Annotated in this window: 52 protein-coding genes and 1 other annotated feature (2 of these 53 cut by a window edge); of the genes, 16 read left to right on the top strand and 36 right to left on the bottom strand. The window is 39.7% G+C overall.

Annotated features, from left to right (window positions below; genetic code table 11):
* The 12 genes from HMPREF1481_RS02850 to HMPREF1481_RS02795 form a co-directional block, all read right to left on the bottom strand.
* Positions 1–415: the 5' portion of a J domain-containing protein gene (locus HMPREF1481_RS02850; protein ID WP_016465587.1), read on the bottom strand. It extends 2,120 nt beyond the left edge of the window; the window shows 415 of its 2,535 coding nt (coding positions 1–415); its start codon is at positions 413–415; the stop codon falls past the left edge of the window.
* 11 nt (positions 416–426) lie between these two features.
* Entirely contained in the window at positions 427–2,091 is a 1,665-nt protein-coding gene (locus HMPREF1481_RS02845) for an Hsp70 family protein (RefSeq protein WP_016465586.1), read from the bottom strand.
* Between the two features lie 159 nt (positions 2,092–2,250).
* Positions 2,251–2,610 carry a 50S ribosomal protein L20 gene (rplT, locus tag HMPREF1481_RS02840; protein ID WP_000124834.1) on the bottom strand — a complete coding sequence of 120 codons (360 nt, stop codon included), beginning with the start codon at positions 2,608–2,610 and terminating at the stop codon, positions 2,251–2,253.
* Positions 2,611–2,659: 49 nt separating this feature from the next.
* Positions 2,660–2,860 carry a 50S ribosomal protein L35 gene (gene rpmI / locus HMPREF1481_RS02835; RefSeq protein WP_001125942.1) on the bottom strand — a complete coding sequence of 67 codons (201 nt, stop codon included), beginning with the start codon at positions 2,858–2,860 and terminating at the stop codon, positions 2,660–2,662.
* A gap of 33 nt (positions 2,861–2,893) precedes the next feature.
* The gene (gene infC, locus HMPREF1481_RS02830; protein ID WP_004253871.1) at positions 2,894–3,424 is read right to left on the bottom strand and encodes a translation initiation factor IF-3; all 531 of its coding nucleotides are present in this window, start codon (positions 3,422–3,424) and stop codon (positions 2,894–2,896) included.
* 15 nt (positions 3,425–3,439) lie between these two features.
* Positions 3,440–3,570: a sequence feature (ribosomal protein L20 leader region), on the bottom strand.
* Positions 3,571–3,658: 88 nt separating this feature from the next.
* Positions 3,659–5,053, bottom strand: coding sequence for a peptidoglycan-N-acetylglucosamine deacetylase PgdA (gene pgdA / locus HMPREF1481_RS02825; RefSeq protein WP_016465585.1), 1,395 nt, complete (start codon positions 5,051–5,053; stop codon positions 3,659–3,661).
* Between the two features lie 115 nt (positions 5,054–5,168).
* Positions 5,169–6,896 (bottom strand): septation ring formation regulator EzrA, encoded by a 1,728-nt coding sequence (gene ezrA, locus HMPREF1481_RS02820; protein WP_016465584.1) that lies wholly within the window; start codon positions 6,894–6,896, stop codon positions 5,169–5,171.
* Positions 6,897–6,976: 80 nt separating this feature from the next.
* Positions 6,977–8,923 carry a DNA topoisomerase (ATP-hydrolyzing) subunit B gene (gyrB, locus tag HMPREF1481_RS02815; RefSeq protein WP_016465583.1) on the bottom strand — a complete coding sequence of 649 codons (1,947 nt, stop codon included), beginning with the start codon at positions 8,921–8,923 and terminating at the stop codon, positions 6,977–6,979.
* 14 nt (positions 8,924–8,937) lie between these two features.
* Positions 8,938–9,501, bottom strand: coding sequence for an HAD family hydrolase (locus HMPREF1481_RS02810; RefSeq protein WP_025173249.1), 564 nt, complete (start codon positions 9,499–9,501; stop codon positions 8,938–8,940).
* Positions 9,502–9,611: 110 nt separating this feature from the next.
* On the bottom strand, positions 9,612–10,160 hold the full coding sequence (locus HMPREF1481_RS02805; RefSeq protein ID WP_016465581.1) for a DJ-1 family glyoxalase III: 549 nt from the start codon (positions 10,158–10,160) through the stop codon (positions 9,612–9,614).
* A gap of 10 nt (positions 10,161–10,170) precedes the next feature.
* On the bottom strand, positions 10,171–11,394 hold the full coding sequence (locus tag HMPREF1481_RS02800; RefSeq protein WP_016465580.1) for an FtsW/RodA/SpoVE family cell cycle protein: 1,224 nt from the start codon (positions 11,392–11,394) through the stop codon (positions 10,171–10,173).
* Positions 11,395–11,426: 32 nt separating this feature from the next.
* Positions 11,427–13,877, bottom strand: coding sequence for a bifunctional DnaQ family exonuclease/ATP-dependent helicase (locus HMPREF1481_RS02795; RefSeq protein ID WP_016465579.1), 2,451 nt, complete (start codon positions 13,875–13,877; stop codon positions 11,427–11,429).
* Between the two features lie 121 nt (positions 13,878–13,998).
* Between HMPREF1481_RS02795 and HMPREF1481_RS02790 the strand changes: the two genes are divergently transcribed.
* Positions 13,999–14,184: a hypothetical protein gene (locus tag HMPREF1481_RS02790; protein WP_006149832.1), complete on the top strand. Its 186-nt coding sequence runs from the start codon at positions 13,999–14,001 to the stop codon at positions 14,182–14,184.
* Positions 14,185–14,207: 23 nt separating this feature from the next.
* On the opposite strand, the gene HMPREF1481_RS02785 is transcribed toward HMPREF1481_RS02790, so the two are convergent.
* The 6 genes from HMPREF1481_RS02785 to HMPREF1481_RS02760 form a co-directional block, all read right to left on the bottom strand.
* The gene (locus tag HMPREF1481_RS02785) at positions 14,208–15,056 is read right to left on the bottom strand and encodes an NAD(P)H-hydrate dehydratase (RefSeq protein ID WP_016465578.1); all 849 of its coding nucleotides are present in this window, start codon (positions 15,054–15,056) and stop codon (positions 14,208–14,210) included.
* A 54-nt stretch (positions 15,057–15,110) separates the two neighbouring features.
* Positions 15,111–15,884: a hypothetical protein gene (locus HMPREF1481_RS10490; RefSeq protein WP_016465577.1), complete on the bottom strand. Its 774-nt coding sequence runs from the start codon at positions 15,882–15,884 to the stop codon at positions 15,111–15,113.
* Between the two features lie 128 nt (positions 15,885–16,012).
* Positions 16,013–23,146: an SIALI-17 repeat-containing surface protein gene (locus tag HMPREF1481_RS02775; RefSeq protein WP_016465576.1), complete on the bottom strand. Its 7,134-nt coding sequence runs from the start codon at positions 23,144–23,146 to the stop codon at positions 16,013–16,015.
* Positions 23,147–23,381: 235 nt separating this feature from the next.
* Complete coding sequence (locus tag HMPREF1481_RS02770; RefSeq protein ID WP_016465575.1) at positions 23,382–24,239, bottom strand: bifunctional methylenetetrahydrofolate dehydrogenase/methenyltetrahydrofolate cyclohydrolase; 858 nt, start codon at positions 24,237–24,239, stop codon at positions 23,382–23,384.
* 137 nt (positions 24,240–24,376) lie between these two features.
* Positions 24,377–25,111 (bottom strand): amino acid ABC transporter ATP-binding protein, encoded by a 735-nt coding sequence (locus tag HMPREF1481_RS02765; protein WP_016465574.1) that lies wholly within the window; start codon positions 25,109–25,111, stop codon positions 24,377–24,379.
* Positions 25,111–25,794: an amino acid ABC transporter permease gene (locus tag HMPREF1481_RS02760; RefSeq protein WP_016465573.1), complete on the bottom strand. Its 684-nt coding sequence runs from the start codon at positions 25,792–25,794 to the stop codon at positions 25,111–25,113. Before HMPREF1481_RS02760 ends, HMPREF1481_RS02765 begins: the two co-directional genes overlap by 1 nt.
* Positions 25,795–25,998: 204 nt before the next feature.
* Between HMPREF1481_RS02760 and HMPREF1481_RS02755 the strand changes: the two genes are divergently transcribed.
* The 5 genes from HMPREF1481_RS02755 to HMPREF1481_RS02735 all read left to right on the top strand — a co-directional run bounded on the left by HMPREF1481_RS02755 (position 25,999) and on the right by HMPREF1481_RS02735 (position 30,440).
* Positions 25,999–26,229: a DUF1797 family protein gene (locus tag HMPREF1481_RS02755; protein ID WP_004253825.1), complete on the top strand. Its 231-nt coding sequence runs from the start codon at positions 25,999–26,001 to the stop codon at positions 26,227–26,229.
* Between the two features lie 238 nt (positions 26,230–26,467).
* A complete protein-coding gene (locus HMPREF1481_RS02750) occupies positions 26,468–28,717 on the top strand; it encodes an ATP-dependent Clp protease ATP-binding subunit (RefSeq protein WP_016465572.1) in 2,250 nt (749 codons plus the stop codon).
* Positions 28,718–28,806: 89 nt separating this feature from the next.
* A complete protein-coding gene (locus tag HMPREF1481_RS02745; RefSeq protein WP_016465571.1) occupies positions 28,807–29,256 on the top strand; it encodes an NUDIX hydrolase in 450 nt (149 codons plus the stop codon).
* Positions 29,257–29,319: 63 nt separating this feature from the next.
* The gene (locus HMPREF1481_RS02740) at positions 29,320–29,619 is read left to right on the top strand and encodes a DUF1827 family protein (RefSeq protein ID WP_016465570.1); all 300 of its coding nucleotides are present in this window, start codon (positions 29,320–29,322) and stop codon (positions 29,617–29,619) included.
* Positions 29,620–29,807: 188 nt separating this feature from the next.
* The gene (locus HMPREF1481_RS02735) at positions 29,808–30,440 is read left to right on the top strand and encodes a GNAT family N-acetyltransferase (RefSeq protein ID WP_016465569.1); all 633 of its coding nucleotides are present in this window, start codon (positions 29,808–29,810) and stop codon (positions 30,438–30,440) included.
* Between the two features lie 45 nt (positions 30,441–30,485).
* Here HMPREF1481_RS02735 and metK read toward each other — a convergent pair whose 3' ends face one another.
* Entirely contained in the window at positions 30,486–31,676 is a 1,191-nt protein-coding gene (gene metK / locus HMPREF1481_RS02730; RefSeq protein WP_016465568.1) for a methionine adenosyltransferase, read from the bottom strand.
* Between the two features lie 236 nt (positions 31,677–31,912).
* Complete coding sequence (locus HMPREF1481_RS02725; protein ID WP_016465567.1) at positions 31,913–32,611, bottom strand: GntR family transcriptional regulator; 699 nt, start codon at positions 32,609–32,611, stop codon at positions 31,913–31,915.
* A 140-nt stretch (positions 32,612–32,751) separates the two neighbouring features.
* Here HMPREF1481_RS02725 and guaA point away from each other — a divergent pair, with 140 nt between their 5' ends.
* The gene (gene guaA / locus HMPREF1481_RS02720; RefSeq protein ID WP_016465566.1) at positions 32,752–34,314 is read left to right on the top strand and encodes a glutamine-hydrolyzing GMP synthase; all 1,563 of its coding nucleotides are present in this window, start codon (positions 32,752–32,754) and stop codon (positions 34,312–34,314) included.
* A 154-nt stretch (positions 34,315–34,468) separates the two neighbouring features.
* Here guaA and HMPREF1481_RS02715 read toward each other — a convergent pair whose 3' ends face one another.
* From HMPREF1481_RS02715 to rpsO, 12 genes are all read right to left on the bottom strand, one after another.
* Positions 34,469–35,035, bottom strand: coding sequence for a hypothetical protein (locus tag HMPREF1481_RS02715; RefSeq protein ID WP_016465565.1), 567 nt, complete (start codon positions 35,033–35,035; stop codon positions 34,469–34,471).
* A 59-nt stretch (positions 35,036–35,094) separates the two neighbouring features.
* Positions 35,095–35,634: a hypothetical protein gene (locus HMPREF1481_RS02710; RefSeq protein WP_016465564.1), complete on the bottom strand. Its 540-nt coding sequence runs from the start codon at positions 35,632–35,634 to the stop codon at positions 35,095–35,097.
* An 83-nt stretch (positions 35,635–35,717) separates the two neighbouring features.
* Positions 35,718–36,377: a hypothetical protein gene (locus tag HMPREF1481_RS10890; RefSeq protein ID WP_016465563.1), complete on the bottom strand. Its 660-nt coding sequence runs from the start codon at positions 36,375–36,377 to the stop codon at positions 35,718–35,720.
* 63 nt (positions 36,378–36,440) lie between these two features.
* The gene (locus tag HMPREF1481_RS02700) at positions 36,441–37,139 is read right to left on the bottom strand and encodes a TipC family immunity protein (protein WP_016465562.1); all 699 of its coding nucleotides are present in this window, start codon (positions 37,137–37,139) and stop codon (positions 36,441–36,443) included.
* Between the two features lies 1 nt (position 37,140).
* On the bottom strand, positions 37,141–37,293 hold the full coding sequence (locus tag HMPREF1481_RS10825; protein WP_156823315.1) for a hypothetical protein: 153 nt from the start codon (positions 37,291–37,293) through the stop codon (positions 37,141–37,143).
* Between the two features lie 59 nt (positions 37,294–37,352).
* On the bottom strand, positions 37,353–38,027 hold the full coding sequence (locus HMPREF1481_RS02695) for a hypothetical protein (RefSeq protein WP_016465561.1): 675 nt from the start codon (positions 38,025–38,027) through the stop codon (positions 37,353–37,355).
* Between the two features lie 368 nt (positions 38,028–38,395).
* Positions 38,396–39,739, bottom strand: a complete 1,344-nt coding sequence (locus tag HMPREF1481_RS02690) for a DEAD/DEAH box helicase (protein ID WP_016465559.1) — start codon at positions 39,737–39,739, stop codon at positions 38,396–38,398.
* A gap of 152 nt (positions 39,740–39,891) precedes the next feature.
* Complete coding sequence (locus HMPREF1481_RS02685; RefSeq protein ID WP_016465558.1) at positions 39,892–40,587, bottom strand: alpha/beta hydrolase-fold protein; 696 nt, start codon at positions 40,585–40,587, stop codon at positions 39,892–39,894.
* On the bottom strand, positions 40,568–41,578 hold the full coding sequence (locus tag HMPREF1481_RS02680; protein ID WP_016465557.1) for an ABC transporter substrate-binding protein: 1,011 nt from the start codon (positions 41,576–41,578) through the stop codon (positions 40,568–40,570). The genes HMPREF1481_RS02685 and HMPREF1481_RS02680 overlap by 20 nt, the downstream gene beginning before the upstream one ends.
* 18 nt (positions 41,579–41,596) lie before the next feature.
* Entirely contained in the window at positions 41,597–42,352 is a 756-nt protein-coding gene (locus HMPREF1481_RS02675; protein WP_016465556.1) for an ABC transporter ATP-binding protein, read from the bottom strand.
* 1 nt (position 42,353) lies between these two features.
* The gene (locus tag HMPREF1481_RS02670) at positions 42,354–43,400 is read right to left on the bottom strand and encodes a FecCD family ABC transporter permease (RefSeq protein WP_016465555.1); all 1,047 of its coding nucleotides are present in this window, start codon (positions 43,398–43,400) and stop codon (positions 42,354–42,356) included.
* Positions 43,401–43,996: 596 nt separating this feature from the next.
* The gene (gene rpsO / locus HMPREF1481_RS02665) at positions 43,997–44,266 is read right to left on the bottom strand and encodes a 30S ribosomal protein S15 (protein WP_001018251.1); all 270 of its coding nucleotides are present in this window, start codon (positions 44,264–44,266) and stop codon (positions 43,997–43,999) included.
* A 205-nt stretch (positions 44,267–44,471) separates the two neighbouring features.
* On the opposite strand from rpsO, the gene HMPREF1481_RS02660 reads away from it, so the two are divergent.
* On the top strand, positions 44,472–44,846 hold the full coding sequence (locus HMPREF1481_RS02660) for a hypothetical protein (RefSeq protein WP_016465554.1): 375 nt from the start codon (positions 44,472–44,474) through the stop codon (positions 44,844–44,846).
* A 318-nt stretch (positions 44,847–45,164) separates the two neighbouring features.
* Positions 45,165–47,108, top strand: a complete 1,944-nt coding sequence (gene thrS, locus HMPREF1481_RS02655; RefSeq protein WP_016465553.1) for a threonine--tRNA ligase — start codon at positions 45,165–45,167, stop codon at positions 47,106–47,108.
* A gap of 213 nt (positions 47,109–47,321) precedes the next feature.
* On the opposite strand, the gene HMPREF1481_RS02650 is transcribed toward thrS, so the two are convergent.
* From HMPREF1481_RS02650 to HMPREF1481_RS02640, 3 genes are all read right to left on the bottom strand, one after another.
* A complete protein-coding gene (locus tag HMPREF1481_RS02650; RefSeq protein ID WP_016465552.1) occupies positions 47,322–48,371 on the bottom strand; it encodes a DUF389 domain-containing protein in 1,050 nt (349 codons plus the stop codon).
* Positions 48,372–48,680: 309 nt separating this feature from the next.
* Positions 48,681–49,655 (bottom strand): sensor histidine kinase, encoded by a 975-nt coding sequence (locus tag HMPREF1481_RS02645; protein WP_016465551.1) that lies wholly within the window; start codon positions 49,653–49,655, stop codon positions 48,681–48,683.
* Positions 49,648–50,325, bottom strand: a complete 678-nt coding sequence (locus HMPREF1481_RS02640) for a response regulator transcription factor (protein WP_016465550.1) — start codon at positions 50,323–50,325, stop codon at positions 49,648–49,650. Before HMPREF1481_RS02640 ends, HMPREF1481_RS02645 begins: the two co-directional genes overlap by 8 nt.
* Positions 50,326–50,420: 95 nt before the next feature.
* Here HMPREF1481_RS02640 and HMPREF1481_RS02635 point away from each other — a divergent pair, with 95 nt between their 5' ends.
* Positions 50,421–51,497, top strand: coding sequence for a DUF2974 domain-containing protein (locus HMPREF1481_RS02635; RefSeq protein WP_016465549.1), 1,077 nt, complete (start codon positions 50,421–50,423; stop codon positions 51,495–51,497).
* Between the two features lie 104 nt (positions 51,498–51,601).
* Complete coding sequence (locus HMPREF1481_RS02630) at positions 51,602–52,231, top strand: MBL fold metallo-hydrolase (RefSeq protein ID WP_016465548.1); 630 nt, start codon at positions 51,602–51,604, stop codon at positions 52,229–52,231.
* Between the two features lie 38 nt (positions 52,232–52,269).
* Here HMPREF1481_RS02630 and HMPREF1481_RS02625 read toward each other — a convergent pair whose 3' ends face one another.
* On the bottom strand, positions 52,270–54,162 hold the full coding sequence (locus tag HMPREF1481_RS02625; protein WP_016465547.1) for a M13 family metallopeptidase: 1,893 nt from the start codon (positions 54,160–54,162) through the stop codon (positions 52,270–52,272).
* 179 nt (positions 54,163–54,341) lie between these two features.
* Between HMPREF1481_RS02625 and HMPREF1481_RS02620 the strand changes: the two genes are divergently transcribed.
* From HMPREF1481_RS02620 to HMPREF1481_RS02600, 5 genes are all read left to right on the top strand, one after another.
* The gene (locus HMPREF1481_RS02620) at positions 54,342–55,064 is read left to right on the top strand and encodes a metal ABC transporter ATP-binding protein (RefSeq protein WP_016465546.1); all 723 of its coding nucleotides are present in this window, start codon (positions 54,342–54,344) and stop codon (positions 55,062–55,064) included.
* Positions 55,061–55,909: a metal ABC transporter permease gene (locus HMPREF1481_RS02615; RefSeq protein ID WP_000559792.1), complete on the top strand. Its 849-nt coding sequence runs from the start codon at positions 55,061–55,063 to the stop codon at positions 55,907–55,909. The genes HMPREF1481_RS02620 and HMPREF1481_RS02615 overlap by 4 nt, the downstream gene beginning before the upstream one ends.
* 31 nt (positions 55,910–55,940) lie before the next feature.
* Positions 55,941–56,873, top strand: coding sequence for a metal ABC transporter substrate-binding protein (locus HMPREF1481_RS02610; RefSeq protein ID WP_016465545.1), 933 nt, complete (start codon positions 55,941–55,943; stop codon positions 56,871–56,873).
* A gap of 121 nt (positions 56,874–56,994) precedes the next feature.
* Positions 56,995–57,489 carry a thiol peroxidase gene (tpx, locus tag HMPREF1481_RS02605; RefSeq protein ID WP_016465544.1) on the top strand — a complete coding sequence of 165 codons (495 nt, stop codon included), beginning with the start codon at positions 56,995–56,997 and terminating at the stop codon, positions 57,487–57,489.
* A gap of 81 nt (positions 57,490–57,570) precedes the next feature.
* A protein-coding gene (locus HMPREF1481_RS02600) for a metal-dependent transcriptional regulator (protein ID WP_016465543.1) crosses the window boundary here: on the top strand, positions 57,571–57,671 show its 5' end (the start). It continues 550 nt past the right edge of the window; the window shows 101 of its 651 coding nt (coding positions 1–101); it begins with the start codon at positions 57,571–57,573; its stop codon lies beyond the right edge, outside the window.

The following is a 57,671-nucleotide window of genomic DNA, read 5'->3' as shown; positions in this document are numbered from 1 at the left end:
ATAGATGTTCTTGTTCTTCTACGGTATAGTCAGGGTTCCCTACAATACTTTCAATCGCATTGCGAATCATATACTCCGACTCTAGATAATCACTAAAATCTAAGACATGACTAGAAGCATTCGACTCGTGAGCAGTTGACTCTTCACTTAAAGTTTCAAAATTAAGTGGAGAAGTAACTATTTTCTCTTCTTGACGACTGAAATCCTGAATGGGACTAGTTTCGTTTCCAACAGTTTCTTGTCTTGTCCTATTAAACCGTGCTTCTCTCAAAGCAGACTGGTAGGCTTCTACAATTTGTTGATAGATTTCTGGTTGGTCCTCAGGATGGTAAAGTTTCACTAACTCAGAATATCGTTTTCGAATAGCCTTAACATCATGAGTTGGCTCAATCCCTAAGATTTCCCATTTATTCATACATCTCCCTCTCATAGGCCACGCTCTAGAAACTCTAGATAGTTAGAAAATGATTGATAAAGTTTTGGTAAATGATACATGGATGCTTGTCTAACTTCTTCTTCAAAACGTCTAGTCTCTGCCATCAACTCATCTCTTCTTCTACCTAAGAGCATGCTGTATACACGATTGGCCTTTTCAATCAAGAAACGGTAAACCTCAGTTTCTTGAGCATTAATCTTATAACGAGTTAGCTCTGCTTGTTTTTTCTTGATTTCATCTTCAGTCAAGGTGATACTCTCTTGGAGAATAACATGGTTAAAGACTTTCTTTGTTGAATTAATGGTTACTTCTACATCCAAAATACCATTTAGGTCATAGGTAAATCGAATAGTAAAGCCTTCATGAGCCCGTTTATTAACAGGAACTGGAACTTCCAACTCCCCAAGAAATAAGTTTTGAGAAGCCTTCATCATTTCTCCTTGGTAGACTTCTACCTTCACTTGGCTTTGCCCCAATTCTGCGGTGTAATACTGTTCCGTTCGTGAAGCAGGTAAAGGAGAATTACGCTCGATAATCGGAGAAAAACGATCACCAACAACTGCCGTTCCAAGTGTGAAAGGACAGATATCCGATAACAACAAATCGCGAACCTCTCCCTGACGCTCCTTTATTCCTGCTAAAAGAGCACAACCTTTAGCAATCATCTTATCAGGATCATCCACAAGATGAACTGCTTGGTTAATACAGTAAGATAAGAAATCTTGAACCAAACGAAGTTTTGAAGTACCACCGACAAGGACAAAGTTTTCAGAAGACACATAACTATAACGTGCATCCATCAAAGTTCTATCTAGTACTGACTTAAGACGGGCAAGTAAAGGCTGGCAAAGCTCATAAAAACGCTGATAAGTTAGGTTTAAGGAATATTCCTTATCCTGATCCATCACTAACATCTGCACTTCTTCATTGGTATTCAGATTCAATTTTGCCTTCTCAGATTGAACCAAAATCTTACTGCAAAACTCACGAGAAATAGATTTCTTAGACAATTGATTAGATGCTAAAAATTCCTCAGCAATCGCTGCAGTAAAATCCTCTCCTCCCAAGCGATTATCACCCGCGATAGACACAATCTCAACAACGTTATCAAACAACTCTACGACTGAGATATCCAGCGTTCCACCACCAAAATCGACGACCACAAATGACTGGTCTTCTTGATTGCTCATAGATTTTTTTGCCAGAGCAGCTGCGGAAGGTTCATTGATGATACGCTCTATCTTAACTCCTGCAAATTGCCCTGCTAATTTTGTAGCGTAGCGTTGAGCATCGTTAAAATAAGCTGGTACGCTGACAATCACCTCGTCAACCTTTTTACCAAGAAATGTCTCTGCATCATCCACTAGTTTTCGAATGACAAAAGAACTCAGTTCCTCTGCTTTATAAGTTCTATCTCCCAATACCAATTCATGTTTGGTTCCCATAAATCGTTTGAATTGGGAAAGAGTTTTGTCAGGGTGTGTCACTAAACGTTCCTTAGCAATTTTCCCTACAATGATTTCATCGTTATCGTCCAAAGCAACAACAGATGGCGTTAAAAATTCTCCAAAAGCATTAGGAATCAGTTTTACTTGACCCTCTTGATAAACACCTACCAATGAATTCGTCGTCCCTAAATCAATACCTACTATCATCTTCTAACTCCATCTTTTTAAACATACTACTATTATACAGGAAAAGTCCTGTTTTCTTAAACAAAAGATACCATTCATCATCTATTCCATAAAAATAAAAAAAGCTTCATTTCCCTCCCCTAGCTTAAACCACTAGAGAAGAAATGAAACTTTTAAAAATTATTTACCAAGTTTTGCTTTAGCTGCATCTGCAAGAGCTGTGAAAGCTGCTGCATCGTTAACAGCCAAGTCAGCAAGCATTTTACGGTTTACTTCGATCTCAGCCAATTTCAAACCATGCATCAATTGTGAGTATGAAAGTCCGTTCATACGAGCTGCCGCATTGATACGTGTGATCCACAATTTGCGGAAGTCACGTTTCTTTTGACGACGGTCACGGTATGCATAGTAGTAAGAGTTCATTACTTGTTCTTTTGCAGTACGGAACAAGATGTGTTTAGCTCCATAGTAACCTTTTGCTAATTTTAAAATACGTTTACGACGTTTGCGTGATACAACGCCACCTTTAACACGTGCCATTTATATTTCCTCCAATATTTCCTAGAATTGTTAACTTACAAATACGCGATTATTTCAAGCGAGTAAGCATTGCTTTGATACGTTTGAAATCTCCTGAATGCACCATAGATGCTTTACGAAGATGACGACGTTGTTTCTTAGTTTTTCCGTGGAAACGGTGAGAAGTGTAAGCACGGAAACGTTTAAGTCCACCAGAACCTGTACGTTTGAAACGTTTAGCTGATGCGCGGTGTGTTTTTTGTTTTGGCATGATATTTTCTCCTTTTTTTAACTTTCTGACAGATTATTTCTTGTCAGTTGCTGGGGCCAACTGCATGAACATTTGACGACCATCCATTTTAGCACGTTGTTCGATGATAGCAATATCTTGAGTTGCTTCAGCGAAATCGGCTAAAACTTTTGCTCCAATCTCTTTATGGGTAATCATACGACCCTTAAAGCGAATGGAAACCTTCACTTTGTTCCCTTTTTCAAGGAACTTGCGAGCACTGCGAAGTTTCGTATCGAAATCACCCTTATCAATAACTGGGCTCAATCGAACTTCTTTCACGGTCACAACGCTTTGTTTTTTGCGTTGCTCTTTTTGTTTCTTCTGGTACTCAAATTTGAACTTACCGTAGTCCATAATTTTCGCAACAGGAGGTTTAGCTTGAGGTTGAATGAGAACCAAGTCCACATTAGCGTCGTCCGCAAGTGCTTGCGCTTCACCAAGTGGTTTGATACCCAATTGTTCGCCCTCAAGACCGATTAAGCGAACTTCACGTACACGAATTTCATCATTGATGAATAAGTCTTGCTTTGCTATGGTTTTCACCTCTTTTTTTATTTTAGAGAAAAACAAGAGCGGACTTGCTAACGCAAATCCGCTCTACATGATTATAGTTCATTTCTGAAACTTGATCTGTAGGGGCCAGACAACGTTAGTCGCAAGGCGAGAAGTTCTCACTTCTGCTTTTCTCATCTTGTATATGATATCAAGTTTTTTCCTACTTGTCAAGATAAAAATAATCTTTTTTAGTTTTTTTCTAATATTTGAATTTAATTTCAACTATTGGTTACGAGAATAGTATATCTCATGTGGTTTTACATGATTCCCTAGTAACTCAGAGACTGTAACAAAGCTATACCCTTGTCCCTGCAAATATTCAATAACTTTTGGCAATGAGTTAACAGATGTTTGATGGATATCGTGTATAAGGATAATAGAACCATCAGTCGTTTGACGTTGAATTTCTGTTAAAATAGCAGCTTCGTTTTTACTCTTCCAGTCTAAGCTATCTACATCCCACATGATAAAGCTCAAATCAAGGCTATTACGAATATCATCCGAAATAGCACCATATGGCGGACGCATCAATTTTGTACTCTTCCCGAGCACACTAGTGATTGCTGATTCTGTATCCGTAATTTGTTTCTTAGCATCTTCTAATGAGAGTTGTGTTAAAACTGGATGGTTCCAACTATGATTTCCTACTTCATGTCCCTCAGCCTGCATACGTTTGAGGATAGCTTCATTCCCACTGATATTTTGACCCATTACAAAGAAGGTTGCTTTGATTTTGTACTTAGCTAAGATATCTAAGGCTTGTGGAGTTGTTGTTGCATTTGGACCATCATCAAAGGTTAAGGCTACAACTTTTTTATGTTTTTCTGCTTGAACTTTTTTATAAAGTTCAGCATCTTTCTCTGTTAGATAGGATGTTTGAATATAATCAAAGAAATCAGAAATAGGCATTGCTATTTCTTCTACATTAGTCATTGCTTTGACTGGATATAGAACCAATTGACTATCTTTGTAAGCAAACATCCAGCTTGACAATTCTGCAGCTGAGAAATCAGCTAAAACTTGGTCAACAACTGATTGATCTACTTTTTTATCTTGGAGAGTTGACTTTACTCCCTCAAGGACTTTTTCTTTGGCTGTGGATGGGTCTGTAAAGAATTGGTCCAAGGTAAAGATAGAGCCATCCTCTTTCAGATACAGCTGGTCTAAAGTTGTATTTTCTAATTCAACGACATTAGAATTTGCCAAGTCATAGGCCTGTTTTTTAATCACACGATTTTCAACCCCAGTTAAAGAGGAATCCCCTTTTTCTGAGTAATAAAAAATTAACTGTTCTTTACCTTCTACTTTGTCAGTGATGTCTTTTACGATGATATCTTTGACAGAGGAAATAAGGCTGTCTCCTACTAGTGGATAATAGGTGATGATTTCCGATTTCTCTTTGCGGAAATGTTCTTTTTGACTTCCTTGGGAGTAGGCTTCATCTTTTTCCTTCTTGAGACTCTCAATCTTCTGTTCAAAGGCTTGCTTGTTCAACACTTTATAGGTAATCACACTACCGAGTGCTAGCATTGTGAAAAACAAAAGCAAGACAAGAATGCCAAGTTTTTTATTGTTTTTCTTCTTTACTTTATTCTGGGGTAATCTCTTTTTTGTCATAGTCTTATCATATCAAATATGAGCTATAATTTCAATGAAAACATGGCACAAAAAGATTTAAAATAGGTAAAGAAAAGTAAAAGAACCCTAGAAAAATCTAGGATTCTTTTATAAATTAGAAACGAATACTTTCTCTTGTTTTTTCATAAGAAGTAACGAAGCGATTGGTAACACCAGGCTCAGCAACTTCTAATGCTTGAGAGATTTTTTCGAAAGATGCTTGATAATCAAATGTTGTTTCAAAGATATTCAAAGCTTCTTGGAAAGCTTGTTGAATACGATCATCAAATGATCTGTAACGGTTCGAATATTGAAGCAATTGTTCTGTCAATGTTGCATTTTGAACGATACTGTATGTTTCTTCTTCTAACATATTCATATCATTTGTCGCAATCTCAAGGATGCGATTCACAGATTCGATATTCACTTGCGCTTGTTCCAGCTCAGCCATCAAGTCTTCTGTACTGTGACTTGCATCAAAGAAGAGCTTCAAGAATTTTTGTGGAATTCCTGGAAGATTTCTCTTCTCCATGTAGCGTTTAATCGTATGCAGACGGTTGACATATACATTTGCTTTTTGACGAGCATTGATGTCATCTTTTTCAATTTTAACGAGACGTTCACTAACACCGATTTGGTCATCTTCAATATCTTTTAATGTAGATTGGAGATTTTCCAAACGTTCTTGTAAGACAGAATATGCTTCTGAAACTTCTGACTCTGCATGAGTCATTTCTTCAATAGTAGCATTCAAGGCTGAGATATCAGCTTGAAGACGACGAACTCGATTCACATCGCTTTCTGAAATCAAATAGGTTTTCCCAAGACGTTCGATATCTTTAACTAGTACCTGATTGTTTTCTTTCAAGTGTTTAAGATAGGTAGGAAGGGTAGTTACCAATTTCTCAAAAGCTTTATGGGCTGCAATTTCACGAGTGAAAATATCATAAAGTGCATTGATTTCTTCTTGGATTTGAGTGTTTTCATACTCTGCATTATCCAACTCCAATGTACGGATATTTTCATGATTATTCTTCAAGGCTTCATAGAGAAGTTGAAGACGAGATTCGATATCAGTCTCTACAAAATGGTAGTTTTCATCTAAAAGCTTGCGGTAACCTGCTTCTAAATCTTCAAGTTGTTCTGGCAATTCAGTAGTAAGCTTAATGACAATCGCTGGAATTCTTTCAACGATATGTGTCAAAGCTAAAATATGATTTTCAGCGTTATCTAAAATGCCAGCTGCTTCAACCGGATCTCCCGATGAATTCAAGGTTACAAATTGAGAAAACTCAGATTGGATGTTCTCCAATTGTTTTTCAATTTCTGGAAGAGCTTGACCATATTTTTCAGGATCTTCAGCTACAGTGTTTTGTAGTTTCTCAAATAAATCTAGGGCATGCAGAACACGTCCACTATTTTTTGACTCTTGTTTTTCCAACTCAGATAAGGCATTACGAATTGCTGCAATATCTTCTTCAACAAGTTGGATTTGACTTTCAATTTGATCAATCTGGTGCTTAGCTTTCAAGAAACGGAATGAGTTATTGTATCCTTCAGCTTCAAAGAGGTTATTCTCGATATCTGCAAAAGAGTTAAGAGACAAATCTACCCATTTTTGGTTCCATTCTCTAAAAGCAACCTGACTTTGACCAATCAGATGCATGTTTTTGACAACCTCTACCTCATCATTAACAGGAAGGTTATATAGTTCTTCTTTTTTTTCTTCTAAAGCTACAAGTCTACTCTCATTTCGTTTACGTAGCAAAATTGCTACTGCAAAAGCAATAAGAAGCAGGACTGCAATTCCAATCAAAGTAATAATCAACTGATTATTTGACATATCAAACTCCTTTTATACATGACACAATTGTAATGATTATATCATATTTTTCAAACCTTGGGAACTATTTCCCAATATTTTTATACGTCAAGAGTACTGTAAACAGCGTTTTCTTCGATAAATTCTCGACGTGGTTCTACTCGATCACCCATGAGCATATCAAAAATCTTATCTGCTTCTGCAGCGTCATCTACTGATACACGAGCCATGAGACGATGTTCAGGATTCATAGTAGTTTCCCAAAGTTGGTGGTCATCCATCTCTCCAAGACCTTTATAACGTTGAATGGTTGGTTTAGAACGACCTTCGCTATAGCGAGCTAGGGCTTCTTGTAGGCGGATTTCTTGGTCTGCTCCAGGTTGAATATATTCTTTAATCTCACTACCGACTTTCACACCGTAAATTGGTGGTTGTGCGATATAAACATAGCCTGCCTCTAAAACAGGTTTCATATAGCGATAAATCAGAGTTAACAAGAGGGTACGAATGTGAGCTCCATCGACATCGGCATCCGTCATGATAACCAGTTTTTGGTATCGAGCCTTGCTGACATCAAACTCTGCACCAAATCCTGTTCCCATAGCTGTGAAAAGGCTACGGATTTCTTCATTGGCAAGAATTTTATCCATACTTGCCTTTTCAACGTTAAGGATTTTACCACGAATAGGCAAGATTGCTTGAAACTCACGGTCACGTCCTGATTTTGCAGAACCTCCCGCTGAGTCTCCTTCGACGATAAAGAGTTCCGTTTCAGCTGGATTGTTCGATGAACAGTCAGCCAATTTCCCAGGAAGATTTGAGATTTCTAAACCAGATTTCTTACGAGTAACTTCACGCGCACGCTTGGCAGCAACACGCGCTTTGGCTGCCAAAATCCCTTTTTCTACGATGCGCTTAGCAATCTGTGGATTTTCCAAAAGGAAGTCAGAAAATGCATCACTGAAGAGGCGATTGGTAATCTTCACAACTTCACTATTCCCAAGTTTAGTCTTTGTTTGACCTTCAAACTGTGGGTTTGGATGCTTCACTGAGATTACAGCAGTCAATCCTTCACGGACATCTTCCCCTGTTAGGTTATCTTCGTTATCTTTTAGAAGTTTGTTTTTACGAGCGTAGTCATTAATCACACGAGTTAAGGCTGTACGGAAACCTTGTTCATGTGTTCCACCTTCATGAGTATGAATATTGTTAGCGAAACTCATGACATTTTCATGGTAACCAGTTGTGTACTGCATGGCGACTTCAACTGTGATGTCATCCATTTCACCATCTGTGTAGATTGGGGTATCAAAGATAACATCCTTGTTTTCGTTGATGTACTCAACGTAGCTCGCAATCCCACCTTCGTAGTGATAATGCTTAGTCTGCTCTAGTCCTTCGCGTTTGTCAGTGATAGAGATTTGAAGACCACGATTCAAGAAGGCTAACTCTTGAATCCGTTTATTTAATTTGTCAAAATCAAATGTTGTTGTCTCTGTAAAAATTTCTGGATCTGGAGTAAAGTGAACGATTGTTCCTGTTTTATCTGTATCTCCAATCACCTCTAGGTCAGCCACAACATGCCCACGACGGTATTCTTGGTAATGAATCTTTCCGTTTTTATGAACACGAACATCCAACCGAGTTGAAAGAGCGTTTACAACGGATGAACCAACACCGTGGAGACCACCAGATACCTTGTATCCGCCACCGCCGAATTTACCTCCGGCGTGAAGAACTGTAAAGACTGTTTCAACGGCAGGACGACCTGTTTTTTCCTGGATATCAACTGGAATCCCACGACCATCGTCAATAACTGTAATTGAATCATCTGGCTCAATAAAAACTTCGATATGACTAGCGAATCCAGCCAAGGCTTCGTCGATAGAGTTATCTACGATTTCCCAGACTAGGTGGTGAAGACCTTCCTTCGAAGTTGAACCGATGTACATACCTGGACGCATACGAACGGCTTCCAGACCTTCCAAAACTTGAATTTGACTGGCATCATAATCTTGTGCCTGTTGGTTTTTAATATCTTCTGTCATGTTTCCCCTTTTTCTTACATGTCTATTGCTTGTTTTAACGCTACAACGTTCTCAAAAAGATAGGCATCTAAGCCTGCAGCATGTCCTGCCTCTACATCAATAGCACGGTCACCAATAACCAGCCCTGATGTTATATGATACTTATCACGCAAATAAATCATCGATTCGGGATTTGGTTTACGTTTAAATCCTGAACTAGCTGTCACTACTTCTGTAAAGTATGGCGCTATCTTTGTTTTTGAAAGAATCTCCAACACTTGATCATTTCGATGAGAAACCAAGAAATTACGACCACCTTGGTCTGAAATCTTTTCCAAGAGCGCAGGAATCCCATCAAACAATACTGGGTGTTCAAGCTCACGGGCTTCATTTTCTTTATATTTCTCAAGAAAGTTTTCAATACCTGGAGCATACTTTTCGATGGCAAAGGCAGTCGAAACCTTTAAAGCTTCGTAGACACTGTCGTGCTCCTGCTCAATTCCAAACTCTGCCAAGGTTTCTACAAAAGCTGCTGTAGAAGTCTCATAATTATCAAGCAGAGTACCACCTAAATCCCAGATGTAATCGTGATATTTCATACCCTTCATTATAGCATTTTTTTATGAAAAAAGCGATGTTTAGCTTGATTTTGACCTTAAAAAAAGAGAAGAATCTTCTCAAGTAAGAAAGATCCTTCTCAGTTTCTTTATTATTTTTCAAATACGTCTGTATAGAGCATCCCATTTCTCAGAGATTCCGCATCTCCGCCAAGCGTATCAACTAAGTGATAGGCAAAAGCCAAAGCTGTTGCTGGACCACGGCTCGTAATGATATTGCCATCTACAACGACTGTTTCTTTATGGTAGTGACCGTTAGCAATTTGTTCTTGAACGCCATCATAGCAGGTGAAGTTTCTTCCCTCTAGAAGACCTGCTCGATTTAAAGCAATCGGTGCTGCACAGATGGCTGCTACTGTTTTACCAACTTGCTCACATTTTTGAAGTTCTGCAATCAATTGCTCATTGTCCCGCAAGTGAGCAGAACCAGGCATACCTCCTGGAAGGACAATCATGTCATATTCAGATAAATCACCGTTAAATACCTGATCAGCTTGAACTTGAATAGCATGTGAACCTGTCACTTTTTCATCAAATCCGACCATATGACAGGTAATATTTGCACGACGCAAGACGTCTACGACAGTTAGGGCTTCGATTTCCTCAAAACCGTCTGCTAGAATAACTGCAACTTTAGGCATAGTGACCTCCTTATTTCACTTTCTTCAATACAACTTTTTTACGTTTGAATCTTGTTCGGCCACTCTTTTCATCAGCTAAATGAGTTTGGTAGCTCATCGATAAAAGCAAACCTATACCAATAAGATTACTGATAATAGCTGATCCTCCTTGAGAAATAAAGGGCAAAGGAATCCCTGTCAGAGGAAGAAGACCAGTAACCGCACCTATATTTTCAAAGATATGGAACAAGAGCATCATGATAAATCCAGTTGAGATATAGGTGTAAAATTGATTGTTAGATTTGAGAGTAATCTTTAACATACGATAGATGAGGAGCAGATAGAGTGCAATCACTACTACTGAACCAATAAAACCAAAATCTTCAGCGATAACTGTGAAGATCATGTCACTCTCACGGACTGGAATGAGGAGATTGGACACATTGAATCCTTGGCCAAATACTCCACCACTACCGATGGCAATTTGACCTTGAGCCTGTTGATAGGTAGTTGTTTGAGCATAATCAAAGGGATTGAGCCAAGCCAGGATACGGTTTATCTGATAAGTCGGCATGCCAAGTTGATGCATAAAGGCACGCCCATCCTTTGTAATGAAGATGGCTAAAAATCCTGTAATGGCTGATACAACTGTTACAAAGACTGGAATGATAATCTTCCAAGAAACACCTGACAACAAGACAAGACCTGCAAAGATTGCAACAAAAACCATTGCCGTTCCAAGGTCACTTTGTAAGGCTAGTAACACTAGAACTGGAATCGTGAAAACGATCATCCAAAGAATTAAAAGGAAATCTAAACCGATGGTCCGTGCTTTGTCCTTGTATTTTTTAGTGAAAGTTACAATCACATAGGCCAGCATCAAGATATAAGATATCTTCATGAATTCGGAAGGTTGAAAAAGTGTATAACCACCGATTGATACCCAGTTTTTTGCACCTGTTGCAGCTACTAAACTTGGATTATAGAAGACCAAGGGTAAGACCATCAAGGCTAGACCAAGACCATATAGATAGGGGGTGGACTGCCATAAAAATTTTGTGTTAAAAAACATGACTACAAAACTGAAGATAATACCTAGCGCTATCCATGCCAGTTGCTGTCCAAGTATAGGCCAAACATTGTTTGGGTAGTCATGACTAACTGCTATATAAATCGCTACAACTCCAATTACCAATAAACAAAACACTGGTAATATTAAACTATAATCGACCCTAGAGTCGAATGAACGTTTCATAACGGCCTCCTTCATTCTTTCTGGTATTCATTTCATTGTTTCTTTAAAAAATCTTGAACGTTGACAAATACTTGCTCTCGGCTAATGTTCCTTACTCGACTAGTGCGAGACAAGGCCCTGCTGATTTGTTTGCCATATCGTTTACTTGACAAACGGCTATCTAAAATCAAAACTGCGGAACGTTGACCAACTCGGCGCATGGTCCTACCTATCGCTTGCTTAAGACGAATAATCGCCATAGGAAGTTGGTAATCATAAAAAGGGTTCTTCCCTTCAAGACGAAGTTCTTGATTCATCTTTTTGGTAAATGGATCCTCTGGATTTTGGAAAGGCAAACGTGTCACCACTTCAATCACCCGAGAATGTCTGGAAAAATCGACACCTTCCCAGAAACTCCCTGCTCCAAGTAAGAGCTCACGCTCTCCTTTTTCAAAGCGTTTTTTCAATTGAGCTGGTTCCCCATGCTTATATTGGGCTATATGGGGAATTCTTAAAGTATCAGATACCTGCAACAATAAATCTTTTGCAGTAAATAAGACTAAAATCGGTTCTTCCAGGTAGGACAAGTCTTCTAGAACTTCCACAACTGCTTGTGCATACTCCTCAAGCGAAACTTCAGTCACCAATGGAAAATCATTCACCAACAAAATCTCCTGATTTTCCTGAAACTGTTCATCTAGGTAATAAATGTTTGCTTGCGGGAATCCTAACAATTCTGGCAAAGAAACTCTGCTACTAATTTCTAGGGTTGCAGAGATTCCGAGAAGCTGGCAGGATTCTGGAAATATCTGAGAAAATAGCAAACGCTGATTGCGACTAGAAGTAATCTCGATTTTTTTACTAGAGAGTTCTGAAACTGATAACCAAAATTCTCCTTCAGACGAGAAAAATCTCTGATAGTCTTTAAATTCTAGAAGATTCAACTCTGAAAAATCCTGTCGGAGCTTATCAATACTACTAGCTGGGCACATCTTACGTTTACCAGATAGAAACTGCTCCAGCAGATAAGAAAGCTCAAAACGAATACTCTCTAGCAAGCGTCTTTCAAGCATGCCTTCTTCTGTAGATAGAGCTTGGTCTAATTGTTCTAGCAAATCTGTAAGCAAATAAGATTTTCGAGAAAGATTTTCCAAGGTCAACAAGATTTTCTGGGCTTCATCCAAAATCAAGAGACGTCCCTCTAAAAGACTCGGATCATCTTCAAGTCGAGTAACGAGGTAAGCATGATTGGTCACTAGCAACTTACAAGAACGCGCTTTTTCCTGACCACGTCTCCAAAAATCCTCTAACCAAAAGAGAGAATCTTTGTGAAGATTTCCATCATGCACCAAGTTTGGTAAAAATTGCTGGTAGCGATAAAGTTGACCAATTTCGTCTAAGTCACCAGTATCTGTCTCAGTCAGCCAAACTAGGAGTTGCATCTTGAAACGCGTATACAAACGATTGGACTCTTCTTCCTCTAATGTTGCATGAAGGGCATCTAACTTCAAGTAATTCTGTGGTCCTTTGAGACTGTGAATAGAGATATGGAAAATCTCTTCGAGTTTTTTAGCCTCCTCATGCATTACCTGATTTTGAAGGATTTTAGTTGGAACACTAAGTAGGATCCCTCCTTCATTCTCAAGAGACAAGGTTGGCAGGAGATAGCCATACGTTTTTCCAATTCCTGTTTGAGCCTGAATAAAAGAAATATCTTCCCCTTGTAAAAACTCTTGAACCTTTTGGGCAAAGCGCTCCTGCAAGTTTCTTTCCTCCAACCCCAACAAGGCAATATTGGTCTGGAAATCTTTAGATAGTTTTCGAGGAGAAAGAGCTGATTTTTCTTTTCTCAAAAATAGACCTTGCACCTCGACCAAGTCATGTTCAACTAGGAGAGACTGTTTCTGATAAACTTCCTCGATAACCATGTAAGATTCATACAATAGGCTATCTGACAAACTCAATAAGCGTTCCAACAAACCTTTTGGAAGTTGAAACATCTTTTGTCTCATACAAAGAAAGAGTTCTGCAGTTGCTTGGGCGTCAGAAAGGGCTGTATGAGCTTGCTCAAGTGGAATCCCCAACTCTTGGCAAAGAATACCAAGATTATACTTCTCAAGCTGAGGATAAAAGACTTGAGCCAACTCAACCGTATCGATACGAGGGGTGCGTAATTCATAACCTTCAAAAAATAGGAATTCTGCCAACAAATTGGCATCGAACTGAACATTGTGCGCAACAAAAATACCGTCTTTGACCAGTTCAAAAATCTTTCCAGCTACCTGGGAAAACTCTGGAGCCTTTGCTAAACGCTTATCAGTCAAACCCGTTAATTCTTTGATATGAGAATCCAAGTGTTCATGCGGATTGACATCAGTGGCATATTGCTCAACAATCTCACCGTCTTCAATGACTACAATTCCCACTTGGATGATTTTTGCCTTGCTTCCGGTACTTGTTGCTTCTAAATCTACAACCACATACCGATCATTTCTAAAATTCATCACTAAAAATTATATCAAAATTTACACCATTTGACACCCATGAACTTTATTTGAAGAGTCAAGTTTCTTGCAAGATTTGAACAAAAATGATTGAATAAAATGGTAGAAAAGGAGGAAATTCATGAACCCATTGGATTTGTTTAATCAAGTAAAAGAACTCGTTGAGAAAAAAGATTTTTCTGCAGCAAAAACCTTTGTTGAAGAAAATAAGGATCAACTAGGGGATTACCTTAGCCAAGCTCAAGCATTGGTTTCAGGCTCAGAAGGTCTTGACGGTCTTGTAGATAAGGTCAAAGGCCTCTTCTAATAGTCAAAAGACACCTGAAAAACTCAGGTGTCTTTTTGTATTTTCTTCATGAATGTGGGAATATGTTGACTAATCGTGGTTGGCAGAACGACATAATTGTTCTCAGCTAGTTCTTGGGCAATTGCTGAATGTAGATAGGTCGCTACTGTCACTCTTTCATAGAGACTAACTTGTGGGAATTGGCCTGCAAAGCCAGCAATCATCCCAGCCAGAGTATCCCCCATACCCCCAGTCGCCTGATAGGGACCCCCAACCTCTAACTGATAAAAATCAGCTTGACCAGCTTGCCAGATTCGAGTCGCAGGACCTTTTTGAACTAGAATCGTCCCTGAAGGAAAACTCTTCAAAGTCTCTCCTGTTTCCTCAGATCCTTGAGAAGTCAAATCTAAGCCTGACAAGATTTGCCATTCCCTTTGATGTGGAGTTAAAACAAGCTGAGCTGTAGGAAATTTCATCCCCATTCTAGCAAAAATAGATAGGGCACCACCATCCAGTATGAGGGTCTGATCTTTGTCTAAATGATGAAAGACTGTTTGGAGAAGCTCTTCTCCACGCTCATCATCCACTAATCCAGGTCCAACCAAGACAATACTAGCCTTCTGCAACTGCTTTTCAAGTAATTGTTTATCATCAAGGTCAAAAGCCATAGCCTCAGGCAGATGGCTATGCAGAGCAGGAATATTCTCCTTGTCCGTTGCTACGGTCACTAAGCCTGCACCACTTCTAACCGCTCCTAAGGCAGCCATAATAATCGCTCCCCCATAAGGATACGTTCCACCAATCAAGAGAAGACGACCGTAGTCTCCCTTATGACTAGAACGAGGACGCTCGATGATCACTTTTTTTAGTAGAGCTTGATTAATCTCTTTCATACACTACTCCTTCAACTTATCCTTACCATGTAGTACTTGATTAACTTTAGTATTCTAAGCCTGTAGCCCTTCTCCCTCATAGTCTAGGTAAATCACTCTATCTTGTAATTGACTAGGAATTAAACCTTCAAAACAAGCCTTATCTTTTGAAGGAATAACACACAAATGAAGAAAGGTATCCAAATCTAAACTATCTTTTACCTTCGCAACATGATAGCCATCAAATATATAACCTGGTGCTTGAATCAATTCTTCATACAGAAAATGAAAACTAACTCCAGGAATGAACTTTTCTTGCAATTCCTCCTCAGACGGTGCCCGTCCTAACAAACGCTCCATAGCGAGTCGGTAACCCGAAGTCATATTAGACCATCCGAACATGATATAGTCAAAATAGTCTGCTGGATCAGAAGCTGCATTACGACTATCTGTAACTAGCTCAGCCCCACTTTTACCAAATACTTTTACCGCCGACATGATTTTTCCAGTCTGAAAAATATCCTGAGCCGCCTCAACTGTACAAGTATGACTACAACAATTGGAAGTAACCAACTTCCTCTGGATATCATAGGTAGAAGCTACAAGGCGATGACTTGGTCTGTAGGGAGGAAAATAGCTATGGTCTTGCAAGTAATCATGAATTTGTATATTTAATTCATGATTCTCACATTCCACAATAGTCTGACGATGATGGTCCTGTTCGTAAGCAATAAACTTTGCTAGCTTCTCCAATTCCCATTCTTTAATCTGAGGATAGTTTTCAAGAGCAAATTGATATATCCCATCCCACTGGAGACTAAAATCTGCATTACAAACTTTTACAATCATGGTCCTTCTCCTTACATTCTCTTACTTTCATTATACACCTCACTACCCAATTAATAAAGGAGAAGACAATAATGTCTTCTCCTTATTTTATAATGATCAGCCTTTTAAGAATAGTGAGTTATGAATCCTTACTCTTCCTTGCGTTTCCCATTTAGGAATGCCGCTGATAAGGCTAGACTGAGACCAGCTAGGAAAATAGCAGTATCAGATTGACTTTCGCCAGTTTCTGGTAGTCTTGCTGAGTCTTCTTTTCCAGAAGCTTGTTCAAGAACTTTTGAATCTTGGATCTGCTCAGCAGGAGTTGGAGTTCCTGAAGGTTTGTCAGATAGGGCTCGAACGTCTGCAACTGGTTTTTCGATTGTTGGAGCTGCTTGGTCACCCGCAGTACCTAAAGGTCCTTTGTATTCTGGGAGCTCGTTCTTGTCTGCTTTGACAGCATTGACTCCGCCCTTGAACTCTGGGATTTCATTCTTAGCTGCTTCAACCCAATTAGCTCCACCCTTGAATTCAGGAACCTCATTGATTGCAGCTTCGACCCAATTAACTCCACCTTTGAATTCTGGAACCTCAAGAACTGGAGCTGGCTCGTCACCCTTGCTACTAGTAACAACTGGTTTTACTCCTACTTCAACAATTTGATCTTTTGCATCTATTGTTTCAGTGTGAACAATTTTACGACTTGTTCCTAATACTTCGACATAGTCTACTTTTTCTCCATTTTTACCTTCTGTGACGATACGACGTTCATCTTGGGCTAAGTCACTATTCTCACGAATAATTTCCTTGAATGGAATGACAGCTTTCTCAATTTCCAAACTTGGACGGTCTAGGACAAGAGCTTGATCATCCACTGCATGACTAGCTTCAGAACCAGCTTGGAAGTATAGACGATATTCTTTCACGAGACTACCATCTTTAGCAAGAAGTCGAACAAGCGTTGGAAGATTGTCTTGACTTGACTCAACGACAGTCGCTACACCATGACCACTTGTTTGGACAGTCACCTGTGGTTTCGCTCCATTAGCGGCTAATCGATATTCTGAAACAGCAGGATCAAAGTTTTCCAATGCTTTTCCAGCAACTGAAATAGTCACTGCAGGTGTTTCTGAATCACTTGCTTTAGCTGGAGAATAAGCACTAAACTCAACCATCGCTAGACCATTCGTGGTTGATTTGCGAGTCATACGTGCGCGAATAGCGGTTGTCTGAATTGGATCAAAGGTAAATTCGATTGGTTTACCAGCCACGATTGCAGCCGATGCCTTATAAGGAATTTCTTGCCAATTTTCTGCCTTGTTAAACGGATGGTCCGCATTTTCCTCATAACGTGAAATAGTGCTTGGTTCAGAATAAGCTGGTCCAACATATCTTTCAAGTACCATTGTCGCAGGTGCATCTGTTCCACTGTCTTTGAAGAACTGAATGGCTACTTTTCCTACAGATTGAGGTGTAATCTGACCATTCTTCTTAAAGAGTACCCCTACAGATACTTCTTGATCTCTTGGAGTACGAGACCAGTTAGTCCAACGTCCATCTTCATTAAATCGACCATCATTGATATAGAAGATTCTATCATTAGAAGCGGCATCGGTATCGTTTGTAGTAGAGGCAAATGCCTTAGAATCTGTCGCATTATTGCTTGCATTCTCTGAGATAACTTGATTTCCTCTTGCTAGAACAGTCACCTGCATCTTCGTTGTCAAGTCTGTTCCTAGAATATGACCAAGCACTTCAAAGGTGCCTTCTTGGTCTGTCGCATGTTCAGGAACTGCATCCCATTCTACGGCTAGTTTATCTGTCGTCCAGTCTGTTTCTGATGGGTAGTAGACTATCACTTCTGTAGGTAGTTGAAGCTTATCACCAACATTTAATGTCACAGCACCATTTTCTGCAGCTACTGGTTGTGTAGATTCTTTTTCACCATCACGGAAGATACGGTATTCTTTCAAGATGGTTCCGTCTTCTGCCTTCAAAATGAGACGAGTTGCTCCTGTTGGACTTGTGGCAGGGACAATCGTTACTACACCATTGTTGCTAGCTGTTGCAGTGATTTCTTTGCTCGTTTTAGCAATATGGTAGTCTGTCTTAGCTGGATTGAAATGTTGAAGGTTCTGACCGTCTACTTTGATTGTAATCTCTGAACTTGTAGCGCTTGGGACTTTATTTCCCAAGATAGTGATTTCGGTCAAACCGACACCATCTGTTCCATTTGCCTTCTTCATACGAATACGAACTGCATAGGTCTCAACCTTATCAAATGTAAAGTAGTTAGTTTGGCTTGCGGATAATTGTCCTGGTGCTTTGAGATGTTCAACTTCTTTCCAGTTGGCAGCATTGTTGAATGGATGCTTGGCATCTCCTTGAGCATGATTGACATCAGTTGGCAGATCTGGAATTTCTTGACCAACATAGTACTCGATGACATATTCTTTTGGAAGTCCGATCGCACCATCTGTGTAGAAATCAACTGCAATATTATCAACAAAGCGTTTGGTCAAATCTCCTGAATTACCAAATAAGATAGATGCCCAATCATTATCTGTACCTGTTTGCCATGTAGTCCAACGATTCTTGACATCTGTATTAGCTCTTGAAACTGTCAAATCGTTCAAGGTATTTGCCGAATCATCCCCACCAGTATTGGATACGATAGCCGCTGGTAATTGAGAACCTGTCCATTGTTTAGAGATATTATTTCCTGCAACAACCTGACTGGAAACACGCACATGAGCCTTGGTAGTCAGATGGCTACCAACCAATTGACCTTTGATTTCAAAGATACCTTCAGTTTGACTAAAGTTGGCTGGAACCTTGTCCCAAACGACATCTTTATAAACAGTTGTTCCATTAGAATGGTAGGCGCGTACATTAGCTGGCAATTGAACAGTTTCACCTTTAGGAAGAGTGAGACTGATTTCTTCTGCGACCTGCAAACCTTCAACAGTCACATTGGCAGTAGCTTCAATATCTGTACCTTCTACATGCCCTTTAAGAGTAAAGCTATGATAGCTAGCGAGTTCTTTTGCATCTACCTTGTCCCAAGTTACAGCTACCTTACGAGGCAAACCTTGGTCAAATTCTGCTCCGATTTGATCAGGCAAATTCGGTTGCTGATTGATATCTGTAGAGATTGAAACAGGATGAAGTTTGACAATTTTCTTTTCTGCTTTATTTTCTTTGATGACCACTACAGTGGCTACAGATTGTGTTTTCTCTGTTTGATTGTCAATACGAGGAGTAAGCGTCACACTACCTTTCGTGTAAAGTAGCAAGTTCTGTCCGTTTACTTCAAGATGTCCGCCATCAGAAGAGCTAGCATCCAAATGAATATCTGAAGCTGAAAATTCACTTTGTGAACCATCTTCGTAATGTCCAATGACATGATATGGAAGGGTTTGATCTTCAGTTGCATTCTCTTTTCCTTCTACACTTACTTCCAAGCGTGTCAAGGCAGGGGCTTCCTTCACAAACTGAATCAAATATGTTTGAACCAAATCACCCTTTTGGTCACTCAAGAATACAGAAGCCTGATAATCATTAGCAGCCGAAGCCTGTTGAACTGTTACTTGGTAGCCAGTAGTTTGTGCACCAACACTTGGAATCTCAGCACTGTAAGGAAGGGTTACTCGGTAATAGGTCTTTCCAGACTCAAAGTCAGCAAGAGCTTTGTCACCGACAGTGAGACCTGTAACAGTGCTTTCGGTTTCCTTATTACTTGCGATAAAGGTTGCTTTCACCTCATAGTCATTACCTACTAATTTACCAGTTGCTTCAGTTCGTCCACCTTCTTTTGTCAAGGCAGATGGATCTTTCAAGGTCCAAGAAACAACATCCGCATCAACCAAGTTCCCATCTGATAAAACAGCTGTAACCGTCTTATCCAAATCTTCAACAGCTGTACCAACAGGAACGGTTGCTACTTTAGGTAACCACTTATCAAGGGCAATGACCTTGACAAGAGCCTCAGCCTTGGATTCGATACCTTCCACACTACCTAGGACTTTTTTCGCGCCAGCACTTGCACGGAGATCATCTGGGATTGCCCATGTCACAGCTTTTTCTTCGACACTACCATCGCTATAAATAGCTGTCACAGTTTCTGGCAATTTAGGATTTTCACTGACATCAGTAGTCGCCTTAACAGGGGCAAAAGCGACAAAGTGGCGATTTTCTTTCTTACCTGAAACGGTTGTGACTGTTGCTTGATCAGAAGCTAAACCTGCAGAATCCGCATATAGAGTGAATTTCCCTTCTTTTTCAGTAGATTTAACAATGACAACACCTTTACCATTGAAGGCTTTTCTTTGCCATGTACCATCTTTTTGAGCTTTGTAGCGTTCACGGCTAGCTTGTTCCCCATTGTCCACACCAACGATTTGCCCTTGACCATGAAGATTGAAATGAACAAGATTATTGGCAGTTGGAACGACATTGCCATCTTCATCAACGATTTCATAATGGATGTAAGACAAATCTTTACCATCTGCAGTGATAACATGTTCTTCCTTGGTGAGACGAACTCTAGCAGGTTCTCCTGCTGTTGTTACACTATCACGCGCAATCTCTTTACCATTTTCATCACGAGCAATAGCAGTCAAGGTGCCTGGTTTATATTCCACCAACCACTCAAGATACAATTCACCAGGGTTAGCACCTTCATGATAAGGTCGACCATCCGCAGTGGTTTTCTTGGTGAATTCTTTCTTGCCAAGAGACTTGTCGTTCAACAGTAATTCTACGCTGGCAGCATTTGAGAAGGTCCGTACAGGAATCTTACCATTGACCAGCATATTGCGTTCTTTGAGTGTCTCATCTGTCCAATTCCAGTGAGGCATGATACGAACGGTTGGTTTTTCTTTGGCACTATACCATTCACTACGGTAGAGATAGAAATCATTCTTAGGCAAACCAGCCGTATCGATAATACCGAAGAATGAACTTTTCACCGGTGTATTATCTTGGTTATGCCAAGGTGTTGGTTCACCGATATAGTCAAAACCAGTCCAGATGAACTGACCTGCATATCCGGCACGATCACGGTCGAAAGTCCAAGATTCAGTAGCTGTTCTACCCCATCCAACACGGTCATTTCCATAGTCGGATTGTTCATAATGACGATTACGACGGTTGTCATGACTGAGTAAATGAGCAGGATCAAAGTAGGAATCACGAGTTCGAGTTGCTGAAGAAGTTTCTGAACCGTAGATTAACCAGTCTGGATGAGCCCTACGAACAGCGTCATAGTTCCGTTCACCATAGTTCATCCCGACAGCATCCATGATTGCTGCCAATTTTAAGAACTCTCCTGTAGACCTATTACTAAATTTGTTCTCACCCATGGTCACATAGCGCTCTGTATCGATAGCTTTGATGACAGCTTTCAAACGCTTGGCTGTTTCTAGTGAGCGCTCACCTCCATCTGCTTCATCCACTTCGTTACCGAGTGACCACATGACGATGGATGGATTATTTTTATCACGTTCGACCATGGTTCTGAGGTCAAAATCAGACCACTTTTCACCCTTCTTAGCTTCTGGGTGAGTTGCATCTTGGTCAAAGAAACGTCCGTAGTCATACGTTTTCTTGCCACGATACCATGTATCAAAGGCTTCTTCTTGGACCAAAAGTCCTAGATTTGCAGCAGCGTCGAGCAACTGTGGACTTGCTGGGTTGTGGGTTGTACGGATAGAGTTAACTCCCATATCCTTCAATAGTTTCAATTTACGATAGGTTGCCTTATAATTCTCTTCTGATCCCAAGGCACCGTTGTCATGGTGAATACTAACCCCGTGGAATTTCATTCTCTCACCATTTAGAGAGAATCCATCTTTGGCTGTCCAGTTGAAATAACGATAACCAAAAGTATCTTCTGTTACATCAACTAGCTGACCTTCATTGTAAACCTTTGTTTTTAGAACATAGAGCTGAGGATGGTAACTTTTTGTTGTCCAGAGGGTTGGCTTGTTAACCAAAATCGTTTGCTTAAAGTCTGCTGTCTCATTTCCTGATAAATTCTTAGTTACAGAGCGAACTAAATCTGAAACAGCCTTACCTTCCTTGGTAAAAATCTGTTGTTCTACAAATACCTTGGCTAGAGTCTTGGCAGTGTTTTTAATCTTGCTTTGGATTTGTGTTTCAACATTGCCGTCTTTTTGCTCAGCCAATTTTGGAGTTGTAATATGATTTCCATTTTCAGCTACTTGCACCTTGTCACGATAGCTCAGCGTCACATCACGATAGATACCACTTCCTGAATACCAACGACTACTTGGCTGTTTATTGGTAACTTGGACAGCAATGGTATTTTCACTACCATCTTTAGTTAAAAATTCAGTGATGTCGTATGAAAAATGATTGTAACCACTTGGATAATGACCCACAAATTTACCATTTACATAGACCTTAGAGTCCATGTAAACTCCATCAAAATTAATACGAACATCTTTGTCTTTGGCAGCTTCATCTACAGTGAAAGTCTTGCGATACCAAGCCGTACCACCGTTTAACTGACCACCTTCATTGCGGGCAGGAGACTTGTGATCAAAGTCAAAATAAATACTCCAGTCATGAGGAAGGTTCAACTTAGACCAATCATGAACATCTACATCTTTCTTAGAAAAATCACCCTGAGAATTTAATTTAAAGTACCAGTCTTTGTTGAAATTTTGTTTTCTTTCCTGTAAAAGTTGGGCTTCTTTTTCTTTCTCTTTGGTAACTTGAGGTAATGCTGTTGCAGAAGTATTTTCTTCCTTAGCCTTATCACTGGTTACTGGTTTATTCTGATTAGCTTCAGCAGTATGTTCTTCCAAAACTGCTGGCTTTTCAGAACTAGCTTCTGAAACTGTAGGCGCTTTTTCATCCACTGCAGTTGCTGGTTTCTCAGTTTTGTCTTCCTTAGGGGTGACTACTTCTGCTTCCTTTTCTTCCTTAGGACTTGTTGCCGCAGTCGCCTTTTCTTCCGTTACTGGTTTTTCAGTCGCTGGTTTTTCAGTTTCTACCTTATCCTTTTCTTCTTTATCAGTAGTAGAATCTTGTGGACTGTTTTGTTCAGCTTTTGCAATGGCCGCTGCAAGATCATCTGGAAGTTTATCTAAAGGCTGAACTTGATGAATTGTTTCTTCACTCGAACTAGCTGTTTCAGTTTCAGCTGCTTGCGCTATCTGAAGACCAAATATACTAGCTCCAATCATAACCGAAGCCGCTCCTATTGCGAATTTACGAATACTAAAATGACACCGTTTTTCAAAAAATCTCTTATCCATTATGGTTCCTTTCTAAGTTATAGTAAGCGATTACATTTTCCTTCAAAAAATAAACCTCCCTCTAGACGCTTACTTCATTTTACATATACATATTGATAGTTTTAATATATCAAAATAGTAGAAGTTTTTCAATAATTTGTAGAAGTTTTACTGGAATTTTAGTAGAAATCGAGCAAAAAAAACAAGTTCTTTTTAGAACTTGTCTTGAAGTACCTATCAATAATTACAGAAATAATCAATCTTTATCCAAACTACGCAATGCAGCTTGATAGGTCTGCTCCATCAGCATGGTAATGGTCATAGGTCCTACTCCACCAGGTACAGGTGTGATATGGCTAGCGACTGGTGCAACAGCATCGTAGTCAACATCTCCACAGAGCTTGCCATTTTCATCTCGGTTCATCCCCACATCAATGACAACTGCTCCAGGTTTGACAAAATCAGCGGTCACAAACTTAGCACGACCAATTGCTACTACAAGAATATCGGCTTTAGAAGCTACTTGGGCTAGATTGTGGGTGCGCGAGTGGGTCAAGGTTACAGTTGCATTTTTAGCCAACAGCAACTGAGCCATTGGTTTACCAACGATATTTGAACGACCAATAACGACTGCATTTTTACCTTCTAAGTCAATCCCATACTCATGAAACATCTCCATAATCCCTGCTGGAGTTGAAGGAATCATGACTGGGTGACCAGACCAAAGACACCCCATGTTGAGCGGATGAAAACCATCTACATCCTTTTCAGGGTCAATAGCCAATAAAACAGCTTCTTCATCGATGTGTTTTGGCAAAGGTAACTGGACCAAAATCCCATGCCAAGCTGGATCTTGATTGTATTTGGCAATCAACTCCAACAACTCCTCTTGAGTAATGGTATCCGGAACACGTAAAACTTCACTTTGGAAACCTGCTGCGATAGCTGAACGTTCCTTGTTACGAACGTAAACCTGGCTAGCAGGATTATCACCAACCAAAATAACCACTAAACCAGGAACCAAGCCTGTCTCTTCCTTTAGTTTGGCTGTTTTTTCAGCTAGTTGTCCTTGTAGCTTGGCTGCTAAAGCCTTCCCATCAATAATCTGTGTCATGTATTTTCTCTTTTCTAACAAATATCTTTTATTATAACAAAAAATCGCTCGACCTTCTAACACTTCTTACCTAAGATACCCTATAGTCTGAAGCTATAAGAAAAAGCCCCCTTGGAGCTTTTCTAATAAACGATATTTTACAAAACCTTACTCAAGAAATCCTTGGTTCTTTGTTCTTGTGTTTGTTCAAAAATTTCCTCAGGTGTTCCATCCTCGACAACAACACCGTCTGCCATAAAGATGACATGGTCTGCTACTTCACGCGCAAAGCCCATTTCATGCGTTACGATAACCATGGTCATACCTGACTTGGCAAGTTCTTGCATAACTGCTAGTACTTCCCCTACCATTTCTGGGTCTAGGGCAGAAGTCGGTTCATCAAAGAGTAGGACATCTGGTTCCATAGCAAGACCACGAGCGATAGCAATACGTTGTTGCTGACCTCCAGACAAACTTTGTGGATAGGCATCGGCCTTATCTGGCAAACCAACCTTCTCCAAGAGCTCATGCGCTCTCTTTTCAGCCACTTCCTTACTTTCACCCTTAGTCTTAATTGGAGAAAGTGTAATGTTTTCCATAACTGTCATATTTGGGAAGAGATTAAATTGTTGGAAAACCATTCCCATTTTTTCACGCATGGCAAAGAGGTCATTTTTCTTATCCGTAATGTCAACACCTTCAAAGATAACTTTCCCTTTTGTAGCTTCTTCGAGAAGATTCATAGAGCGAAGGAGGGTTGACTTACCGCTACCAGAAGGCCCGATAATGACCACTACTTCCCCTTTTTTAATTTCAAGATCAATCCCTTTTAAAACTTCATTTTTTCCAAAGCTTTTATGAAGGTTTTCAATTTTTATAAGTGTTTCAGTCATTATTTCTTATCTCCTTGTCCCATACGATTTTCAAAAGCTTTCAAGGCTAGTGTCAAGATAGATGTCATAATTAAGTAGTAAAAGGCTGCAAATAGAAGTGGAGTCAATGGTAAATAAGTTGTTGTTGATACTGTAGTTGCTCCATTCCACAATTCCATAACTCCGATAGCTGACAAGAGCGAGCTATCCTTGATAATGGTAATAAACTCATTCCCCAAGGCTGGTAAAATATTCTTAATAGCCTGTGGTAGGATGACATAGCGCATAGCATTTTTAGGGCGAATACCTAGTGAATACGCTGCTTCTAACTGTCCCTTTGGCACTGCATTAATCCCAGCACGAACAGTTTCTGATACATAGGCACCACTATTCATAGAGATAATAATAATCCCTGGGATCAAACGAGTAAGGTCAACATCCAAAATCCCAATTTGAATCGTTGGAGCACTAATATGCATCAATGCATAGGCAATCATAATCTGTACCATCATCGGAGTTCCGCGGAAAATCCAGATATAAAGATTAGCGAACCAAGCAAGTGGCTTAATCTTTGAACGTTGTGCAAAGGCCAACACTACCCCTAAAATGGTTCCCAAAAAGACAACTAAGATCGAGATAATAATCGTAACAACAGCACCATAGTTAAAGTATGGCAGGTATTTCGGTAAAAAAGAAAAATTCATGGATACACTACTTTCTATTTTTAATTTTTAAACTTAAAACTTGTATAAGGATAACATATTTTGCATAAAAATGCAACATTTTCCTTTAAGATTTTCAATAAATTTTCAAAGGCAAGAGAAATAGCGAGAAATCCTAGTTTTTTCTAGTCAAGTAGAGTCTGTTTGTGGTAAAATAGTAAAGATAAGAAATGGAGGAGAATCAAAATGGAATCACATTTGGTTAGAATCATCAATCGCTTAGAAGCAATGACAAAAGATGGTGGTAACTTAAAACGTAACTTTGAGCGCGAAGGAGTTGTTGTCGCAGAGGTTGCTTTTAACCACGACGAAGAAAACGGACCACTTTTCACACTTCGTGACGTTGAAGCTCGTGAAACTTATACATTTGATAGCATCGACCTTATTGCGATGGAAATCTACGAACTTTTATACTAATCGTTAAATAAAGGCAGAGAATACTTCTGCTTTGACCAAGAAAATCCTTTTTGCATGACAAATGGGATTTTTATTTTTATCACTAAAGTCTAGTAAGAATTGCCTGGAATGTTTAATTGTAACAAGCAATCTTTTTGCTTGCTTTCCCCTTTAATCATGATATAATGAGACTAAAGAACTTTGACTATTTTTGACCTTTCTTTTTTAGTCAAAGCCAAAAAAGAAACGAGGTAGAGGTATGCTCTGTCAAAATTGTAAAATCAATGACTCAACAATCCATCTTTACACAAATCTTAATGGGCAACAAAAGCAAATCGATCTTTGCCAAAATTGCTACAAAATTATCAAAACAGATCCTAACAATAGCTTATTCAAAGGCATTACAGATTTAAACAATCGCGATTTTGATCCATTTGGAGACTTCTTCAATGATTTAAACAACTTTAGACCTTCTTCTAATAATAATGTTCCTCCAACCCAGTCAGGTGGCGGATACGGTGGTAATGGGGGTTATGGTTCTCAAAATCGTGGACCAGCTCAAACACCTCCTCCTAGCCAAGAAAAGGGCCTCTTGGAGGAATATGGTATCAATGTAACGGAGATTGCCCGTCGTGGAAATATCGACCCTGTGATTGGTCGTGACGAAGAAATCATCCGTGTTATTGAAATTCTCAACCGTAGAACCAAAAACAATCCTGTCCTTATTGGTGAGCCTGGTGTTGGTAAGACAGCCGTTGTCGAGGGCTTAGCTCAAAAAATCGTCGATGGTGATGTTCCCCATAAACTTCAAGGGAAAGAAGTCATTCGCCTAGATGTTGTCAGCCTTGTCCAAGGTACAGGTATCCGAGGCCAGTTTGAAGAACGTATGCAAAAACTCATGGAAGAAATTCGTGAGCGCAAAGACGTCATCCTCTTTATCGACGAAATTCATGAAATTGTCGGTGCTGGTTCTGCTGGAGAAGGAAATATGGATGCAGGAAATATCCTGAAACCAGCTCTTGCTCGTGGCGAACTCCAACTAGTTGGTGCTACTACTCTCAATGAATACCGCATCATCGAAAAAGATGCAGCCCTTGAACGTCGTATGCAACCGGTCAAGGTTGATGAACCAACTGTTGAAGAAACCATTATTATCCTGAAAGGGATTCAAAAGAAATACGAAGATTACCACCATGTTCACTATACTGATGGAGCTATCGAAGCAGCTGCTACTCTCTCTAATCGCTACATCCAAGATCGTTTCTTGCCGGATAAGGCCATTGACCTCCTAGATGAAGCTGGTTCTAAAATGAACTTAACCCTGAATTTTGTGGATCCGAAGGTCATCGACCAACGCCTAATTGAAGCAGAAAACCTCAAGGCTCAAGCAACTCGCGATGAAGATTTTGAAAAAGCAGCCTACTTCCGTGACCAGATTGCTAAGTATAAGGAAATGCAAAAGACTAAGGTAACGGATCAGGATACCCCAATCATCAGTGAAAAGACGATTGAGCACATCATCGAACAAAAGACCAACATTCCAGTTGGCGACCTTAAAGAAAAAGAACAGTCTCAACTGATCAACCTAGCAGATGACCTCAAGGCTCATGTTATTGGTCAAGATGATGCTGTCGATAAGATTGCTAAGGCTATTCGTCGTAACCGTGTTGGTCTAGGCACTCCAAACCGTCCAATCGGTAGCTTCCTCTTTGTTGGTCCTACTGGTGTTGGTAAAACAGAACTTTCTAAACAACTAGCTATCGAACTCTTTGGTTCTGCTGATAGCATGATTCGCTTTGATATGAGTGAATACATGGAAAAACACAGTGTTGCTAAACTTGTCGGTGCCCCTCCAGGATACGTCGGCTATGATGAAGCTGGTCAATTGACTGAAAAGGTTCGTCGTAACCCCTACTCACTGATCCTCTTGGATGAAGTTGAAAAAGCCCATCCAGATGTTATGCATATGTTCCTTCAAGTATTGGATGATGGTCGTTTAACAGATGGTCAAGGTCGGACTGTTAGCTTTAAAGACGCCATCATTATCATGACCTCAAATGCAGGTACAGGTAAGGCAGAAGCTAGCGTTGGTTTTGGTGCTGCTAGAGAAGGTCGTACCAACTCTGTCCTTGGAGAATTAGGCAACTTCTTTAGCCCAGAATTCATGAACCGCTTTGATGGTATTATCGAATTCAAGGCTCTCAGCAAAGAAAATCTCCTTCAAATCGTTGACCTCATGCTGGATGATGTGAATAAACGACTCTCCAGCAATAATATCCATCTCGATGTCACAGAAAAGGTTAAAGAAAAACTTGTAGACCTTGGTTACGATCCAAAAATGGGGGCTCGTCCACTACGTCGTACCATTCAAGACTATATCGAAGATGCAATTACAGACTACTACCTTGAAAACCCTAGTGAAAAAGACCTCAAGGCAGTCATGACAAGTAAAGGTAAGATCATGATTAAGTCAAAAAATAAAACGGAAACAGTCGAATCAAACGACTAGTCCCTCAAATACAAAAGAATGTTCTTGCTTGACAGTGAGAGCATTCTTTACTATTATAGAAAGAAAGCGCACTCACGAAGGAGAATGTTATGACAAATCCAACATTTGGAGAAAAAAAAGAGGGAGTAACCTATAAAACTCGATATGGTGTTTATGCAGTCATACCGGATTCAAACCATGAAAAGATTATCCTCGTTCAAGCTCCAAATGGTGCATGGTTCTTACCTGGTGGGGAGATTGAAGCAGGCGAAAACCATCTCGAAGCTCTCAAACGAGAACTGATTGAAGAGTTGGGCTTTACTGCTGAAATCGGCACCTATTATGGACAAGCGGATGAGTATTTCTATTCTAGTCATCGTGATACCTACTACTACAATCCAGCCTATCTCTATGAAGCTACTTCCTATCAAGAAATTCAAAAACCTTTAGAAGACTTTAATCATCTAGCTTGGTTCCCAATTGATGAAGCTATTGCAAACTTGAAACGTGGTAGTCATAAGTGGGCAATTGAAGCTTGGAAAAAACAGCATCAAATTTAAACTATCTTTACCAAATTTCCCAAAAAGTGCTATAATAGACATAGAAATATAGGAGGAAACCTTATGAAGCTCATCAATACTACAAATTCACACTCGCTTCTTGTTAAAAGTCAGTTAGAAAGCACTGACGCAACGCTTGTAGAAGTCTATTCTGCAGGTAACACAGATGTTATTTTTACTCAGGCACCGCTTCATTACGAAATCCTCATTTCCAATAAACATCGTGCAATCCGTGAAAAAGAAATTGAGAAAATCCAAGAATTCTTCTTAAATCGTAAAATTGATAAACAAGTTATTGATGAAGCAAATATCAAAACCCTCTATTCTGATAAATTGATTGAAATTTCAATTCCAACAAAATAGATTCTAACTAGACTTTAAATCTACCCCGCAAGGTTAAACCGTGTGGGGTCTTTTCATACCTACTTTTCTAATAGAAATTCTAGAAAAACTGCATTTTTTTAAACTTTTTGTGAATATTTCACATTAAAATCGAAAAAAAGAAGAAATTTAGTTATAATAGTTAGAGAGATTTTATGAAGGAGTGTGAAATGAAAGAAATAGTATATAGAGAAGCCAAGCTAGATGAATACCAAAAAATCGGGAAAGTGTTGGCTTGTGCCTTTATGGACTATCCTTTTATGACTCTTATCAAAGATGATTTAAAGAAACCAGAATATTATCCAGCATTCTTAGAATTATTGGATAGCCTTCTGACCAGACTCTACATCAAGGGAGAGACTTGTCTAGTCGCTGAACGAGACGGAGAAATCCTAGCAGTCGCCCTTTTACAACAGAAGGATTTTTCTATTCTATCTTATTTATTAAATGGGATTATCAAGCTTTTCCGTTTTATTACACCACGGAACCTCTTGAAGTATCTAGATTTGGTAGAACGTTCTGAACAGCATTTAAAAAGATCGGGAAATTTTGACTGGTATTTGATGATGTTAGGAGTCAACGCTTCAATCCAAAACCAAGGAATCGGGAGTGTTTTTCTACAAGAAGGTGTTGAACCTTATCTTAAATCCAAAGGTTGCAAACGCTTGGGCTTAATCACCAGCACTGAGAAAAATGTGTGCTTCTATGAAAAAAACAAGTATGAATTACTGGATTCGATGATGTTGGAATATGGAACAAAGTCTATTGGAAACTGGGCTTTTGTAAAAATACTGGATAAGTAATTGTAAACTAAAAAAGATTGGTCATTACACCAATCTTTTTCTTTTTTATTTCACTGCTTCTTTCAAGGCTTCTACCTTGTCTAAACGTTCCCATGGAAGATCGATATCTGTACGTCCCATATGTCCATAAGCCGCTGTTTGACGGTAGATTGGACGTTTGAGGTCAAGCATTTGGATGATTCCTGCTGGGCGAAGGTCAAAGATTTGACGCGCTGCTGCTTCTAATTTGCTTTCAGCAACTGTTCCTGTACCGAAGGTGTCGATACGAACAGATACAGGGTGAGCTACCCCGATCGCGTATGCCAATTGCACTTCTGCTTTCTTAGCAAGCCCTGCTGCCACGATGTTTTTTGCAATATAGCGAGCCGCATAAGAAGCGGAACGGTCAACCTTAGTCGCATCCTTACCAGAGAAGGCACCACCACCATGACGTGAGTAACCACCATAGGTATCTACGATAATCTTACGACCAGTCAAACCTGAGTCACCTTGAGGTCCACCGATAACGAAACGACCGGTTGGATTGATAAAGAATTTAGTCTCAGCATCTAGATAAGAAGCTGGAATCACTTCCTTGATCACCTTGTTAATCACATCTTCATGGATTTGTTCATTGCTGACTTCTGGATCGTGTTGGGTTGAAATAACAACTGTATCCACGCGCACTGGTTGGTCATTTTCATCATACTCAACAGTGACTTGAGACTTCGCATCTGGACGAAGATAGCTGATTTCCCCAGACTTACGAAGCTCTGCTAAACGACGAACCAACTTGTGACTGAGTGAGATTGGAAGTGGCATGAGTTCTTCTGTTTCATCCACCGCAAAACCAAACATGAGACCTTGGTCACCTGCACCGATCAAGTCTAGTGGATCTTGATCCGCATTCCCACGAACTTCTAAGGCTTCATTGACACCTTGAGCGATATCTGGTGATTGTTCTACCAATGATGGGTGAACTCCTACCGTCTCCGCAGAAAAACCGTACTCTGTATTGGTATAACCGATTTCTGCAATAGTATCACGAACCACTCGGTTAATATCGACATAAGCATTGGTTGAAATTTCACCGAAAACATGGACTGAACCAGTATAAACAGCTGTTTCAGCAGCCACGTGTGCTTCTGGATCTTGCTCTAAAATAGCATCTAAAATAGCATCTGAAATTTGGTCTGCAATCTTATCCGGATGCCCCTCAGATACAGATTCAGACGTGAATAATTTACGTTCTGACATAAAAATGTCCCCCCTTAAAAAATAATCGTTATAGAGTTACAAAGTACTGGTAGGAAGAGTATTTACAATCAAACCTACCACCTTATCGGGACCATATAACCTAACTATTATAACACGAAACTTTGAAAAATTCTCGTATGATTGCTATTTTTCTTACTAGGAAAGTGTTTTCTAATCATAACCAAATAAAAACTCTTAAAATAGATGAGTTTCTACTTTAAGAGTGATGTTATAAACTAATTATTTTCTAAATAAAATTCAAACCGTTCTCCGACGTATTGGCTCTTTACATACTCAAAAGCCGTTCCGTCATCAAAGTAAGAAACCTGAGTCAAACCTAAAATAGCATGCCCTTTTTCAACTTCTAGGTAATGAGCTATCTTTTCTTTTGCTAAACGTGCGTATATGGTCTGGTGAGATTTACCAATTCGATAACCATGCTCTTGCAAGGTTTGAAAGAAGTGCTTGGTTACTTCTTCTTTTTTGAAATTTTTGATAAATTTCTCAGGAATCGACGCCACTTCATAGACAACAGGAACCTTATCCGCATAACGAACACGCTCCATACGAATGATGTTATCAGTTGGCAGTAAACCAAGTTTAGCCACTTCTTGCTCATTTGGAATGGTTCGACGATAAGAAATCAAGTGACTAGACGGAGTTTTCCCTTGAGCTTTAACAATCTCCGTAAAACTAGTTGTTCCACGCATTCTTTCCTGAACACGTGTGCTTGAAACAAAGGTCCCACTACCTATACGTCGTTCCAAAACCCCTTCTTCAACCAAAAGAGAGATTGCTTGACGTAAGGTCATGCGGCTAACGGCAAATTCCTCAGCTAGATCTCGCTCGCTAGGAAGTCTCTCTCCAATCTTCCAATGTCCCTCATCGATGTCTTTTTTGATTTGGTCATGGATTTTCATATAAGCTGGTAACATGCTTGCTCACTTCTTTTCTTTATTTTTTCCATTGTACCGTATCTGATATGTAAAAGTCAAACATCACTTGTTTAGTTGGTAATTACGTTTCATTTATGATAGAATATTCAAGAAGATATTTCTTTTAAGAAAGGGAAAAGATGACCAACATTTCAACTGATTTGCAAGATGTCGAAAAGATCATCGTACTGGATTACGGAAGCCAGTATAACCAACTTATCTCACGTCGAATTCGCGAGATTGGTGTCTTTTCAGAACTAAAGAGTCACAAGATTTCGGCTGACGAAGTTCGTGCTATCAACCCTATCGGGATTGTGCTTTCAGGTGGCCCAAACTCTGTTTACGAAGAAGGATCATTCGATATTGATTCTGAAATTTTCGAACTCGGTATTCCGATTTTGGGAATTTGCTACGGTATGCAGCTATTAACTCACAAGCTTGGAGGAAAGGTTGTTCCTGCAGGTGACGCTGGTAACCGTGAATATGGACAATCAACTCTTACTCACACTGAGTCTGCTCTTTTTGCCGGAACTCCAGAAGAACAACTTGTTTTGATGAGCCACGGAGATGCTGTAACAGAAATTCCTGCGGATTTTGTTCGTACTGGAACTTCTGCAGACTGTCCTTATGCATCTATTGAAAACCCTGATAAGAAAATTTACGGTATCCAATTCCACCCAGAAGTTCGCCACTCAGTTCACGGTTATGATATCCTTCGTAACTTTGCCTTGAATATCTGTGGTGCCAAAGGTGATTGGACGATGGATAACTTTATCGAGATGCAAATCAAACAAATCCGTGAAAAGGTTGGAGACAAACGTGTCCTCCTCGGACTTTCTGGTGGTGTTGACTCTTCTGTTGTTGGGGTTCTCCTCCAAAAAGCCATCGGCGATCAATTGATCTGTATCTTTGTAGACCACGGTCTTCTCCGTAAAGGTGAAGCTGACCAAGTTATGGATATGCTTGGTGGTAAGTTTGGTTTGAACATTGTCAAAGCAGATGCTGCCAAACGTTTCTTGGATAAATTGGCAGGTGTTTCTGATCCTGAACAGAAACGTAAGATTATCGGTAACGAGTTTGTCTATGTCTTTGATGATGAAGCAAGCAAACTTAAAGATGTGAAATTCCTTGCTCAAGGAACTCTTTATACAGACGTTATCGAGTCTGGTACAGATACTGCTCAAACCATCAAGTCTCACCACAATGTGGGTGGTCTTCCAGAAGACATGCAGTTTGAACTCATCGAACCCCTTAACACTCTTTACAAAGATGAAGTTCGTGCCCTTGGTACTGAACTTGGTATGCCAGATCACATCGTATGGCGCCAACCATTCCCAGGACCAGGACTTGCTATCCGTGTCATGGGTGAAATCACTGAAGAAAAACTTGAAACAGTCCGCGAATCAGATGCTATCCTTCGTGAAGAAATCGCTAAAGCTGGTCTTGACCGCGACATCTGGCAATATTTTACTGTTAACACTGGCGTTCGTTCAGTAGGTGTTATGGGAGACGGTCGTACTTATGACTATACCATCGCTATCCGTGCGATCACTTCTATCGATGGAATGACAGCTGACTTTGCGAAGATTCCATGGGAAGTACTCCAAAAAATCTCTGTCCGTATCGTAAATGAAGTTGATCACGTTAACCGCATCGTCTACGATATTACAAGTAAACCACCTGCAACTGTTGAATGGGAATGATTTATAAACATGATTTGAAGTGAAATGGTTGATTTAACAGCATTTTCAGTTATTATAAAAGGTTAAAAATCAATCAAAATTGATTGGTTCCCCACCAAAAACCCCACCAGAAATATTTCTGATGGGATTTTTTATATTAAATTTTATTTTTCTATTAGTTGTTTCTCTTTTTCGTGTAAAAATCGTTAACCTTCAGAAAAACATTCCCTGCCATACCATTATAAATGATAATAGTCTCAACAAAGGAAGCGCAGGCAAAAATCGCTAGTATTCTAACATCTCCCCAGAGATAAAAAGCAATTGCAGACAAGATATAACACAGTCCTCCGCCTAGGAGCAACCAGAATATCAACTGCCTTGCTTTTGCAAACCACTTTGTAAAAGCATGAGTGTCAAATTTAGTAATATCAACAGCGTAAAAAGTAGCTTCTTTCATTTGTAAGTTTTGCAGTTTGTAAGCGTAATAGCTCATGACGCATTGACAGAGTAACAATAGAAGCAATTTAAAAAAAACATTTTGTAGGGTGAAAAGTCCACTGATAAATGCTAAAATAGCATATCCAACCACGTAACTATTGGCAAGAGTTAATTGGCTCATCGAACGATAAGAGGCCTTTTCATCCATGGCTAACAAGGATTTTGTCTTTTTATTATAAAAGAGTATTTGGCCTTTCTGATACTGTCCTAATTGTACAAGTATATCTTTCTTTTTTAAAATCATCTAACAACACGCCTTAATATTTTCCCTAAACCTTAGATAGTATGGTAAATTTAGACACATTAGGCATACTCCTCTTCTAATTGTTTGATAATTTTTCGGCGTTTTAAAGGAGAATTATCCCAAACGACAAGAAGTGTTACGCTGAGTGAAAACATAGAAATAATAAGAGGCCTAATATTTCCAGAAATAAGGTAATCAAAAGAAAGGAATATAATTGTGCTAGTCATAATCCCTATAATGATTGGCTGTCCTATTCTTTGAGGTTTGCCTTTTTCCAATAACTCTCTAACTTGATAGGCAGTCGGTTGATAAGGAGATAAGTTCCCCTTACGCCATAGTAATCTCACACCCATGATAGAAGCGATAAAGGCTGTCATACAGCAGATGAATAAGATAATCCAACGAAAACCAGCACTTGTTTCTCCTAGTAATAAACTAATAGCAGAAATTATCCCTCCCAATACTGTTCCTGTTACAGGAGCAAATAGAAGTATACCGTTGGAATTTTTCTTAATATCAGATGTATAAAACTGGTAATCCTTGCCGTCTATATAAATAGCGCGCTCAGCTAGCCAGCCCAAGTTAATATATTTAGCCATTTAAGATTTTCCTTTCAATAACAGGAAGCTTCCTCCATTTTTAATAAACAAGATGATAATTTATCATGACATTAAATTATTCATCAACCAAACACGCTCCCCAATGTTTTTCCGAAACCTGAGATAGCATCACCCACTTTGTCTACAGCACCTGATACAGCATTTACAGCGTTTTTACCTACATCAATAACATCATCTTTATAATTATCATAAATGTAATCAAACGCCATTGTCGCTAACACTCCAACACCAAAACCTATTGGTCCTCCAACCATCATGCCTACACCTGCTGCAATTCCAACATGTGCTCCTGTTTTAATCAAGGCATCGCCTGTGCTCTCACCGCTAGCTTTTTGCATACCAAAATCAACCAAGGCACCAACAATTGGAATGCCGTATTTTACTCCATTTTTAACGGCACCTCTAGCTAGCTGCGCCCATATAGGATTAAAATCAGTTGCAATTGTTACCGTACCTCCACCGACTAAAGCTGCTGAACGCCCAATTTGAGTTGCATTTATATTATGGGTGAACCATTCTATTGCGGATTTAGTGAAGGCTTCAACTGCTTTATCTGTTAGTTTAGTTTGAAGAAGCTCTTTGACATATGATGCCCCGAAATTAATAATTCCTGATTTAATTGATTGGAAAGTCTTATCATCAATCTCACCATTTTTGTAAGCTTTCTCTGCATTTGGTCTGGATGTTTCTTCGTTAATTTTTCCCAATTTTTTGATTTTCATCAGTTGCTTTGAAATGAAATAGCTCAAATCCTTTAAAAACTATATTATAAAGAACCTCAAGTATTACTCTTTCCCTATTGTTTCAGAGTACTTGACTTTCAAATTCCCCATATTTTCTTTGGAATAGCGCTGACTTCCCTCTTTAAACCAGATATCTAGAAAATAGGTGTAGAGAATTTGATCAGATTTTTCTGCCAACCAAGCCTGATCAATATCGTAATCCTTCAGATAGTCCAAAATCTCATCTTTTGACACTAGACTCTTACGCGGAGGTTCTTCCATTCCATTAAAGCGATATATTTCACTAGCAGTTTCATCATATCCCCTTTTTTTAGACTGGTCAATTAACGCTTGAACAGTAAAATCTGAAACTTTGGAGAAAGCAATGGAAACATTTTGTTTAACGAAGCCGTCCTCATATACATAGTCAATGTTGAGATAAGTTTCTCCTGATAACTTTTTACTATACAGAACAGCAAGCAGGCCATCGGAATTAATATATAGCTGCAAATCTTCATCATCTGCCAACCTAGGTTTGGCACGACGATAGTTTATCCAAGCCGGTTCACCTACATATGCCGTATTACTTCTTATAATCTTACTCATATCTGGTAATCCCAGAATATTTTTATAATGAACACTCGCATAATAGATTTCATCAATTGGGTTTTTAAGTGAGTCATAGTCTCGATATCTCAAAAAACCAAAGACAGAGAGACCTGCTACAAGGAGGGTGCAAAGACTTAGGATAATTTTTTTCATATTAGTTTGCTCCTTCTGTGATCAAATCATTGCTTCCTTTACCATTGTCTGTAGTTAAACTATTATAAAAATCATAGGCAACAGGATTTTTTTCTCTCAGCTCTTTTAAAGCGCTCTTCGGATTGTCCTCTTCTATCAATTCTGCATCTGCCAATAATGATTAGTTCTGTTTGATTTTTTAGTTTAACCACTGTTCCCAATGGTAATAGTGTTTCACTCATGTTTCTTCTCCTTGTCTTCTGCAAATATCACTTTCCCTTGTTCATACTTCCGCACGGCTAACAACCAGCGGATGGGGTTGTTTTGGAATAAGAAAAGATACAACAAGCCAGGAAACAGGGCTGCCAAAAGCGAGAAAAAGATTTGTATATCAAATGGTTCCTGCTTATTGAATGAATCAATAATGCTCGGAATGGCAGCAGCAAATATTACTATAGTAGTCATAAAAACTAATAACATGACAATCATAAAAATAAACATTTTCCCAAACGTCGCTTTTTTCTTGCTAAAATTTTCCCAAAACAGATTTGAATCAACAGCTTTCGCAAACTGTTGAGAACTTGCCCCCTGAACCTGCTTCACTTCTTTATACAAGGCTTCTTCCATCATCCATATAAAGCCAAAGCAAATAAAGAACTGGGCAGCGATATAAGGCGGAACCATCCAGCTACTGTATCTAAAACCGGAAAAAGCTGGTATAGCTACCATTCCCCCTATCAAACCTAAGAAAATAAAAACCAACATCAAAGGAATAATAGCATTATTGCTCTTCCTAGCCCCTTCCGTATTTAATAAGGCACTCTTTTTGGCTACCAGAGCCTCTTTTGTTCTAGTGTTATAGTAGACGGCTTCATCACCGCTTTGTCCAATAAAAATTATTTTTCTCATTTTTAATCACCATAGTTTTAAAACATCTTTATAAAACAATATTTTTCTTTGTCGTTCGATCTTTTAAAAGAATTTTTAATAAGTCAGCAGACTCCATAGCCAACTGTTCTTCACTAATATCTATCGCCATAAAGCAACCTTTCTTCTTATTGATTGATATTTCTAAAAATATGTACTTTTCATTTATTAATCTATTATATTTTACCACAAAAACACACTGAGATACTCGTCCCAGTGTGTTTATTTCATTTTAGGATAACTTCATTCAGTAGACTGAAGAATTCATCATAGCCTCCACATCTGCTGATATAATACTTCTAAATTATTCTAAAAAAACAGTAAAACCTTCTGGTTCTACTGTTTCATTTTTAAAATGTTTGACGTTTAGCCTTACGTTCTGCACGTCCACGGGCACGACTTTCTGCACGTTTGGTCTTACGGCGTTTTTCATCGACAGCCCACTGGATTTTCTTCTTATAGCCTGGTTTGACTTTTTTCTTTTTCTTTTTAACCAGACCAATCATTTCGATATCCAGTTTTTCCTGCTTCTTTTCACGATTGGCACGACGGTCACGGTCATAAGTGTCTTGGAACTCTCCATCTTTAACAACCTTAGGTACAAACTTAATTCCTAATTTCTCCAACTCACGAATATCAGAGTCATCGCTTGGCTGATAAAGGGTGATGGCTGTACCTGGTAGACCATTACGTCCAGTTCGTCCAACACGGTGAACAAAGAAGGACAAGTCTTGCGGAATAGCATCATTGATGACATGGCTGACACCTTCAATATCAATCCCACGCGCAGCCAAGTCAGTCGCTACGATATACTCAAAATCAAGATTTTTCACCTGATTCATGATTCGTTTGCGTTCACGAGGAGCAATGTCTCCATGAATCTTAGCCACCTTCAAGCTTTGAGCCGTTAGGTAGCTGTGCAATTCATCCGCACGAGTTTTTGTATTGACAAAAATCATGGCGAGATACGGCTGCATGACTTGAGTCAACTCATAAATCTGAGCATTCTTGTCACGACCCTTGGTCGAAATCAACCAGTTGTCAATGGTATCAGAGATAACTGTCTTGGTCTTGATTTTCTCCATGACAGGATTTGACAAGTATTTCTTCAAAAATGGTTGTAGTTTTTGTGGAATGGTTGCTGAAAAGACCATAAACTGCAAGTCTTTCGGAAGACTTCCTGCAATCTTATCAACTGTTTCCAAGAATCCCATATCCAAGGTCATGTCAGCTTCATCGACTACAAAGGTCTTAGCTTTGTGAATGGCTAGGTCACCAGACTTGACCAAGTCATAAATACGACCTGGAGTTCCGATTACGATATGTGGTTGATTACTTGCTAATTTGTCAATCTGACGCGCCTTGTCTGTACCACCAACATAGTTCACAACACGAATCTCAACATCTGAATGTGATGCGATCTGACGAGCAGCTTGGTAAATCTGAGTCGCTAATTCACGACTTGGAGCTGTAATAACTGCCTGCACGCTATCGCTCTCTTCATCCAACTGTTGGAAAATCGGTAACAAGAAAGTATGAGTCTTCCCTGAACCTGTTTTTGATTCACCAACCAAGTCACGACCTGCCAAGACAATAGGAATCAACTTTTCCTGCACCTCGGTAGGAGTCGTAAACTTCAACTCCTCCAAGGCTTTTTCTATATAATTTTTAAATTTAAATTGTGTAAATGACATAATTTCCTCGATTCTATCTATCTTCTCATTATACCATAATTTAGTTTATTACAGTGAGGGATTTCCGTCAAGGGTAATCGATTGAAAATTCCAAGGACAAGCATACAAGAGAAACACTCCTAGTTACCATGAACAAGGAGTGTTATAAGAGGTTACTTGAGCTTCCACTCTTCTCTCAGCCAATCACAAAAATGATGATAGCGTTCGTTAAGAGCTTCATGATGCCCATAAGCATCAAATGTAGAATATGTTGAGGGAACTGCTTCTGAAATCAGATTATGTAGTTCCCTTGCAAACATCGGAGCCTTAGACAGACGATTGGAATGATTGGCACCTTCTATCTGACCATTTTGCAGATAAATCAGACTTTGACTCTGTATCAGCTCATGTTCCCTACAAAATTCTGTAAAGTCTGGATACCAGAAAGAACCACAGACAGAAAAGATACAGGTCACAGGAAGATAATTACTATAGAGACTATAGATAGCAGCAAGACCACCCAGTGAATAACCACCATAAGCAATCCTTTTTTCATCTATCAAGTAGTCTTTTTTTAGACTTTTTAGAATTCCTTGAAAGAGCTTCTCATGATAGGCTTCTACCTTCCCACCAAAGTCTGGTGCCCCTTCTTTCAAAGCATCAGACTGCCAAGGTGTAAAGTCATCTAGGCGATTTTCTGGGATCAAACCCACCAAAATTACAGATTGGGATAGGTCTGACAAATAGTCCAATTGCCCATCATTTAAAAGAATCATTGGGTAGGCTTGTTGAGGATCATAGTTTGAAGGAAGACTGATCCTCACTTGAATCCCTTCCCAGTTAAACTCCTTATTGCTTGATAAAGTCATTGATTTTCTCAAGGGAATCAATCACTGCAGGACCGTAATCCATCAACTCATCGTAAGAGATGGTCATGATTTTTTGATTTTTGATTGCTGGGACATTTTCCAAAACAGTATTTGCCTTCATCAAATCCACTGCTTTTTCATCTAACTTTTGATTACGGTCGCTCGTTACATAGATAATCAACTCTGGATCCATTGATACTAGATTTTCCAAGGTCAAACCAGAAGTTCCTGTTGCAACATTGGTATAACCAAGTTGGTTGAGCAAACTTTCTTGAAGGGCTGACTTGTAGGCACCAAAGGTTTCGTCATTGTAGGCCACCATAATCAGAGCTTTTTTCTTTTCACCCTGTGTTTCTGGGTTGGCTTTTTTAACCGCATCGATTTTAGCTTGTAATTGCTCGGCATATTGGTTAGCCTTGTCTTGGACATTGAAAATGGTACCAAGATTCTTCACATCTTCTACGATATTTCCTAAATCTTGTTGGATAGTTGAAAGTGAAGCTTTTTGCGTATAAACAGGGATTTTATTTTCATTCCAAGCACTAATGGTTCCCATTGACTTTTCAGAAAACATCATGTTGCGTCCCATCAAGGCATCTGGTTCATAAGAAAGAACTGTTTCTTGTGAGACAGATTTTTTATCGCCAATGTGAGGGATGGCTTCAATAGCATCCTTGTATTTACCAGTTACAGCATTATCAGGATTGAGCATGCCAGCAATTTTATCTTGCAAACCGAGTTCAAGTAGGATTTCAGTTGTTGAGAGGTTGTTGGTGATGACCTTTTCAGGTGCCTTTTCAAAGACTTGTTCGACTTCGTTTCCTTTAGCATCATAAGTTTTGATAGTTACAGGATAGCTGGTTTCTGTATTAGCTTTTTGACTAGCTTCTGTTGTAGCCGGTGCCGGTGCTGTTTCTTTAGATGCGTTACCACAAGCTGCCAAAGATAAGGTAGCTACTGTTACAAGTAAAATACTAAGTGATTTTTTCATGTTAATTTCCTTTAAATCTTATAAATAGTGAATCATGGCTTGCTGGTCTTCCGTCCAAATAACCTCACTTTGGACACCATAGACAGCCTGCAATGACTCGGGTATGATGGTCTCTTTTGGAGTACCTTGGTAAACAATCTCCCCTTCTTTCATTAGATAGAGATAGTCTGAATAGCGACAAGCTAGTTGAATATCATGCAAGACAGCTAGCACATTGATCTGAAGATTTTTGACAATGGTCAATAAGTCTAGCTGATACTTGATATCCAAATGATTGGTCGGTTCATCTAAGAGCAAGAGGGTCGGCTCTTGGGCCAAGGCACGTGCTAACAGAACCCGCTGCTTCTCTCCTCCTGACAAAGAAGAGTAGAGTCGATTTCTCTTTTCGAGCAGATCTACCTTGACTAGAGCATCCTCAACCAAAGCAAAGTCTCTGTCTTTTTCCTTTTGCAAGAAAGAGAGATGGGGTGTTCTACCCAGCATGACAATCTCCTCAACCGTACAATCAAACTGAAGTTGATTAAACTGCGTGATAACTGCCATCTGCTTTGCCGTTTCTTTGACGCTCATTTGGTCTAGAGGCTTCCCATCTAAAGAAATCAAGCCCTGATTCGGCTTTTCCTGTCGATAAAAGAGTTTCAGCAAACTGGTCTTTCCACTTCCATTTGGTCCCAAAATAGTATGAAATTGGTTTCCCTCAAGTTTAAGTGAGACTCCTTTGAGAATCTTTTTTTCTCCGATTCCAAAGTGAATATCCTGGCACATTAAGTCCATATCAGACTCTCACCTCCCTTCGTCTACCTGCAACCATGTAGATAAAGAAAGGTGCACCTACTAGGGCCGTGAAAATTCCAATCGGTAGTTCAGCATTTTGAATCAAAACGCGAGCAAAGACATCTGCCCAAACGACAAAGAGGGCGCCTAGTAAGGTTGCAATTGGGAAAAGCCTTTTGTAATTTGTCCCTACCAAACTTCGGGCCAAATGTGGTGTAATCAAACCGACAAAACCGATGATCCCACAGGTCGATACCAAGATAGCTGTCATCACAGCTACAATCGTCACATAGAGATACCAGTAAAAACGCAAGGGAATTCCCAAGGTCAAAGCCGCCTCATCTCCCATCATCATTGCATTGAAAACACGGTATTGGGAAGAGAAAAATAAAAAGGCGATTCCCACGATGATAGTTGGTAAGGTTAAGTGAGCCCATGTGGTTCCCGCTAAAGAACCCATGGTCCAAAACTTGATAGTCATAACGCTATCAGCATTGGCCCCGATAGAGATAATAAAGTTTGAAAAAGCCAAAAATAGGGCATTCACTACCGTCCCTGATAAAATGAGACTGGAAGTTGTCATCCTACCCTGCATAGATGCAATGATAAGGACTGCAACTGTCGCCAAAATCGCTCCGAGGAAAGATCCTAGACCAATCATAACTTTAAATCCAAGAATAATACTCAAAGTTGCTCCAAAGGTTGCCCCAGCTGAAATTCCTAATACATAGGGCTCTGCTATTGGATTGTTGACGGTTGACTGCATGACACTACCACACATGGAAAGGCCTGCACCCACAATCAAAGCAAGAAAAACCCGTGGCAATCTCATATTCCAAACAATAGCAAGCGTAGACTTTGAAATGTCTCCTATCTCAAAAGGAGCCCCTAACTGACTCAAAATTATCCGATAGGTATCACTCAAACTAATTTGAACAGACCCCATAGAAACTGCCAGAAACAGAGAAATCCCCAAAGCTCCTAACAGGATAGCTAGTAAAAAACAATATCTCAGGTTTTGATGGCTTCCAGAAAATTTGGAAAGCATGAAACCCTCCTTTAACAAAAATTAAAAATTTAGACAATTTTCATAATTAGTATACCACATTTCTAAATCAGGAACAAGACTAGAAAAATTTGGCAAAAAGTAAAAAGCCCTCTGAAGTCAGAGGGCTGATTTGATCTTGGGCTAAAATACAGAAAAACAAAAAGACTACCCAATCGAGTAGCCTTATTTCAAGATATGCTCAATTGAACACGACCTTAGCACTTGGCAAAAAATAAAAAGCCCTCTGAATCTAGAGAGCTTTTTTGAGCTAGGGCTAAAACGTTTATAGACTAGACGGCAAGCCAAAGATTGTACAAAAATGTTAGTGAAACAAAAAATCTCCCCGGAGGGAGATCATTCTGGTTTATTTTACCTTACAGTGCTAGGAACCGTAACCGAAGATTATACTTGAGTATATCGAGATAAGGTGACAAAAACAAAAAGCTACTCAACTAGAGTAGCCTTATTTTCAAGATGTGCTCAATTGAACACGGCCTAAGCACTTGGCAAAAAAGATAAAATCTCCTAGAAACTGAAGTTTCTTCGTCAATTTTCCTATTTTTGCTTTGTGCTTTTGACGGACTTTGTATCTTGAATTAGCGACGAAGTCCAAGAGAGTTGATCAACTCACGGTAACGGTTAACGTCGTTTTTACGCAAGTATGCAAGCAAGTTACGACGGCGACCGATTTTCTTCATCAATCCACGGTATGTAGCGTGGTCTTTTTTGTGTTGTTTGATGTGTTCGTTAAGGTGGTTGATTTCCCAAGTAAGGACAGCAACTTGAACCTCTACTGAACCTGTATCACCTTCGTGACGTGCATATTGTGCAATGATTTCATTTTTTTTCTCTTTTGAGATTGCCATGATGTTTCTCCTTTTTATTTGGCTTCATCCGAGTGACAGGTTGGCATGCCTGTAACCAAGAAGAAGTTATTTGTCTTTACGACATTTCTTATTCTACCAAGAACTAAGTTCTTTGTCAACTGATTTACTATTCTTACCGCAAAAGTGCTATAATAGTTATAGGAAGGATATCTAAGTTGACATCTTGAAAAGAGAGGTGATTACCATGCGTAAATTCTCGCAATATCTCCCCTACTATCTGGTCATATTTTTCTTTTATTGGCCACTTTATGAGCTGTTATTATGGAGTATTACTAAAAACTATATCTTGAAGGAGCTCACCATCGGCAACGTTATTATCTTCTCTCCACTGGTGACTTTCATAGTATCACTATTCTACTCTTATCGTTTCAAGTTCTCAGTTTGGTGGTTAATTGGAGTTGGCTTGCTCTTTTGCTTTACCATCATTACTTTCGGAGAATTTATCCTTCTCTACTTCCTAGCCTATGAAATCTTTGCCCTCGCGGGTATGGCTATCGGTATCACTATCAAGTATCTAGTGCAAAATTTGAAAAACAAAAAACTTTCACAAAATCCTTGAAAAATCTCGCAATCATGCTATAATAATGCATAGAGACAAGTCACTTAGAACCTTTCTACCAGAGAGTGCGTGGTTGCTGAGAACGCATAGGAAGACTATACTGATACTACTCTACTGACTTTTATGCAAACATAAAACGGTGGCCACGTTAGAGCCAATCAGAGGTGTCCCTCTTTTTTGAGGAACATAAATGAAGGTGGAACCACGTTGCGACGTCCTTTTGAGGATGTCGCTTTTTGTTTTTCTTTATTTAAGACTACAAAATAGGGAAACACTTCTGCTTTAAAAATAATGGAAAACTAATATAAGGAGAACATCATGATTAAGATTACTTTCCCAGATGGCGCAGTTCGTGAATTCGAATCTGGCGTTACAACTTTTGAAATTGCCCAATCAATCAGCAATTCCCTAGCTAAAAAAGCTCTTGCTGGTAAATTTAACGGCAAACTCATCGACACAACTCGTGCTATTACTGAAGACGGAAGCATCGAAATCGTGACACCTGATCACGAGGATGCTCTTCCAATCTTGCGTCACTCAGCAGCTCACTTGTTTGCTCAAGCAGCTCGTCGCCTCTTCCCAGATATTCATTTGGGTGTCGGCCCAGCTATCGAAGATGGTTTCTACTACGATACAGATAACCAAGCTGGTCAAATCTCTAACGAAGACCTTCCTCGTATCGAAGAAGAAATGAAGAAAATCGTTAAAGAAAACTTCCCATCTATTCGTGAAGAAGTGACCAAAGATGAAGCACGTGAAATCTTCAAAAACGATCCATACAAATTGGAATTGATTGAAGAACACTCAGAAGACGAAGGTGGCTTGACAATCTACCGTCAAGGTGAGTACGTAGACCTTTGCCGTGGCCCACACGTCCCATCAACTGGTCGCATCCAAATCTTCCACCTTCTTAACGTTGCTGGTGCTTACTGGCGTGGTAATAGCGACAATGCCATGATGCAACGTATCTACGGTACTGCCTGGTTTGACAAGAAAGACTTGAAGAACTACCTTCAAATGCGTGAAGAAGCCAAAGAACGTGACCATCGTAAACTTGGGAAAGAGCTTGACCTCTTCATGATTTCTCAAGAGGTTGGTCAAGGGCTTCCATTCTGGTTGCCAAATGGTGCGACAATCCGTCGTGTCTTGGAACGCTACATCGTGGACAAGGAAGTAGCAGCAGGCTACCAACACGTATACACTCCACCAATTGCCTCAGTTGAGCTATACAAAACTTCAGGTCACTGGGATCACTACCGTGAAGATATGTTCCCAACAATGGATATGGGAGATGGTGAAGCCTTTGTCCTTCGTCCAATGAACTGTCCTCACCACATCGAAGTTTACAAACACCATGTGCACTCTTACCGCGAATTGCCTATCCGTATCGCTGAAATTGGTATGATGCACCGTTATGAAAAATCTGGTGCTCTTACAGGACTTCAACGTGTGCGTGAAATGTCACTTAATGACGGTCATACTTTCGTAACACCTGAACAAATCAAAGATGAGTTCCAACGTACGCTTCAATTGATTATCGACGTTTACGAAGATTTCAACTTGACTGACTATCGTTTCCGTTTGTCATACCGCGACCCTAAAGATACTCACAAATACTTTGACAATGATGAAATGTGGGAAAATGCTCAAAGTATGTTGAAATCAGCCATGGATGACATGGAACTCGACTACTTTGAAGCAGAAGGTGAAGCTGCCTTCTACGGTCCAAAACTTGATATCCAAGTGAAGACTGCCCTTGGTAATGAAGAAACACTTTCTACTATCCAATTGGACTTCTTGCTTCCAGAACGCTTTGACCTAAAATACATCGGAGCTGATGGGGAAGAACACCGTCCAGTTATGATTCACCGTGGGGTTATTTCAACAATGGAACGCTTTACAGCTATCCTTATTGAAAACTATAAAGGAGCCTTCCCAACTTGGTTGGCACCTCAACAAGTGACTGTTATTCCAGTTTCAAATGAAGCCCACACAGATTACGCTTGGGAAGTTGCTAAACAACTTCGTGACCGTGGTATCCGTGTTGAAGTGGATGAACGTAATGAGAAAATGCAATTCAAGATTCGTGCTTCACAAACTAGCAAGATTCCTTACCAATTGATCGTTGGTGACAAGGAAATGGAAGAGCAAGCCGTGAACGTTCGCCGCTATGGTCAAAAAGAAACAGAAACCATGCCAGTAGATGCATTTGTAGAATTGATTCTTGCAGATATTGCAAACAAGTCACGTGTTGAAAAATAAACGATAAAACCTGGGATAAAAATTCCAGCTACCTAAAAAAGCAACAACTATTTCAGTTGTTGCTTTTTTGTATTTTGATTAAGCTGAGCTAGTAGTGATTGGTCAAACTACCACAAATGGTATCCTCGTCAACGATCCTTTCTATCCACTAACTTTTGGATATAGGATATTCTCCCAAGATTTGCTTCCTCGAGTTAGATAAGTTGACTATCCTCAATCCTTGTCTGCTTCATTCTCTTTTACGAGATCTTTTTGTGAATCTTTTTCAGAGAGTTTTTGATCGATATACTTGTTAATGGTTTCATAAAATTCCTTGGTCATCTCACTATCTAATTTTGTCGAATTATGGACTTGATTGACTTTCAATTGAACAGTTTGAATACCGTAAGAGGCTTGTTTTTGGCGGATTGTTTCTAATTCTTCTTCTGAAATCGGATCTCCAACAACTGTCAAGACTAATTCATTGCTACTTGACTTGTAGACTTGATTAATGAGCGTATGATTGGCGAACTCTTTTCCTACAAACTGTTTAATCCCTTCTTTTCGCGCTTGATCTATCGTCAGAGTGACTGCTGAATAGCTGGCTGGAAGAACCAATAATACAATTAAGGATATCAAGCCAATTTTCATTTTAATGTTTAGCTCTTTAAATGAACTTAAAGGAGATTTTCTCATTAAAATTCTAGTTCCAACAATATTGGTTAGCATGATAAAGACACAGTTGATCAAGAAAAGATAGAGAGCTCCAAATAAAAATCGCACATTTCCATTAGCTAAACCATAACCTGCAGTACAGATAGGTGGCATCAGAGCTGTTGCAATAGCTACTCCAGGCACGATATTGTTTGCTTCTTTTTTCCTTGAACCAATAACACCTGCTATCCCACCAGCAATAGCAATGAGAACATCCCAAATTGTTGGAGAGGTTCGTGCAATCAACTCGCTACTTGCATAAGATAAGGGAGTAATCCAGAAATACAGAGTCGAGACAAGCAAACTGACCAATACTTGAGTAAATAAAACCTCTAGAGATTGCTTGATTAAACGCGTATCAAAAATAGCTAAACCGAATCCCAGTCCAACAATCGGTGTCATAAGAGGGGAAATCAGCATGGCTCCAATAATGACAGCTGTTGAATTCATATTTAGACCTATAGAGGCAATAAAAATCGAACACATCAAAATCAGTGTATCTCTTAATCGAACATGAAGATCATCATATAATTTTTCACGGTATTCACGTGTTGAATAGTTTCCGGTCATTGGTTACTCCTTTTATTTCATATAATCTTGTTTCTGTATAGACGATGGTAGAGAGACTTCTGTCCAATCTTACATATTTTTAATTCTCACCTGTCATTCTTTTGAACATTATCTTTTTACTATCCATCAGTCCATCCTTGATATTATATCAAAAATTTTACAACCTTTCTCTGAAGAACTCAATCAATTTAAAAGATAGAGAACGGAAAAATTCCAGTTACTTTTTTCTTTGTTCTATCCTATTTTCTCACTACATAGAAATCTAAAGAAGAGCTTGAAAGATTTCTTCCAAGCTCTTAGCATTTCTTTTTACTCAATAAGTAGGTTCACTTCCGCAAACTTAATTCGCACGGTTGTTCCTTGACCAAGTTCAGATTCGATACGGATTTGATGACCTAATTCTTGGCTAATTTTCTGGGTTAAATAGAGACCAAGTCCAGATGACTGCTGAGTCATACGACCATTGTAACCTGAAAATCCGCGTTCAAAGACTCGAAGAACATCACTATTTTTAATGCCGATTCCTGTATCCTTGATACAAAGATCCTGACCGTCCATATAGATTTCAATTCCACCTTCATTAGTATACTTGAGGCTATTTGAAAGGATTTGTTCAATGACCACCAACAACCATTTTTTATCCGTCACAATGCTTCTATCCAAGTCATGCATATTAATACTTAGGCTTTTCTGGATAAAGAAAATGGCATATTTACGAATGACTTCCTTGACCAGATCTTCTATATTTTCTTTTTTCAAAACCAAATCATCATGGAAGCTTTCTAAGCGTAGGTATTGCAAAACCAAGTTGGTATAAGAATCAATTTTGAAAATTTCTTGTTCCAATTGTCGCTTAAGCTCTCGTTCAGAAACTTCTGCTACCAATAGACGGGTTGCTGCTATGGGGGTCTTGATTTGATGCACCCACAAGGTATAGTAGTCTAGTAAATCTGTTAGCTTGCTTTCCGCTTCTGATTTCTTTTGATAAAGCTCAGCTTCGCGTTCGTCCAATTTTTCTGCTAGAGCACATTCCAAAGGAGATTTTGGTTCTCTTTCAGAATAAAGCATTTCCTTACGATAAACTTCTGCTTCTACTAGGATATCCCAGATGAAAAATAAAAGGGTTAGAAAACTACAAAGCAGAAAGAAGTAAAGAAAGTAAGAACCTAGATTTGTAAATAAAATGTGAAAGGCGAGGGCAAGGCAGCTAATCAAAAAAATGAAGACTAGAAGGCGAATCCGTGAGCGAAGATAGGCTAGAAAAAATTGTCTCCAATTAAGCATGTTTTAACCCGTATCCTATCCCTTTCTTAGTTTCAATAAATCCTACCAAACCTTGCTCTTCCAACTTTTTACGCAAGCGAGCAACATTGACAGAAAGAGTATTATCGTCGATGAAAAAGTCACTATTCCAGAGTTCTCGCATCAGATCATCACGCGCCACGATACTACCCGCATGTTCAAATAAGACACGCAGGATTTGAAATTCATTCTTTGTCAACGTGATTGCTTGTCCCTCAACATGCAGATCCATAGACTTGGTATTGAGGATCACGCCTGCATATTCTAAGAGACTCTCATCCCGCCCAAACTCATAAGAGCGTCGCAATAGTCCCTGTACCTTGGCTAAAAGGACCTGCTGATCAAACGGCTTGGTCACGAAATCATCTGCTCCCATATTGATGGCCATCACGATGTCCATGGCCTGGTCTCTGGAGGACAGAAACATAATAGGAACTTTTGAAATCTTACGGATTTCCTGACACCAATGATAACCATTAAAGAGAGGCAATCCAATATCCATCAGGACTAGATGAGGCTCAGACTGAACAAATAGCGTCAGAACTTCCATAAAGTCTTCTACCATAACTACTTCAAAACCCCATTCGGAGAGCATTTTCCCAACTTGCTGACGGATTACTTGATCATCTTCTACTAGTAAAATCTTATGCATCTGCTCCTCCTTTTTCTATATTATAGCAAAATTCTCCTGACTACTAGCGAAATTGATGTAAATCTGATATGATAAAAGTTAAGAAAGGAATTCCCATGGCCAATATTTTTGACTACCTAACTGATGTTCAATACGATTCTTTTTATGATCTTCCCTTAAATGAACTAGATGTACTAGCTTTAACAGAGCTGACCTATCTTCCTTTTGATAACCTATTGGACCAGCCTGTCAATCGATTAAGCGATGTCGCAACCCGTGTTCCTCGAGAAAGCACCATGTTGACCAACAAAGAACGTCTCCAGCTTCTAGATCAGCTAGCCCAACACAAACGTTTTAAAAATTGCAAACTCTCTAACTTTGTCAACGATATTGATGTGGAACTCCAAAAGCAATTTGCTGCTATGACCTATCGTCTGAACCTAGATACTTATCTCATTGTCTTTCGTGGCACAGACGACAGTATTATTGGCTGGAAGGAAGATTTCCATATGACCTATATGAAGGAAATCCCTGCCCAAAAGCATGCTCTTGAGTATTTGGAAGATTTCTTTACCCAACATCCAAAACAAAAAGTGATGGTAGCTGGACATTCTAAAGGTGGCAATCTAGCTGTCTACGCTGCTAGCCAAATTCAACCTGAATTGCAGGAAAAGATATCAGCAGTTTATACCTACGATGCTCCTGGTTTACAGGCTCATCTGACAGAAACGACTGGTTATCAAGATGTTATCCCTAAATTTCACCGTTATGTCCCACAAGGTTCTGTCATCGGCATGATGCTAGAAGTTCCTGATACTCCTACCGTCGTCAAATCTACGGCTCTCGGTGGAATCGCTCAACACAATACTTTCAGCTGGCTAACTGAGGGACAGCACTTTGTCCAACTAGAGGCAATCAGTAGCGAAAGTTTACAAATTAAAGACACTCTTAAAGAATGGGTGGATAGTGTTCCCGATGAGGAATTAGAGCTCTACTTTGATCTCTTCTTTGGAACCATCCTAGAGTCTGGAATTAGCTCCATTAATGAACTATCTTCAAAAAACGCGATCGAACATGTTCGACAACTAGTTTCCCAGGCACAAACTCTAGAGCCCGAGCAAGTTGAAACCTTAAAAAATCTAACACAACTCCTACTGGATGCCCGTTTCCAAGCCTGGAAAAATCATTTTTAAAAAGTTAAAAGTCCCTTCTTTTATGGAGGGACTTTCTTGTTGATTCCTTATTTTATTCTTCTGTGTTATACTAGAAACTGTAAATCTATGAAAGAGGAAATCCTATGAAAATCCATAAGACTGTGAATCCTGTCGCCTATGAAAATACTTATTATCTCGAAGGGGAGCAACACCTGATTGTAGTCGATCCTGGTAGCCATTGGGAGGCCATTCGCAAGACTATTGAAACCATCAATAAACCGGTCTGTGCCATTCTTCTGACCCACACTCACTACGACCATATTATGAGTCTTGACTTGGTCAGAGATACTTATGGAAATCCTCCAGTCTATGTGGCAGAAAGTGAATCTTCTTGGCTCTATACTCCTGTTGACAACCTTTCAGGTCTCCCTCGACATGACGATATGGCAGATGTCATCTGCAAACCAGCTGAACACACTTATGTCTTTCATGAAGAATACCAGATTGAGGAATTCCACTTCACAGCCTTACCAACGCCAGGTCACTCTATCGGTGGAGTTTCATTGGTTTTCCCAGATGGACACTTGGTCTTAACGGGAGATGCCCTTTTCCGAGAAACCATTGGTCGGACAGACTTGCCAACTGGTAGTATGGAACAACTCCTTCATAGTGTCCAAACCCAGCTCTTTACCCTTCCTAACTACGATGTCTATCCTGGACATGGTCCTGCTACGACCATCGCTCACGAAAAGACTTTTAATCCATTTTTCTAAAACATAAAAACCAAGGACAATCATCCTTGGTTTTTTGATTACCAAATAATCACACGGTCTTCTGGTGAACGCCACATACCATCACCTTCTCTGACATCATAGGTTGTAAAGAAGTCATCAAAGTTTGGCACTTGGACGTTAACACGAAGTTTAGCTGGCGCGTGCACATCAACGCTAGCCATAAGTTTCATTAACTCTGGGCGACCTTTCATACGCCAGATACGCGCAAAGTTGTTGAAGAATTCTTCAGCTGAAAAGTCTGGTTCTCTCTTAGCAGCTTCTAGCGCTGCAGCAATTCCTCCAAGGTCGGCAACGTTTTCGGACACGGTTAGTTTCCCATTGATTTTTGCTCCGTAAGATTCTTGTCCATCAAACTGGTCGATAACCTTCTGAGTTTTCTCTTTGAAGGCTGCATAGTCGCTTTCTGTCCACCAGTCCTTGAGGCTACCATTTTCATCAAAGGAAGCACCATTAGTATCAAAGGCGTGAGAAATTTCATGGGCAATGACCGCACCGATACCACCATAGTTGGCAGAAGATGACTGATGCAAGTCATAGAATGGAGCCTGTAAGATAGCAGCTGGGAAGACAATCAAATTCTTTTGTGGATTGTAGTAGGCATTGACCATATGAGCAGGCATTCCCCACTCCTTGTAGTCAACTGGCTGGTTCCACTTGCTCCAACTGTGCTTAATTTCAACACGCGCAAAGGCTAGGGCATTCTCAAAGAGGCTAGCAGATTCATCCACTACCTTGTCCTTGTAACGAGCTGGTAATTCTTCTGGGTAACCAATATAAGGTTTGATAACATTGAGTTTGACGATAGCTTTTTCTCGTGTTTCAGGTGTCAGCCAGTCGTTTTTAGCTAAACGTTCCTTATAAACATCAATCATGGTCGCCACTTTTTTCTCTACGTCCGCCTTAGCTTCTGGAGAGAATTTTTCGTGGGCATACCAAAGACCGAGCGCTTGTTTGAATGGTCCTTGGGCTAAATGGTAAGCTGCCTTGCGTTTGTCTTGAGCCTCAGGAACACCTGAAAGTGCACGGCCATAGGCACCTGACAAAATGCGAATCTCATCTGTCAAATAGCTCGTTGAAAGATTAACCACACTCAAGATCAAGCTTGCTTTGAGTAGAGGCCAAGCTTCTTCACTATAGAATTGCTCTGCTGCTTGCCAGAAGCGTTCCTCATCTGCTATAACCTTATCTGGAGTTTGACCAATCACAGCTTGGAAAAAGTCATCGAGAGGTAAGGCAGGCGCAAACTTCTTGAAATCTTCATAAGAATATGGATGGTAGAGTTTGGCGTATTCTGAACTCTCTTCGTTTGAAAGTACGACAGCTGCGATACGGCGGTCCAACTCCAATCGTTTCTCTAGCAAATCTGCGATTTCTTCATCTGAGAAGTTATAGGCTTTGAGGAGATTAGAAGTACTTTCTTTCCAAAGGTTCAATAATTCCTCACGCTGTGGATGGTCTTCTGCATAGTAGGTTGTATCTGGCAAGATAGTTCCTGGAGCACCAGCCCAGAGTACATTTGTTCTTGCATCCATAAAGTCTGGTGATACACCAATTGGCAAGAAGTTTGGTTTGCCAGCTAGTTCAAACGCTGCTAGCTTGCTTGTAAAGTCTGCGAAGCTCTCCAAATCTTGGTATTCCTTAAGCATAGGAAGGACTGGCTTGATCCCATCAGCTTCTCGCTTGTCGAAATCTCTGACCATACGATGGTATTTGATAAAGTTTGCTAGGATAGGATCTTCTGGCACATCTTCTCCTGCCAACCATTTGTCCGTCGTCGTTAGCATCAACTCTTCGATTTCTTCATCAAGGTCGATAAATCCACCTGTTCGTGATTTATCAGCAGGAATGACGGCAGTCTTTTCCCACTCACCATTTATGGCATCATAAAAATCATCTTGATAACGTGTCATCTTGTTCTCGCTTTCCTAATTTCACTTATTCTTAGCTTAGCAAAAATCCCTGGGGAATGCAATTAAAAATGAACTTTCCTTTTCCATCATTTTTCAGTTATTATTTTAATTTTTTCAAAAATTAACTTGACTTAATTTTTTTTTTAATGTATATTAAGAGACAGGAGGAATACAAGTTTATGATACGTATAGAAAACCTCAGTGTCTCCTACAAAGAAACATCGGCACTTAAGGATATTTCACTAGTGCTTCAAGGACCAACAATTACCGGTATCATTGGTCCAAACGGTGCTGGAAAATCAACATTATTAAAAGGGATGCTGGGAATTATCCCACATCAAGGTCAGGCATTTCTCGATGACAAGGAAGTTAAAAAATCCTTACACCGAATTGCCTATGTCGAACAAAAAATCAATATCGACTACAACTTTCCCATCAAGGTCAAGGAATGCGTCTCGCTAGGACTATTTCCCTCTATCCCACTCTTTCGCAGTTTAAACGCTAAACATTGGAAGAAAGTGCAAGAAGCCCTTGAAATTGTTGGACTCTCAGACTATGCAGAACGGCAAATCAGTCAACTGTCTGGAGGTCAATTCCAGCGGGTTTTGATTGCCAGATGTTTGGTGCAGGAAGCCGATTATATACTCTTAGATGAACCCTTTGTTGGGATTGATTCTGTCAGTGAGGAAATCATCATGAATACGCTGAGAGATTTGAAAAAAGCTGGGAAGACGGTTCTCATCGTCCACCACGACCTCAGCAAGGTTCCTCACTACTTCGATCAAGTCTTGCTTGTCAATCGAGAAGTGATTGCCTTTGGTCCAACCAAAGAAACCTTTACTGAAGCCAATCTCAAAGAAGCTTACGGTAATCGACTCTTTTTCAATGGAGGTGACCTATGATTGCAGAATTTATCGATGGATTGCAAAAATTCCATTTCCTACAAAATGCCTTGATAACAGCTATTGTCGTCGGGGTCGTAGCTGGAGCTGTGGGATGTTTCATCATCCTACGCGGGATGTCACTCATGGGAGATGCCATTTCACATGCTGTCTTACCAGGTGTAGCCCTCTCCTTCATCTTGGGCGTTGACTTCTTTATCGGAGCCATTGTCTTTGGATTGCTAGCTGCCATCATCATTACCTACATCAAGGGAAACTCGATTATCAAAAGCGATACCGCCATCGGCATTACCTTTTCTTCTTTCTTAGCCCTCGGTATCATCTTGATTAGTGTCGCTAAAAGTTCAACTGACCTTTTCCATATCCTTTTTGGTAATATCCTGGCCGTCCAAGATACGGATATGTTTATTACTATGGGTGTTGGGGCAGTCATTCTCTTGTTAATCTGGATTTTCTTCAAACAACTCTTGATAACTTCCTTTGATGAACTCTTGGCTAAAGCCATGGGAATGCCTGTCAATTTCTATCACTACCTTCTCATGGTACTCCTGACTCTCGTGTCTGTGACAGCCATGCAAAGTGTCGGAACTATCCTGATTGTAGCCATGCTGATTACCCCAGCTGCAACTGCTTATCTTTATGCTAATAGCCTGAAAAGTATGATTTTTCTTTCCTCAACCTTTGGAGCTACTGCTTCAGTTTTGGGACTCTTTATTGGCTATAGTTTAAACTTAGCAGCTGGTTCTAGCATCGTGCTCACAGCTGCTAGCTTCTTCTTAATCAGTTTCTTTATCTCTCCTAAACAACGATATTTGAAACTGAAAAATAAACATTTGTTAAAATAAGGGGAAAGACCCCAATAAATTGGAGGATCTAATGAAAAAATTAGGTACATTATTCGTTCTCTTTCTTTCTGTAATTGCTCTTGTAGCATGCTCTACTGGAAAAAAAGACACAGCCACAAGTGACCAAAAATTAAAGGTCGTAGCTACAAACTCAATTATCGCTGATATTACTAAAAATATCGCAGGAGACAAGATTGATCTTCATAGTATCGTGCCTGTTGGACAAGATCCACACGAGTACGAGCCTCTTCCTGAAGACGTCAAAAAAACGTCACAGGCCGACTTAATCTTTTACAACGGTATCAACCTTGAAACAGGTGGAAATGCCTGGTTTACAAAATTAGTTGAGAATGCCAAGAAAACTGAAAACAAGGACTACTTTGCTGTCAGTGAAGGCGTTGATATCATCTACTTAGAAGGCCAAAATGAAAAAGGGAAAGAAGACCCACATGCTTGGCTCAACCTTGAAAACGGGATTATTTATGCGCAAAACATTGCTAAGCAACTCATCGCTAAAGACCCTAACAACAAGGAATTCTACGAAAAAAATCTCAAAGAATACACTGAAAAACTAGACAAGCTTGACAAGGAAGCCAAAGAGAAATTTAACGCTATTGATGCGGACAAGAAACTCATCGTAACCAGCGAGGGATGCTTCAAATACTTCTCTAAAGCTTACGGTGTCCCAAGTGCCTACATCTGGGAAATCAACACTGAAGAAGAGGGAACACCTGACCAAATCAAGACTTTGGTTGAAAAACTTCGCCAAACAAAAGTTCCATCACTATTTGTTGAGTCCAGTGTCGATGATCGTCCAATGAAGACTGTTTCTAAAGACACAAACATCCCAATCTATGCTCAAATCTTTACTGACTCAATTGCTGAAGAAGGTAAAGAAGGTGACAGCTACTACAACATGATGAAATACAACCTTGACAAGATTTCTGAAGGTTTGTCTAAATAATCATTTTAAAAAACGTCAGTCACCATGAATTGGCGTTTTTTGTCTATTTAAATTTCGGTCAAATTATTGGAAGAGTCTGAACGTTTAATGTAAAATGAAAGAAAAAAGATTGGAGTAGCTTATGACTACATTCCTTGGAAACCCTGTTACGTTTACAGGAAAACAACTACAAGTTGGAGATAAAGCACTTGATTTCTCTCTCACAACGACTGACCTCTCTAGAAAAACACTGGCTGACTTTGAAGGCAAGAAAAAGATCTTGAGTGTCATCCCTTCTATCGATACAGGCATCTGCTCGCTTCAGACTCGTCGCTTTAACCAAGAATTGGCTAGCTTAGACAACACTGTTGTCCTAACGGTATCTATGGACCTTCCATTTGCACAAAAACGCTGGTGTGGTGCTGAGGGAATTGAGAATGCCATCATGCTTTCAGACTACTTCGACCACTCCTTTGGACGCGATTATGCCCTCTTAATCAATGAATGGCATCTGCTTGCACGCGCAGTTTTTGTTCTCGATACCGATAATACCATCCGCTACGTCGAATACGTGGATAATATCAACAGCGAGCCAGACTTTGAAGCCGCTATTGCAGCTGCAAAAAAACTCAACTAAGTCAAGCTCTTGTAGCAAGAAGCTAGAGAAATCTAGCTTTTTTTGGTATACTAGATGGAGATAATAAACAAGGAAATGCGAATGACACCAAATAAAGAAGACTACTTAAAATGTATTTATGAGATTGGCATGGATGTTCCTAAGATTACCAATAAGGAAATTGCTGCTCGGATGCAGGTATC

This window comes from Streptococcus sp. HPH0090 (assembly GCF_000411475.1).
GTDB lineage: Bacteria > Bacillota > Bacilli > Lactobacillales > Streptococcaceae > Streptococcus.
The sequence above is the reverse complement of the archived record's forward strand: the minus strand, read 5'-3'. Positions and strand labels throughout refer to the sequence as shown.

What these genes read in the sequence shown, in the direction of transcription:
- HMPREF1481_RS02845 (WP_016465586.1), bottom strand. Translation starts at nt 2,091, where the DNA reads ATGATAGTAGGTATTGATTTAGGGACGACGAATTCATTGGTAGGTGTT.
- rplT (WP_000124834.1), bottom strand. Translation starts at nt 2,610, where the DNA reads ATGGCACGTGTTAAAGGTGGCGTTGTATCACGCAAACGTCGTAAACGT.
- rpmI (WP_001125942.1), bottom strand. Translation starts at nt 2,860, where the DNA reads ATGCCAAAACAAAAAACACACCGCGCATCAGCTAAACGTTTCAAACGT.
- pgdA (WP_016465585.1), bottom strand. Translation starts at nt 5,053, where the DNA reads ATGACAAAAAAGAGATTACCCCAGAATAAAGTAAAGAAGAAAAACAAT.
- ezrA (WP_016465584.1), bottom strand. Translation starts at nt 6,896, where the DNA reads ATGTCAAATAATCAGTTGATTATTACTTTGATTGGAATTGCAGTCCTG.
- gyrB (WP_016465583.1), bottom strand. Translation starts at nt 8,923, where the DNA reads ATGACAGAAGATATTAAAAACCAACAGGCACAAGATTATGATGCCAGT.
- HMPREF1481_RS02810 (WP_025173249.1), bottom strand. Translation starts at nt 9,501, where the DNA reads ATGAAATATCACGATTACATCTGGGATTTAGGTGGTACTCTGCTTGAT.
- HMPREF1481_RS02805 (WP_016465581.1), bottom strand. Translation starts at nt 10,160, where the DNA reads ATGCCTAAAGTTGCAGTTATTCTAGCAGACGGTTTTGAGGAAATCGAA.
- HMPREF1481_RS02800 (WP_016465580.1), bottom strand. Translation starts at nt 11,394, where the DNA reads ATGAAACGTTCATTCGACTCTAGGGTCGATTATAGTTTAATATTACCA.
- HMPREF1481_RS02795 (WP_016465579.1), bottom strand. Translation starts at nt 13,877, where the DNA reads ATGAATTTTAGAAATGATCGGTATGTGGTTGTAGATTTAGAAGCAACA.
- HMPREF1481_RS02790 (WP_006149832.1), top strand. Translation starts at nt 13,999, where the DNA reads ATGAACCCATTGGATTTGTTTAATCAAGTAAAAGAACTCGTTGAGAAA.
- HMPREF1481_RS02785 (WP_016465578.1), bottom strand. Translation starts at nt 15,056, where the DNA reads ATGAAAGAGATTAATCAAGCTCTACTAAAAAAAGTGATCATCGAGCGT.
- HMPREF1481_RS10490 (WP_016465577.1), bottom strand. Translation starts at nt 15,884, where the DNA reads ATGATTGTAAAAGTTTGTAATGCAGATTTTAGTCTCCAGTGGGATGGG.
- HMPREF1481_RS02775 (WP_016465576.1), bottom strand. Translation starts at nt 23,146, where the DNA reads ATGGATAAGAGATTTTTTGAAAAACGGTGTCATTTTAGTATTCGTAAA.
- HMPREF1481_RS02770 (WP_016465575.1), bottom strand. Translation starts at nt 24,239, where the DNA reads ATGACACAGATTATTGATGGGAAGGCTTTAGCAGCCAAGCTACAAGGA.
- HMPREF1481_RS02765 (WP_016465574.1), bottom strand. Translation starts at nt 25,111, where the DNA reads ATGACTGAAACACTTATAAAAATTGAAAACCTTCATAAAAGCTTTGGA.
- HMPREF1481_RS02760 (WP_016465573.1), bottom strand. Translation starts at nt 25,794, where the DNA reads ATGAATTTTTCTTTTTTACCGAAATACCTGCCATACTTTAACTATGGT.
- HMPREF1481_RS02755 (WP_004253825.1), top strand. Translation starts at nt 25,999, where the DNA reads ATGGAATCACATTTGGTTAGAATCATCAATCGCTTAGAAGCAATGACA.
- HMPREF1481_RS02750 (WP_016465572.1), top strand. Translation starts at nt 26,468, where the DNA reads ATGCTCTGTCAAAATTGTAAAATCAATGACTCAACAATCCATCTTTAC.
- HMPREF1481_RS02745 (WP_016465571.1), top strand. Translation starts at nt 28,807, where the DNA reads ATGACAAATCCAACATTTGGAGAAAAAAAAGAGGGAGTAACCTATAAA.
- HMPREF1481_RS02740 (WP_016465570.1), top strand. Translation starts at nt 29,320, where the DNA reads ATGAAGCTCATCAATACTACAAATTCACACTCGCTTCTTGTTAAAAGT.
- HMPREF1481_RS02735 (WP_016465569.1), top strand. Translation starts at nt 29,808, where the DNA reads ATGAAAGAAATAGTATATAGAGAAGCCAAGCTAGATGAATACCAAAAA.
- metK (WP_016465568.1), bottom strand. Translation starts at nt 31,676, where the DNA reads ATGTCAGAACGTAAATTATTCACGTCTGAATCTGTATCTGAGGGGCAT.
- HMPREF1481_RS02725 (WP_016465567.1), bottom strand. Translation starts at nt 32,611, where the DNA reads ATGTTACCAGCTTATATGAAAATCCATGACCAAATCAAAAAAGACATC.
- guaA (WP_016465566.1), top strand. Translation starts at nt 32,752, where the DNA reads ATGACCAACATTTCAACTGATTTGCAAGATGTCGAAAAGATCATCGTA.
- HMPREF1481_RS02715 (WP_016465565.1), bottom strand. Translation starts at nt 35,035, where the DNA reads ATGATTTTAAAAAAGAAAGATATACTTGTACAATTAGGACAGTATCAG.
- HMPREF1481_RS02710 (WP_016465564.1), bottom strand. Translation starts at nt 35,634, where the DNA reads ATGGCTAAATATATTAACTTGGGCTGGCTAGCTGAGCGCGCTATTTAT.
- HMPREF1481_RS10890 (WP_016465563.1), bottom strand. Translation starts at nt 36,377, where the DNA reads ATGAAAATCAAAAAATTGGGAAAAATTAACGAAGAAACATCCAGACCA.
- HMPREF1481_RS02700 (WP_016465562.1), bottom strand. Translation starts at nt 37,139, where the DNA reads ATGAAAAAAATTATCCTAAGTCTTTGCACCCTCCTTGTAGCAGGTCTC.
- HMPREF1481_RS02695 (WP_016465561.1), bottom strand. Translation starts at nt 38,027, where the DNA reads ATGAGAAAAATAATTTTTATTGGACAAAGCGGTGATGAAGCCGTCTAC.
- HMPREF1481_RS02690 (WP_016465559.1), bottom strand. Translation starts at nt 39,739, where the DNA reads ATGTCATTTACACAATTTAAATTTAAAAATTATATAGAAAAAGCCTTG.
- HMPREF1481_RS02685 (WP_016465558.1), bottom strand. Translation starts at nt 40,587, where the DNA reads ATGACTTTATCAAGCAATAAGGAGTTTAACTGGGAAGGGATTCAAGTG.
- HMPREF1481_RS02680 (WP_016465557.1), bottom strand. Translation starts at nt 41,578, where the DNA reads ATGAAAAAATCACTTAGTATTTTACTTGTAACAGTAGCTACCTTATCT.
- HMPREF1481_RS02675 (WP_016465556.1), bottom strand. Translation starts at nt 42,352, where the DNA reads ATGGACTTAATGTGCCAGGATATTCACTTTGGAATCGGAGAAAAAAAG.
- HMPREF1481_RS02670 (WP_016465555.1), bottom strand. Translation starts at nt 43,400, where the DNA reads ATGCTTTCCAAATTTTCTGGAAGCCATCAAAACCTGAGATATTGTTTT.
- rpsO (WP_001018251.1), bottom strand. Translation starts at nt 44,266, where the DNA reads ATGGCAATCTCAAAAGAGAAAAAAAATGAAATCATTGCACAATATGCA.
- HMPREF1481_RS02660 (WP_016465554.1), top strand. Translation starts at nt 44,472, where the DNA reads ATGCGTAAATTCTCGCAATATCTCCCCTACTATCTGGTCATATTTTTC.
- thrS (WP_016465553.1), top strand. Translation starts at nt 45,165, where the DNA reads ATGATTAAGATTACTTTCCCAGATGGCGCAGTTCGTGAATTCGAATCT.
- HMPREF1481_RS02650 (WP_016465552.1), bottom strand. Translation starts at nt 48,371, where the DNA reads ATGACCGGAAACTATTCAACACGTGAATACCGTGAAAAATTATATGAT.
- HMPREF1481_RS02645 (WP_016465551.1), bottom strand. Translation starts at nt 49,655, where the DNA reads ATGCTTAATTGGAGACAATTTTTTCTAGCCTATCTTCGCTCACGGATT.
- HMPREF1481_RS02640 (WP_016465550.1), bottom strand. Translation starts at nt 50,325, where the DNA reads ATGCATAAGATTTTACTAGTAGAAGATGATCAAGTAATCCGTCAGCAA.
- HMPREF1481_RS02635 (WP_016465549.1), top strand. Translation starts at nt 50,421, where the DNA reads ATGGCCAATATTTTTGACTACCTAACTGATGTTCAATACGATTCTTTT.
- HMPREF1481_RS02630 (WP_016465548.1), top strand. Translation starts at nt 51,602, where the DNA reads ATGAAAATCCATAAGACTGTGAATCCTGTCGCCTATGAAAATACTTAT.
- HMPREF1481_RS02625 (WP_016465547.1), bottom strand. Translation starts at nt 54,162, where the DNA reads ATGACACGTTATCAAGATGATTTTTATGATGCCATAAATGGTGAGTGG.
- HMPREF1481_RS02620 (WP_016465546.1), top strand. Translation starts at nt 54,342, where the DNA reads ATGATACGTATAGAAAACCTCAGTGTCTCCTACAAAGAAACATCGGCA.
- HMPREF1481_RS02615 (WP_000559792.1), top strand. Translation starts at nt 55,061, where the DNA reads ATGATTGCAGAATTTATCGATGGATTGCAAAAATTCCATTTCCTACAA.
- HMPREF1481_RS02610 (WP_016465545.1), top strand. Translation starts at nt 55,941, where the DNA reads ATGAAAAAATTAGGTACATTATTCGTTCTCTTTCTTTCTGTAATTGCT.
- tpx (WP_016465544.1), top strand. Translation starts at nt 56,995, where the DNA reads ATGACTACATTCCTTGGAAACCCTGTTACGTTTACAGGAAAACAACTA.